The 46,970-nt window shown below is 41.7% G+C and carries 38 protein-coding genes and 1 tRNA gene (1 of these 39 only partly in view); 20 read left to right on the forward strand and 19 right to left on the reverse strand.

Translation table 11 applies throughout. The features are described 5' to 3' along the window. Positions 1-737: the 3' portion of an imidazole glycerol phosphate synthase subunit HisF gene (gene hisF / locus ACFOSV_RS01615; protein WP_377902697.1), read on the forward strand. The gene continues 19 nt to the left of window position 1, outside the view; the window shows 737 of its 756 coding nt (coding positions 20-756); its start codon lies beyond the left edge, outside the window; its stop codon occupies positions 735-737. 3 nt (positions 738-740) lie between these two features. Next, positions 741-1,346: a bifunctional phosphoribosyl-AMP cyclohydrolase/phosphoribosyl-ATP diphosphatase HisIE gene (hisIE, locus tag ACFOSV_RS01620; RefSeq protein ID WP_377902699.1), complete on the forward strand. Its 606-nt coding sequence runs from the start codon at positions 741-743 to the stop codon at positions 1,344-1,346. A gap of 62 nt (positions 1,347-1,408) precedes the next feature. Here the strand turns inward: hisIE and ACFOSV_RS01625 are convergent, their stop codons facing one another. The 6 genes from ACFOSV_RS01625 to ACFOSV_RS01650 form a co-directional block, all read right to left on the reverse strand. After that, entirely contained in the window at positions 1,409-2,731 is a 1,323-nt protein-coding gene (locus ACFOSV_RS01625) for a S41 family peptidase (protein ID WP_377902701.1), read from the reverse strand. Between the two features lie 54 nt (positions 2,732-2,785). Next, positions 2,786-3,178 (reverse strand): Dabb family protein, encoded by a 393-nt coding sequence (locus tag ACFOSV_RS01630; RefSeq protein ID WP_377902703.1) that lies wholly within the window; start codon positions 3,176-3,178, stop codon positions 2,786-2,788. Positions 3,179-3,380: 202 nt separating this feature from the next. Then, positions 3,381-5,186, reverse strand: a complete 1,806-nt coding sequence (gene typA / locus ACFOSV_RS01635) for a translational GTPase TypA (RefSeq protein ID WP_377902705.1) — start codon at positions 5,184-5,186, stop codon at positions 3,381-3,383. 114 nt (positions 5,187-5,300) lie between these two features. Beyond that, positions 5,301-5,990 (reverse strand): hypothetical protein, encoded by a 690-nt coding sequence (locus ACFOSV_RS01640; RefSeq protein WP_377902707.1) that lies wholly within the window; start codon positions 5,988-5,990, stop codon positions 5,301-5,303. Next, positions 5,987-6,679, reverse strand: a complete 693-nt coding sequence (locus ACFOSV_RS01645; protein ID WP_377902709.1) for a hypothetical protein — start codon at positions 6,677-6,679, stop codon at positions 5,987-5,989. The genes ACFOSV_RS01640 and ACFOSV_RS01645 overlap by 4 nt, the downstream gene beginning before the upstream one ends. Continuing rightward, positions 6,679-7,026, reverse strand: coding sequence for a PadR family transcriptional regulator (locus ACFOSV_RS01650; RefSeq protein WP_377902711.1), 348 nt, complete (start codon positions 7,024-7,026; stop codon positions 6,679-6,681). Before ACFOSV_RS01650 ends, ACFOSV_RS01645 begins: the two co-directional genes overlap by 1 nt. Before the next feature lie 141 nt (positions 7,027-7,167). Between ACFOSV_RS01650 and ACFOSV_RS01655 the strand changes: the two genes are divergently transcribed. Further along, positions 7,168-7,755: an outer membrane beta-barrel protein gene (locus ACFOSV_RS01655; RefSeq protein ID WP_377902713.1), complete on the forward strand. Its 588-nt coding sequence runs from the start codon at positions 7,168-7,170 to the stop codon at positions 7,753-7,755. Here the strand turns inward: ACFOSV_RS01655 and ACFOSV_RS01660 are convergent. Next, a complete protein-coding gene (locus ACFOSV_RS01660) occupies positions 7,752-8,411 on the reverse strand; it encodes a GDSL-type esterase/lipase family protein (protein ID WP_377902715.1) in 660 nt (219 codons plus the stop codon). The two genes, ACFOSV_RS01655 and ACFOSV_RS01660, sit on opposite strands and share 4 nt — an antisense overlap. A gap of 251 nt (positions 8,412-8,662) precedes the next feature. Here ACFOSV_RS01660 and ACFOSV_RS01665 point away from each other — a divergent pair, with 251 nt between their 5' ends. Beyond that, positions 8,663-9,778 (forward strand): DUF4407 domain-containing protein, encoded by a 1,116-nt coding sequence (locus ACFOSV_RS01665; RefSeq protein WP_377902717.1) that lies wholly within the window; start codon positions 8,663-8,665, stop codon positions 9,776-9,778. 31 nt (positions 9,779-9,809) lie between these two features. Here the strand turns inward: ACFOSV_RS01665 and ACFOSV_RS01670 are convergent, their stop codons facing one another. The 8 genes from ACFOSV_RS01670 to leuS all read right to left on the reverse strand — a co-directional run bounded on the left by ACFOSV_RS01670 (position 9,810) and on the right by leuS (position 18,874). Continuing rightward, positions 9,810-10,562 carry a DUF5995 family protein gene (locus ACFOSV_RS01670; protein WP_377902719.1) on the reverse strand — a complete coding sequence of 251 codons (753 nt, stop codon included), beginning with the start codon at positions 10,560-10,562 and terminating at the stop codon, positions 9,810-9,812. Further along, positions 10,559-11,290, reverse strand: a complete 732-nt coding sequence (locus tag ACFOSV_RS01675; protein WP_377902721.1) for a VIT1/CCC1 transporter family protein — start codon at positions 11,288-11,290, stop codon at positions 10,559-10,561. The genes ACFOSV_RS01670 and ACFOSV_RS01675 overlap by 4 nt, the downstream gene beginning before the upstream one ends. Before the next feature lie 93 nt (positions 11,291-11,383). Next, positions 11,384-12,547: a dipeptidase gene (locus ACFOSV_RS01680; protein WP_377902723.1), complete on the reverse strand. Its 1,164-nt coding sequence runs from the start codon at positions 12,545-12,547 to the stop codon at positions 11,384-11,386. A 544-nt stretch (positions 12,548-13,091) separates the two neighbouring features. Continuing rightward, positions 13,092-13,745 carry a peroxiredoxin gene (locus tag ACFOSV_RS01685; protein WP_377902725.1) on the reverse strand — a complete coding sequence of 218 codons (654 nt, stop codon included), beginning with the start codon at positions 13,743-13,745 and terminating at the stop codon, positions 13,092-13,094. Positions 13,746-13,829: 84 nt separating this feature from the next. Then, complete coding sequence (locus tag ACFOSV_RS01690) at positions 13,830-14,279, reverse strand: c-type cytochrome (protein ID WP_377902727.1); 450 nt, start codon at positions 14,277-14,279, stop codon at positions 13,830-13,832. Positions 14,280-14,282: 3 nt separating this feature from the next. Further along, positions 14,283-14,891 (reverse strand): DUF2202 domain-containing protein, encoded by a 609-nt coding sequence (locus ACFOSV_RS01695; protein ID WP_377902729.1) that lies wholly within the window; start codon positions 14,889-14,891, stop codon positions 14,283-14,285. A gap of 130 nt (positions 14,892-15,021) precedes the next feature. After that, positions 15,022-16,041, reverse strand: coding sequence for a glycosyltransferase family 4 protein (locus ACFOSV_RS01700; protein WP_377902731.1), 1,020 nt, complete (start codon positions 16,039-16,041; stop codon positions 15,022-15,024). 58 nt (positions 16,042-16,099) lie between these two features. Beyond that, a complete protein-coding gene (leuS, locus tag ACFOSV_RS01705) occupies positions 16,100-18,874 on the reverse strand; it encodes a leucine--tRNA ligase (protein WP_377902733.1) in 2,775 nt (924 codons plus the stop codon). Positions 18,875-19,038: 164 nt separating this feature from the next. Here leuS and ACFOSV_RS01710 point away from each other — a divergent pair, with 164 nt between their 5' ends. The 10 genes from ACFOSV_RS01710 (at position 19,039) to lpxB (ending at position 35,171) form a co-directional block, all read left to right on the forward strand. Further along, positions 19,039-20,631 (forward strand): amidohydrolase, encoded by a 1,593-nt coding sequence (locus ACFOSV_RS01710; RefSeq protein ID WP_377902735.1) that lies wholly within the window; start codon positions 19,039-19,041, stop codon positions 20,629-20,631. Between the two features lie 218 nt (positions 20,632-20,849). Then, a complete protein-coding gene (locus ACFOSV_RS01715; RefSeq protein ID WP_377902737.1) occupies positions 20,850-21,476 on the forward strand; it encodes a 7-carboxy-7-deazaguanine synthase QueE in 627 nt (208 codons plus the stop codon). 5 nt (positions 21,477-21,481) lie between these two features. Continuing rightward, on the forward strand, positions 21,482-23,404 hold the full coding sequence (locus ACFOSV_RS01720; protein WP_377902739.1) for an OmpA family protein: 1,923 nt from the start codon (positions 21,482-21,484) through the stop codon (positions 23,402-23,404). A 468-nt stretch (positions 23,405-23,872) separates the two neighbouring features. Then, positions 23,873-26,857: a SusC/RagA family TonB-linked outer membrane protein gene (locus ACFOSV_RS01725; protein WP_377902741.1), complete on the forward strand. Its 2,985-nt coding sequence runs from the start codon at positions 23,873-23,875 to the stop codon at positions 26,855-26,857. Positions 26,858-26,869: 12 nt separating this feature from the next. After that, positions 26,870-28,303, forward strand: a complete 1,434-nt coding sequence (locus ACFOSV_RS01730; protein ID WP_377902743.1) for a RagB/SusD family nutrient uptake outer membrane protein — start codon at positions 26,870-26,872, stop codon at positions 28,301-28,303. Positions 28,304-28,320: 17 nt separating this feature from the next. Then, positions 28,321-29,142, forward strand: coding sequence for a hypothetical protein (locus ACFOSV_RS01735; RefSeq protein WP_377902745.1), 822 nt, complete (start codon positions 28,321-28,323; stop codon positions 29,140-29,142). Positions 29,143-29,305: 163 nt separating this feature from the next. Then, complete coding sequence (locus ACFOSV_RS01740; protein WP_377902747.1) at positions 29,306-32,746, forward strand: S8 family serine peptidase; 3,441 nt, start codon at positions 29,306-29,308, stop codon at positions 32,744-32,746. 1 nt (position 32,747) lies between these two features. After that, positions 32,748-33,446: a hypothetical protein gene (locus ACFOSV_RS01745; protein WP_377902749.1), complete on the forward strand. Its 699-nt coding sequence runs from the start codon at positions 32,748-32,750 to the stop codon at positions 33,444-33,446. Between the two features lie 114 nt (positions 33,447-33,560). Then, positions 33,561-33,980 carry a 6-pyruvoyl trahydropterin synthase family protein gene (locus ACFOSV_RS01750; RefSeq protein WP_377902751.1) on the forward strand — a complete coding sequence of 140 codons (420 nt, stop codon included), beginning with the start codon at positions 33,561-33,563 and terminating at the stop codon, positions 33,978-33,980. Positions 33,981-34,055: 75 nt separating this feature from the next. Continuing rightward, positions 34,056-35,171 (forward strand): lipid-A-disaccharide synthase, encoded by a 1,116-nt coding sequence (gene lpxB / locus ACFOSV_RS01755; protein ID WP_377902753.1) that lies wholly within the window; start codon positions 34,056-34,058, stop codon positions 35,169-35,171. A 28-nt stretch (positions 35,172-35,199) separates the two neighbouring features. Here the strand turns inward: lpxB and clpX are convergent, their stop codons facing one another. The 4 genes from clpX to ACFOSV_RS01775 form a co-directional block, all read right to left on the reverse strand. Then, positions 35,200-36,423, reverse strand: coding sequence for an ATP-dependent Clp protease ATP-binding subunit ClpX (gene clpX / locus ACFOSV_RS01760; protein WP_377902755.1), 1,224 nt, complete (start codon positions 36,421-36,423; stop codon positions 35,200-35,202). 3 nt (positions 36,424-36,426) lie between these two features. Beyond that, positions 36,427-37,098: a ClpP family protease gene (locus tag ACFOSV_RS01765; RefSeq protein ID WP_377902757.1), complete on the reverse strand. Its 672-nt coding sequence runs from the start codon at positions 37,096-37,098 to the stop codon at positions 36,427-36,429. A gap of 75 nt (positions 37,099-37,173) precedes the next feature. Continuing rightward, a complete protein-coding gene (locus ACFOSV_RS01770; protein ID WP_377902759.1) occupies positions 37,174-38,502 on the reverse strand; it encodes a trigger factor in 1,329 nt (442 codons plus the stop codon). Between the two features lie 84 nt (positions 38,503-38,586). Beyond that, positions 38,587-38,668, reverse strand: a tRNA-Leu gene (locus ACFOSV_RS01775). Between the two features lie 148 nt (positions 38,669-38,816). Here ACFOSV_RS01775 and ACFOSV_RS01780 point away from each other — a divergent pair. The 6 genes from ACFOSV_RS01780 (at position 38,817) to ACFOSV_RS01805 (ending at position 46,767) form a co-directional block, all read left to right on the forward strand. After that, positions 38,817-41,030 (forward strand): RelA/SpoT family protein, encoded by a 2,214-nt coding sequence (locus ACFOSV_RS01780; RefSeq protein ID WP_377902761.1) that lies wholly within the window; start codon positions 38,817-38,819, stop codon positions 41,028-41,030. Between the two features lie 54 nt (positions 41,031-41,084). Continuing rightward, the gene (locus ACFOSV_RS01785) at positions 41,085-41,561 is read left to right on the forward strand and encodes a Fur family transcriptional regulator (RefSeq protein WP_377902763.1); all 477 of its coding nucleotides are present in this window, start codon (positions 41,085-41,087) and stop codon (positions 41,559-41,561) included. 5 nt (positions 41,562-41,566) lie between these two features. Beyond that, the gene (locus ACFOSV_RS01790) at positions 41,567-41,914 is read left to right on the forward strand and encodes an STAS domain-containing protein (RefSeq protein WP_377902765.1); all 348 of its coding nucleotides are present in this window, start codon (positions 41,567-41,569) and stop codon (positions 41,912-41,914) included. 152 nt (positions 41,915-42,066) lie between these two features. Continuing rightward, positions 42,067-43,338, forward strand: coding sequence for an adenylosuccinate synthase (locus ACFOSV_RS01795; protein ID WP_377902767.1), 1,272 nt, complete (start codon positions 42,067-42,069; stop codon positions 43,336-43,338). Between the two features lie 85 nt (positions 43,339-43,423). Beyond that, positions 43,424-45,748, forward strand: coding sequence for a PKD domain-containing protein (locus ACFOSV_RS01800; protein ID WP_377902769.1), 2,325 nt, complete (start codon positions 43,424-43,426; stop codon positions 45,746-45,748). Then, on the forward strand, positions 45,745-46,767 hold the full coding sequence (locus tag ACFOSV_RS01805) for a PorP/SprF family type IX secretion system membrane protein (protein WP_377902771.1): 1,023 nt from the start codon (positions 45,745-45,747) through the stop codon (positions 46,765-46,767). The genes ACFOSV_RS01800 and ACFOSV_RS01805 overlap by 4 nt, the downstream gene beginning before the upstream one ends. Positions 46,768-46,970 lie beyond the last annotated feature (203 nt).

Raw genomic sequence — 46,970 nt, forward strand, 5'->3', positions numbered from 1 at the left:
TCCCCTGCCTAGATATCAAAGATGGTCGCACGGTGAAAGGCGTCAATTTTGTCGAGCTTCGAGATGCCGGTGATCCGGTTGAGCTGGCAAAGATTTATTCGGATGAGGGTGCGGATGAGTTAGTGTTTTTGGATATCACAGCGACCGTGGATAAGAGAAAGACACTCGCCGAGCTTGTCACCAAAGTAGCCAAGGCGATTAATATCCCTTTCACCGTGGGTGGAGGGATATCTACCGTGGAAGATGTCAAAGTACTCCTTGGTGCAGGTGCAGATAAGATTTCGATCAATTCTGCTGCCGTAAAAAATCCTCAAATCATAGATGAAATGGCGGCAGAGTTTGGTTCGCAGTGTGTCGTCGTAGCGATCGATACTCGAGATGTGGATGGGACGGACTATGTGCATACCCACGGAGGTCGCAAACCTACTTTGCTCCAGACACAGGCTTGGGCACAGGAAGTCGCGGATAGAGGAGCAGGAGAGATCTTACTTACTTCGATGGATCACGACGGAACCAAAGCAGGTTTTGCCAATGAAATCACTGCAGAAATTTCCAGCATGCTGAGTATTCCTGTGATTGCTTCCGGCGGAGCTGGAAATATGCCGCATTTCAAAGATGTGTTTACCTTTGGGAAAGCAGATGCCGCGTTGGCGGCTAGTATTTTTCACTTTAAAGAGATTCCTATTCCTGAGTTGAAAGGTTATTTGATTCAGGAAGGAATAAGTATAAGAAATTAGAAAATGAGTAAGCAAAAGATAGATTTTGATAAAATGAATGGTCTGGTGCCAGCGATCGTACAGGATGCGATCAGTGGTAAGGTTCTCATGCAGGGTTATATGAATGAGGAGGCACTTACCAAAACGGAGGAAACTGGTCAGGTGACGTTTTTTAGCCGTAGCAAAAATCGATTATGGACAAAAGGCGAGACTTCTGGCAATTTTATGAAGCTAGTGAGCATCGCGATAGATTGTGATGGTGATTCAATTTTGGTGAAAGCCAATCCACGGGGACCTGTTTGCCATACAGGCTCGGATACGTGCTTTGATGAAGTCAATTCTTCGAAAACAGGATTTATCGATCAACTTCGTGCGATTATCAAGGATCGAAAAAACAACCCATCAGACAAATCCTACACGGCTTCGCTTTTTGCTAAAGGCATCAACAAGGTTGCCCAAAAAGTGGGAGAGGAGGCTGTGGAAATCGTGATTGAAGCCAAGGACGATAATAAGGAATTATTCCTAGGTGAAGCTGCAGACTTAATGTTTCATTACTTAGTTCTTTTGGAAGCCAAAGGCTATGAACTCGATGAGGTAATGGAGGTTTTGATGGAAAGGCATAAAAAATAATTCCGATCAAATCAGACGGTCAAAAAAAATCCCGACTCGAAAGAATCGGGATTTTTTGATTTTTAGTATGCGGGGAACTCCTGCTTCAGTCCTTTAAAGGCATCGATCATTTCCCATTTCGGTTTGAAATAGGTGTTGATCATTCGACCGTTTACTGCGCCATTTTGGATATAACTCAGAGCCGCTTGAAGACGAAGGTCATTTTGATCTCCCCAATTAAACTGAGGTGAATCTCCTACCATAAAGTCTGCAGGAAAGCCATCGAAGTAATCAGCTTTACCTTCCGAATTAGCTGTTGCAAAAGTGATTGGAACCAGCTCTACATCATTTTCTTGAAGAGTTCGATTATATCTAGAAAGCGGAAAAGAGCCTACGGGTTTACCAAACGTGTTGTCGCCGATTAAGACTAAATCCATATACGGATCCAAGCTGTTGATCACTAATTCTGATGCTGATGCTGAGCCACGAGAGGTAATAAATACAACTCCATCCAAGGATAGACCACCCAATTTTGTAAAATTTGTACCCGTTCCCAAGAAGTCTGTTTTTAGGGAGTTAAGTTTATTAACGTACATCAATTTGCCATTATTCCCCGCCTGAATGAGGTAGTTCATAATTTGCTCCGCGACGGCAACCGATCCGCCACCATTGTAGCGTAAGTCAATGATCAACTCGTCTATACCTGCGGCCTGGAAAAAGCTCATAGATTGATCAACTTCCACGCTTTTGGTAGGACTTTGTCCTTGAGTCGCTTTGAAGCTTTGGTATACCCAGTAGCCTACTTTTTTATCATTTAGGTCAATGATTTCTTGGTGCAAAACAGAATTGGACTGATACTCGGCCTTCACATTGGTACGTGTGGTGGTGGATCCGTCGGGAAGCCTAAAGGTGAACGAATTACTAATACCAGGATCAGAAGGGCCCAGATTGAAATTATAACTGCCAGTTGCAGTTCGATAACTTGAGATGGGCTGTCCGTTGATTTCGATGATTTCCCAGCCACGCTCCCAGCCGTCCTTTCCTGCAGGAGATTCAGAAAACACAAAACTCAGAAACAGGCGATCATCCGCATCAAATGCGAATCCAAAGCCATGGCCAGCATTTCTGCCTACGAATGAATTATTAAAAGCTTCCTGAGTAGTAATGTAAGAAAAACGATCCAGAGGCTTGAATGTAATCGCATTCAAAAAGTCCTGATTTGACTCAAAGTCGGCGCCATTTGGGGCAGGTGGAAGCTCCTCATTCCAGAAGTACCATTCTTCCATGCTAGAATAAATTGCGCTCTTAACGAGATCTCCACTAGGGTTTGGAACAGGATCTTCCTTTGGGTCGCAGGCCCAAAAGCTGATGAAAGCCAGTCCAAAAATCCACGTAAATTTTTTCATAGGGTGATTTGATTGTCCTGATTTGCTAACGTATAAATCCGAGGCAAGGATATATTAAATCGCGATATCATAAACCTTTACCGCACTCCACATTGAAGAATACTTCTCAATAAAGGCCAAATGTAACGGGTCCGACTGATAGGTAGCCTGATCTTCGAGGCTATCGAAGAATAATGTACAGGAAACCTGGAAGCTATGATCGACTACATCACGATCTTCGGTGTCAGCTGGGACACCTGCAATAAATTTGTCGACGGTCTTACAGCGGCCCAGCATTGGTACGGCTTCGGTTAGGAATTCTTGGGTATTTGCCTTGTCATGTAACCAGAAGTAGACCTGGTGAATCATCTTTTGTTTTGCCATTTCGTTTGCGATTGTTGGGATAGGTAAGCTTGCTGCAGCGCTTGCTACACCCAGAGTTTTTAAAAATTTTCGTCTTGATTTCATGGATTTGATTGCGGTTTTGGAGGTCAAAGAATTTCTGATCCTCCTGATCTTAAAGATAAAAATTAAAATTGCTTTTGGGTAAATCCAATGGAATTAGCGAATGGGATCAGCCGGCTTCTCGTATTTCTTTTTGTGTAATGGGGCAAAAAAAATCCCTCAAACTTTTCGCTTGAAGGATTTAAATATTTAGGCTTTCAGTAGATTAAGACTCTTTCTTAGCCATACGTGAGCGCTCGTTTTCATCCAAATAAATCTTTCTCATTCGAATAGATTTTGGGGTAATCTCGAGGTATTCGTCCTTTTGGATGTATTCCATGGACTCTTCCAGTGAAAACTTCTTAGCTGGTGCAATACGAGTATTATCATCAGAACCAGATGCACGCATATTGGTTAGTTTTTTACCCTTCTGCACATTGACCACGATATCGTTGTCTCGGGAGTTTTCTCCGATTACCTGACCCGTGTAAAGCTCATCACCTGGCTCCACGAAGAAAGTACCTCGATCTTGAAGTTTGTCAATGGCATACGCGGTACACTGCCCACCTTCCATGGAGATCAAAGAACCGTTGATTCTACCTGGGATTGGGCCTTTGAAAGGCTCATACGCAGAAAATCTGTGGTTCATGATGGCTTCACCTTGTGTGGCGGTAAGCACGTTATTTCTCAAACCGATCAAACCTCTTGATGGGATTTTGAACTCAAGGTGCTGTAAGTCGCCTTTTGGCTCCATAATCAAAAGTTCACCTTTTCTTTGGGTAGCAAGTTCAATAACTTTTCCCGCAGATTCAGATGGAACATCTACCACTAGAGTCTCGATTGGCTCACATTTTTCGCCGTCAATTTCTTTGAAAATAACCTGAGGCTGTCCAACCTGAAGCTCATAACCTTCGCGACGCATGGTTTCGATCAATACAGACAAGTGAAGAATTCCTCGTCCGTAAACCAAGAATTTATCCTCAGAATCAGTTGATTCTACGCGAAGGGCTAGATTCTTTTCCATCTCCTTCATCAATCGATCTCTCAGGTGACGAGAAGTCACGAATTTTCCTTCCTTACCAAAGAAAGGAGAGTTGTTGATTGTGAAGAGCATATTCATTGTAGGCTCATCAATTGCGATTCTTGGAAGTGGCTCAGGATTCTCCAAATCAGCGATAGTATCACCGATTTCAAAATCCTCAATACCAGTCACAGCACAAATGTCGCCTGCTACTACAGTTGATACTTTTGCTTTGCCAAGGCCTTCGAATGTATGGAGTTCTTTCACTTTCACCCGCTTGATGCTTCCATCAGCTTTGCAAAGTGCGACTTGCTGATTTTCAGAAATACTTCCTCTTTTCACTCTTCCGATGGCAATACGACCTACGAAATTGGAATAATCCAAAGAGGTGATCTGCATTTGAAGGGTTCCCTCATCAATTTTAGGAGCAGGAATGTGTTCCAATATCGCATCCAATAGAGGAAGAATTGAGTCGGTTGGGTTTTTCCAATCAGGACCCATCCAGTTTTGCTTAGCTGATCCGTAGAGGGTTTGGAATTCCAATTGCTCCTCTGTAGCATCTAAGTTGAACATCAATTCGAAAACTGACTCGTGAACCTCATCAGGGCGACAATTTTCTTTGTCCACCTTATTTACTACCACGATTGGCGTAAGACCAAGATCAAGAGCTTTACCCAATACAAATCGTGTCTGAGGCATCGGTCCCTCGAAGGCATCCACAAGTAGGATCACTCCATCAGCCATTTTGAGGACACGCTCCACTTCACCACCGAAATCGGCGTGACCAGGTGTGTCAATGATATTAATTTTAGTGTCCTTGTATCGAACAGATACGTTTTTTGAAAGGATGGTAATTCCTCGCTCTCGCTCTAGATCATTGCTATCTAAGATGAGATCGTCAAATTGTTGGTTTTCACGAAAGATTTTAGAAACGTGAATGATCTTGTCAACAAGGGTAGTTTTGCCGTGATCGACGTGCGCGATAATGGCGATATTCCGAATATTCTGCATGGTTTGCGGTATTGAAGGCGCAAAAGTACGAATAATATTTCGTAGTAAGGTGGAGTGAGATAAAGTATAAAGCGAAAAGACTGAATTTCTTGCTCTCGACTCTAATGCAGAAGCTTAGGATCCGTAGATCTTCTTCAGTTCCTCGATTTCTAACATGGTTTTGTCCAATAGTCGGGGTAGGGTAAATAGACTTAATGCAAACCAAACCAAAATGAATCCGATAATTCCGGCTAAGACGATTACGAATAATGGGTCATTCTCAAAAGATGCTGAATAGACATGCTGATAAGAATAAAGGCTACAGAGCAGGCCTATATTCAGGAGCTGAAAAATATGATTTGAGGATAGGTACGCTGCGTAATTCTTGTATTCGGAGTGCTTTCTCCAATACTTCACGATTAAAAATAAACTTCCAAGCAAGCAAAAGCCTGCCAGAAAAAGTATCCAGCTTTTGGGGTCGTCGATCAAATTTGACGCTTGATAGATCAGTGCACTTAGAAGCAGAGGCAGAATGATACGATAGGATAAGAAGAGATTCCTTATTTCTAAAAGGTAGTTTTTCCAAAACCGCTTTTCTATGCTCTTCCGATATGAATCAGCCAAATCCGAAAACCCAAAAATCCCGAATTCACTATGCACTTTTCGAAAGGCATCGTCCAGAGCTAAGCTTGGATTTTGTTCCAGCAACTTCTCCACTTTGCAGGCCACATGATCCAAAATCTCATATTGCACATCGATCTCCGGATAGCCTTTATAGGAGATTAGTTTTTTAAGTTGGGTTATTTGGAAAGAGGACAATTTCATATCAGCGCAGATTTTGATTTGATTTTCCAAGTTTCAATTAAGGAAAGGCAATAGGTGAGGTAAAAAAGGCACAGTATGAATGACATCACAATAAAGTAGATTCCATCGAAGTAAGCTTCACCCTCAAAGCCTAAAATTTTTGGGATATGAATAAACATATTGAAAAGCCCAAGGACCAACACAAATTGTAAAGTGATATTAGAAAAATAGGAAGAATGAATAACTGATTTTTGCCCAATAGCTTTCTTTATTTTTTTTACCTTTTGATGAGATTGGAACCAAATCGCAATAAAAACCACCCCTAAAATCCCCATTGGTAATGCCGTGACTAATCCCCGCTCTTTTCCCTCGAGATTGTTCCAGAAATAAGTGAGCAGGATTAAGACCGATAAGGTGCCAATGAATCTTGGCCAAGTAAAATAACTTTTGACTATGGCCCATTGAGTCTTATGAATGTCTTTTTTGGTAGCCTTTAGTAATTTAGCCTGCAAGGCATGACAATAGCTGTAAGTGAACTTCTTCTCGAGCTCAAAAAGCTCTTGATCAAAGTTGGCAGCTGATTCTTTTTCCAAATGACTCACGTAGTGATCATAGATTTCCATCAGGATTTCTGCGGAGGTGATTTCCTTTACTTGAATAGCTTTTTGCACCCTGATGATTTCTTCCTGTGTTAATTCTCTTCTTTCCATCAGATTCCAAATTTGGGTTTCATTTCAGGATTCAGGATTAGCTGGAGATTTTCCACAAAGGAGTTTAACTCACTCATTTTATTGCTCATCTCCTTTTGTCCCGACTGTGTGAGGCTGTAATATTTCCGAACTCGGTTGTCCACTTGTTCGATTTCCGTGGAAAGTAGGCCCTCCGCCTCAAGCTTATGCAAGGCTGGGTAAAGTGCCCCCTCAGTAATTTTGATTTCACCTGCTGTGAGTTCCTTTACGCGTTGGGTGATCTCATAGCCATACATGCGGTCATTTTCCTCAAGTAGCTTGAGAATGATCGTCTGAAGGCTTCCTTTGATTAAATTATTATTGGACATAGCGTAAGTTATTACCTAATCATGTCAAATGTATAAAAAAATTATATACATAAGAAACGGAGGTATAAAAATTTGCATATTGCCTCAAAATCTGTTTTGGTTCTGTTTTTGTAGCTCTAGGGACATTCCAAAATATCCAAAATGAAAGTCTTCCAATTCCTTTTCGCTCTTTTGATGTTTCTTTTTGCTTCTACTTTGGCCTTTGGCCAAAATAAAGGAGCTGGATTTGGTGTGAAAGGAGGCTTGAACTACAATACTTCAGGAAAATATTTTCAGGATGCTGAATCGATCTGGAAAAATCCAGAGGCCTCATCAGGCTATCATTTTGGTGCCTTTTACAAATTCGGGAATTACGACCTCTACCTTCGACCTGAGTTACTATTTACCCAAACCAAATTTGATACAGGAAATGGTATTGCTGAGCTTTCCAGGATTGATGCTCCTGTGATGGTTGGACTACATTTCTTTGAAATTATATCCGTCATGGCAGGACCGTCTTTTCATTACACGCTCAGCGATAATTATACCTCCACCATTGAAGGAACAACCAACGATCCTTTACGCTTTGGGTATCAATTTGGTCTCGGGCTAAACGTAGGACCTATTGGTCTTGATCTCCGCTATGAACGAGAATTCAATGATCAGAAAATCAATTTTGATCGAGTCTTTGGAGGGACAACTGATTTCAAATCCCAGCAAGTGATTTTAGGGCTTTCTTTTCAGTTTTAGTCCACGACATAAGGTCGAAAAATTTCAGCCCAAATCTCATAGCCCTTCGGATTCATATGAAGTCGGTCCATGATAAAGATATCTACTTTAGGCTCCCCTTTATCGTCTAGCATTGCTTCCCATACATCCACAAATTCTACCCCTTCCTTGGTCTGGGTATATTCTTTCATGAGACGATTTAACACGAGGTAGGATTCTTTAATTTCCCAACGGGCCGGACTTGGTTTGGCACTCACGAGATAGACTTCAGTGTTTTTATTTTCTCGCTTGATCCAGGTGACAATTTCATCTAGCTCTTTCATGATGGTGGAGACTTCTTTTTTTGCCCAAAGGTCATTGTCACCTTCATATATGAATACCTTTGAGGGGACATATTTCAGCACCAAAATGGGCAAATGAGCCAATAAATCCGAGGCTTGCGAACCACCAAAGCCTGTGTTGATAATGTTTTGCTCTGGGAAAGTTTGCTTAAGATTCATCCAGAATCGTACGCTTGAGCTCCCGGTAAAAACCAAGCCTCCCGGCTGCCAACCTTGATTTTCTATTTTTTCGGTCAGTGCATCTACTTCACTTTGGAAGGGTTTGTCTTGCCCGAAGGCAAAGACGGTGAGAAAAAGAAATAGAACGGTTGATAAAACTTTGATCGCGTGTTTCATAGCCGAATCTAAAATGTAAATCTCGAATGTGCAAAAGCGTTCAGGAGATGGTCATTTTCGTACAGGACGGACAATCGTCGGTTTTGTACAGAAATAGTGATTGGAATATTATGTTTCATGAAAAGATGGATTTCGTCCCTTCAGAGGCCCTTTTCGTCACAAAATAAGTTTTTTTGAACCGATTCAAGTTGATTCAAAGCATTTTGGAGAAGTTTTAGCGTTAGAAGCATAGACATTCAATTCACCAAATTATGCATGGACTTACCCGTTTTTTTTGGTTCTGTAGCGGAGCTAATTTTGCGATCCTTAAAAGAACTCCCACCGAATCAAATAAATATGTAGGAATAGGGGCTACCGTATTTTTCACTGGCGTGTTGGCAGCTCTTGCGGCAGGCTATGCGCTATTCACGATATTCCAGAGTCTACTACCTGCAGTGATCTTCGGGTTGCTTTGGGGTCTAGTGATCTTTAATCTGGATCGATTTATTGTCTCTTCCATGCGGAAGAAGGAAAAAGCTTGGGACGAATGGAAGCTTGCCATCCCTCGTTTGGTATTGGCGGTGCTTTTGGCATTCGTGATATCCAAACCACTGGAGTTGAAGATGTTTGAGCGAGAGATCAATCGTGAGTTGGACGAGCAAAAAACACTTTTCATCGCCGAGTCCAAGGCAAATTTAGCCAAGGGCTTTCCCGAAATACAAGAATTGGAAAATAATATCTTGGCTTTGAAAGCCGAAGTGGAGGAAGCCGAGTCTTTCCGAGATCAAGTTCAAAAGGAGTATGATGCGGAGCGTTTTGGAGAAAAGACCTCGAGTACCAGTGGTATTGTGGGGCTGGGTACCAATGCGAAAAAGAAGGAAGAGCAACTCGATGCGGCACAACGCGATTTGGATCAACTGAGAACCCGAAATCAAGCCCGAGTAGATACGCTGGAGAAGCAGATTCGTGATTTTATGGCTCTTCGACAGGCGGAATTTGAAAAGCAGCAGCCGGGAATCGATGGATTTGATGGTTTGGCGGCTCGTATAGACGCAATGTCCCGTTTGACGGAGGAGAGTTCGGCCATGGCTTTAGCTAATATTTTTATCATTTTACTCTTTATCGCTATCGAGACCTCTCCGATTTTTGTAAAACTTATTTCTGCCCGAGGACCTTATGATGAGCTTTTGGAACTACATGAGGATAAAGTAAAATTATTCAAGGGGGAAAAATGGACCTTTGCCAAGGGCGAATCTGAGGCTAGGGTAAGTTACTTTCAGGATACTCATTTTTATGCCACAGATTTGAAGAAAGAAAAAACCAATCGTAAAAATAAAGCACAGATTCGATCTGAAATTGAGGAAGTTGAGCGTCGATATCAGTCTTGAATACTTAAATTTTAGTGTACGCTTCACTTATTTAATCCATAGTGCCTAATTCGTCCAGCTGATCCATGGTTCTGCTTACAGATTTCCACTCAGCAAATCCTATGATTTTGATTAATAAGGAAAGGAATTTTCCTGGGGAGATGAGTTTTTGTGCCAGCCCTGCGATATTTTTATCCCGATCTTGAATTTGGAATTCTTTGTTTGGATCCAGGTGATATTCGCCGGCGTATTTCCATGCCCCATCTCGTGCCAGTTGGATGGAGAAATTTAGCAGCATTTCGTCCTTACCCTTTGCCAACGGCATCAGCCAACCAAAAATAGGGGATACGGCACTGATATTTCCTTTGACTCCGTCTACAAGCTCAGAGAGGATGTCGTTGATCTTGTTGAAATCCTTTTGAATGCCGGCTAATTCCTGACCTTTCATGGTCTCCGAGGTTGCGATGCCCAAGTCTAAATTGATATGCGCATTGATCCCCAAAAAGAGATGTTGTAAGACTAGGTGATTTTTAGACTCACTGGCCTCAAAGGCCACTAGCCAGCTTTTGGTCGTGGGCTTTTTGACGTACCAAAGCTCATATGCGTCGATAAATCGTTTAGCAAAAAGCACATCGAGTAGTTCCATCCTCGAATTATCCTCAAATTCTTTATTCGCGATGCCTTGGGCAATCCTTCGGGTTACTTGACGGTAGAGTATGGCAAAGTATCCGATACGAGATTCAGAAGTCCTACACTCTTCGACTATTTCATCCATGCGGCTCAAGACCTCAGCGATCGTTGTCATGATTGATTGAGGAAAAAGTTTTCTAAAAGATCGCCAACGTAGTAAGCCACCAGTGCGGCTAGCAATCCGAGTAGCACTGTTTCGGCTATGCTTCGCAAAGCTGAAGTTTGATTGACCACGCTTTTCAGCCAACCTACTATCATAAATGCCATTCCAGTTAGCACACTCGTCCAGAGAAAAATATTGATTTGTACCTCGCTAAAGAAGTCCCAGAGATAGACCATCAAAGGAATGAAACCTACAAGAATAAAGGAGACCAAGGTGGCAAAACCTATCCGGAAGGGGCTTTTCACATCCATCATTAGGTTGAGTTCATCTTTCATCATCTCGGCTACCCATAGGTCTTTATCCGAACAAATCTGATCCACTACTTTTTCCAAAAGTTCACCTCTAAAACCTTTTGCGGCATAGATCTCCCGGATCTCTTCGCGTTCTGTTTCAGGTAGATTTTCTACCTCCCAATATTCGATGTCCTGATGTTTCTTGTAATTTTCATTCTCGCTTTTCGCCGAGAGATAAGCACCGACTGACATAGAGAAGCCATCTGCCAGTAAATTTGCTAAGCCCAAAATAATAATGATTCCAGTGTCCAGATTTGCACCAAAACCGCCTGCGACCACGGCAAAGGTAGTCACGGCTCCATCTATTCCTCCGTAAACGAATTCTCGCAAGTATTCCTGCAGTTTGCCAAAGCGGCTAGTTTCTTGGTGAATTATACTTTCTTTCATGTGTTTATAATTTGTTTTTAAAAGGACACATGGAATCTCGCAGCGATTACAATCATCCCAATTTGTGGCTTTTTAGTCATGCTCGATTTCATATTAGCGAAGATTTTGGAGCATAAAGCGTTTCACATTATCTCCCATCACTGCACGGATTTCTTGTTCCGAAAAATCAGCTTTCAAGAGACCTTCTACAATGATTGGAAGTCCGGTGATGTCAAAGGGTACAGCCACCGAACCATCATAGTCTGATCCGAGTGCCACATATTCTATTCCCACCAGATCTCTCACATGCTTGATGGAGGCAATAATATTTGGGATTTCCGGTTCGCCCACTGCCATATCAAAAAAGGCAATCCCGATTATACCTCCATTGGCGGCGATTTTTTTGATTTGTGTATCGTCCAAATTTCGTTGAGAGTCTAGTACGGCCCTCACTCCTGTATGAGAAACCATAACGGGCTCCGTGCTTAAGTCTAATACGTCATCCACAATGGCTGGAGAACAATGCGCTAAGTCCACAAAAATGCCGAGCTCGTTCATTTTCTGTACTACCTCTTTTCCAAATTCAGTCAAGCCAGCCATATTCTGTCCGTGTGCAGATCCACCCAATTCATTGTCAAAAAAATGAGTGAGGCCTATCATTCTTACCCCGGCTTCATAAACCTGATCGAGATTTCCGAGATTGCCTTCTAATGCATGGGCACCTTCGATGCCTAGCATAGCGCCGGTAACTTTGAGGTCGTTTTTTCGGGCACTAAGCAATTGCTCTAAGTCCTCCTTTGATTTGATGAAAATAGCACGATCCTCTTCTTTGGATACAAAATTGGCTAGATCTTGAGATTGCGAAAGCGTACGATTAATGAGGCTAAACCAATTTGCAATGGATTCGCCTTTTGCGATGGTCAGCGGAGTAATATTATCAAAAGTATCGGCGCTGTTGCTCTGCATATTTTGTCCAGAGGGTGATTTGGAAACGATGGTAAACATCTGCATCGCAACATTTGCTTCTCGCATTCGGGGGAAGTCAACATGCCCACGAGTTCCACGATTAGTCAAATCTCTGCCCCAGAGCAATGCATCGCAATGTAAATCAGCGATAAAATCTAATTGATCATAGAGTGCTTTGGCTTCAGCAGATACTTCGTAAGGCGGTGGAATTTTCACAGGGTTTCTCGCCTCTTCAATCATCGGGGGAACGGTAAAAGTGGCCAGTACATAGATTCCTAGCAAAATCGCAACACCAACAAAAAGTTTCTTCATCTTCTTTTTTATTTGAAGATAAGGAAAAATAAAACTCAACTGGGTTACTCTAATAAATGGTATCCCTTGCAGTAAGAAGGTGGATTTTTTTTGAGCGATGTTTGGTGGTTTGGAGTTAAAAAATTATGTTTAATCAAATTTAGCGATAGGAATACCAGTTAAAATATTGCTTTTGCCAAATTTTATATGGTTTTGATTGATTAAAAATAAACCCAATAAAGAGGGCTTCGATTTCGAAGCCCTCTTTTTTTTGATCCTATTTCACTTGTATTATATCAAGTATCAAAAAACTGGTTTGAAAAATAACTATGATTTGATCTTTTTTTGTAAAATTTCAAAAATCCGGTTTGAAATCAATTAGATATAAGACAAAACACTTGATTCTGTGTATATGCCGTTTTTTGGAATAATTCAGATGATTATTTGCCGAAAGTAAGATTTGCCGCTTGGAGGAAATTCGTTTTTAAACTCCTTTCGTTGCTGACAAAAACAGAATAATTTTAGAATTTTCCCCTAAGTCATGAAATACAATCGATTGTTTTATTTACCCAATATCTTTTTTTGCTAGGTAAAAGTCCACCATCTCGTAGTCGCTAGCCTCTCTCTCTAGCATTTCGGCAACGGTTTTTGGTGGAGGAACAATGACTTTTTCCCCTGGCTTCCAATTAAGCGGCATTGCCACCTTATACTTATCCGCAGTCTGCAAGGCAATCAGGGCTCGTTTGATTTCATCCATGTTCCTGCCCACATTGAGCGGATAGTACATCATTAGTCGGATTTTCCCGATCGGGTCTATAAAGAAGACAGCGCGAACAGCAGCAGTTTCACTTTCTCCTGGCTGTAGCATTCCGTATAGTTTCGAAACACTCATATCGATATCAGCAATGATGGGGAATTCAAATAGAACTCCAGTGTTTTTCTTGACATTATTAACCCAAGCAATATGTGCATGAATAGAGTCTATACTGAGGCCTATAAGTTTGGTGCCATGTTCGTCGAAGAATTTTTGATCGAGGGCAAAGCCACTCATCTCTGTGGTACAAACAGGTGTGAAGTCCGCAGGGTGCGAAAAGAGAATGGTCCAGCTTCCTTTGATGTATTCTGAAAATTTAATTTTACCGGTAGTGGTCATGGCTTCAAAATCAGGAGCCAAATCTCCTATTCTCGGCATGGTTGTAGTTTGATTTAATGTTTCCATATATTTTATTGTTTTGATTATTCGATAGAACGAATCTAACAGTCCCAATTCTTCTATCGCGTGACATTCGTCACCTTAGCGTATTTAGTTTATTTTCCCTCCTTCTTTTTTTTGATGCCAAAGAGGGTTTTCCAGTTCCTGCTCATAGATATACCTCACGATTTTTTTTGCCTCCTCTTCTGTAATCTGGGGTTTTGGCATTAGTCCAAATCGCTTGATTGGTCCTTTCATAAGCGCTTTTTCTTCATTGGGATTAAGTATGAAAGTCATCATAGCCTTTTCAAATTCTGTCTGTTCGGGATAGGCTTCTAGATAATGCTTTTTCATCCCCCAAAGTGGAGGCGCTGGTATTTCGTCATGAGACTTAGATTTGGGGTTGTGACAGGTGTAACAATGCTTTTGTAGAAGCAGCAGCCCTTCCTCAACTTGGTCTACTTGTATCAAGTCAAGTTTTTGGGATTCTTCTTCTGATGGGACAAAGTTCCAAGCGCCAAAGTGAATGAAAGCAAGGCTTAATGTTAAAATGATTCGCATAGGTTATTTGGGGTTGCAGCCAGTTTTTGGCGAATTAATAATTGATTCAAATTCCGAGTCACTAATAAACTCTGGGGCATAGGTGATTCCCGCGGCAATAGCCTGTTCATGAAAAGACCTTAAGTGGTTCATGGATCCACATTTTAGATTTTCATACATAGAAGCAATGTTTTGCTGATCCGTCTCGGATATGGCAATTTCAAGATCATTGATGTCCAAATCTTCAATGAGTAAACCAACCAATATTGACTCGTTTAAAGAGGCATCCACTCGACTTATGAGTTCAGAATAAAGATTGCTCAATGTAAGATTGGTGAATTCACCCTGAATCGTACTCCCATTTAGGGGATCTGCTAATTGGAAGGATTCCATGACTTTCAATACTGATAAGACATGTTTACTTTCACTATTTGCAATGTTTTGAAAAATGGGCACATCATATTTTTCAAAACTATAGGCATAAACATCATGAGCTAGCTTCTCTTCCTCCCTCATGAATAGCAGAGTTTGAACTTCACTTTCAGTCAAAATCAAGTCTTGTGAAGGATTTTCTACTTCTTGGCAAGATGAAATAGTTGCCAACAGTAACATGACAAAGATTAGACGTTTCATAAAGTTTTATTTTTAGAAATGTCGGTAAGATTTATTCTACTAGCAGTGATAATAATCACCTACCACTTGGTGAAATTCGAGATGAAAAAATGGTAATTCGAAAAAAATTAGAATGGGTTTAATCTGATTCTTATGACATTAAAGTGTCAATAAGCGCCTTTTGTCTTTTTGCAAAGGTGAAGTTTTGTCTAATTCTTTCTGAAGCTTCTCTTCTAAGCCTAGATAGATCGCTTGTTTTTGATAAGAGAATATTGACGTCTTCGGGACTTTTTGTCAAAAGAATAAATCCTGATTTTCCTATAATCTCCGGAATCGCTCCAACCGCTGATCCGATGGGAATACAACCGCAAGCCATCGCTTCACCCAATGCATTTGGAAAACCTTCTGATGTCGATAGCTGAAGGTAAAACTGATGGGAATTGTAGAGTTCCAGAAGTTCAGCAGGCCTCATCTTCCCCAATACTTTGATGTTTTGGTTCGGAGAAAAATAATTAGTGTCCCCCACTAAGGTAAATGTCCAATCTGGGTGATTAGCCGCCAAATGCTCGATCAAATCATAGCCTTTTACTCGGGCACGAGCAGGAATGGACGTTCCAGTAGCGACCGAGATAAAACTCAGTTGCTTACGCTCTCTGCTCAAATCACTCCAGAAATCAGTATCAAAGCCGTTTGGGATTACCTGAATAGGAGTAGTGAGATCAGGGATGAGATTGAGTAATCCTTGTTTGGGTGAAATCTTCGGATCGAATTGATAGTCCTGCTTGACCAAAGCCTCCGCCACAGGAAGGATTAAGTTGCAATTTTTGAAGGAATAAACAGTTGCTTTTCGGAGCCATTTTTTCCTGAAGTTACCATAATTGATTTCTGGCATATTCATGCAGTCCATTCCACCGGCTTGGATGATGCATCTTTTTCCAAAAATCTTTCCAAACCATACAGGCAAAACTGAATGATACCCCCCAAAAAAGCATAGGTATTGAGTGGTTTTTGGTAAATACCAAAGCAGTTGAAAAAACTGTAGCAAAAAGTAGAAGGGGAGCTTGATCGGACTCTGGGTAAATTCTAGAGTTTTGATCTCCATTTTTGGAGAGATCATCTGCACATCACGATCAATAAAAGCAGTTCTGACGGGGAAAGTATAGATGATCATACTTGGAGTAAAAATAAAGGGGAAATTAGTGATTTCCCCTCAGTTTTTTTCGACTCGCTTAAACTACCAAATTCACAATCTTTCCTGGCACTACGATGACTTTCTTGGGGCTTTTACCTTCTAGCCATTTTTGAACAGTTTCATCCTTGAGGGCTGCTTTTTCGATTTCAGTCCTATCCATGTCAAGGGGAAGGCTGAGTTTTGCTCGAAGCTTTCCATTGATCATCACGGGATATTCGAAGCTACTTTCCACCAAGAATTCCTCCTTAAAGTCCGGGAAAGTTGCTTTTGTGATCGATTGGGCGTGACCCAATAGTGACCAAAGCTCCTCTGCTATGTGAGGTGCATAAGGAGATACCAAGACTGCCAAGGGCTCCAAAATCTGTCTCTTGTTGCACTTCAACGCCGTAAGCTCATTCACACAGATCATAAAGCTGGAAACTGATGTGTTGAAAGAGTGATTGGTCATATCCTCTTCCATCTTTTTGATGGTTTTGTGGAGTGCCTTCAGTTCAGCTTTGCTCGGTGCTTCCTCTGAAACCTTGAATTCACCTGAGGGGGAATGGTAAAGATTCCAAAGCTTTCTCAAAAACTTAAATACCCCATCGATTCCATTGGTGTTCCATGGTTTGAACTGCTCCAAAGGCCCCAAGAACATTTCGTACGAACGAAGCGTGTCAGCTCCATAGCGCTCAATGATATCATCAGGATTTACCACATTGTACTTGGACTTGGACATTTTTTCTACTTCGGCTCCGCAGATGTATTTGCCATCTTCCAAGATAAATTCGGCGTCAGCTAAGTCAGGTCTCCAGGCTTTGAATTTCTCGAGATTCAGTTGATCGTTGTACACGATATTCACGTCCACATGCATGGCTGAGGTGTCATACTGATCCTTCAGTCCATGACTCACGAACTTGTTTTCTCCTTTGATTCGGTACACAAAGTTAGATCGACCTTGGATCATTCCTTGGTTGATCATTTTTTGGAAAGGCTCATCAATCGGGACTAGACCCAAGTCGAAAAGGAATTTGGTCCAGAATCTTGAATACAGCAAATGGCCGGTAGCATGCTCCGATCCACCTATATATAAATCTACCGCTCCCCAATACTCAGCTTTTGCTTTGTCCACAAAATTCTCCTCATTTTTTGGATCCATATAGCGGAAGAAATACCAGCTAGACCCTGCCCAGCCAGGCATTGTACTCATTTCCAAAGGAAACTCTCCTTCAGCAGTTTTGTAAGTCCAGTCCTTGGCACGACCAAGTGGAGGAGCTCCATCTTCCGTGGGGAGGTACTTGTCCACCTCCGGTAAAACCAAAGGCAAATCTTTTTCATCAATGAGGTAGGGAAGACCATCTTTGAAATAAACCGGTAGCGGTTCGCCCCAATAACGCTGTCGGGTAAAAATTGCATCCCGCATTCGGTACTGGATTTTGCCCTTCCCGATATTTTTTTCTTCCAAAAACTCAATGGCTTTTGTCATGGCTTCCTTCATGGGAAGATTAGAAATAAAGCCTGAATTGATGATGGTACCGCCTTTTCCAGGGAATGAACCATTTTCCATGGAGCCTTCAATCACCTGACGAATTTCCAAACCAAAATGCTTAGCAAAATTGTAATCTCGCTCATCATGTGCAGGTACGGCCATTACGGCTCCCGTTCCATATCCAGCGAGCACGTAGTCCGCCACCCAAATCTGGATTTCTTCTCCATTAAAAGGATTAATGGCATAGGAACCAGTAAATGCTCCAGAGATGGTTTTGACATCACTCATTCGTTCTCGTTCGGAACGATTTTTAGCCACTTCAATATAGGCTTCGGCTGTTTCACGTTGGTCTTCTGTGATGAGGCTGGCTGCGAGCTCACTTTCCGGTGCCAGAGCCAAATAGGTTACGCCATAAATGGTGTCTACGCGTGTTGTGAAGACCTTGATGGTTTCTTCAGAATCTTTCACCTGGAAAATCACTTCTGCACCGATGGATTTCCCAATCCAGTTTCGCTGCATTTCCTTGATTGGTTCTGACCAATCTACTTTATCCAGGCCTTGCAAAAGTCTATCGGCATAGGCAGTGATCCGCATGGACCATTGCATCATTTTTTTGCGTTCAACAGGATGACCTCCCCGCTCAGAGAAGCCGTCCTTCACTTCATCATTGGAAAGCACTGTTCCTAGTGCTGCACACCAGTTTACTGTAGTTTCTGCCAAAAAGGTGAGGCGGTATTTGAGCAGCATCTCCTGCTTTTCTTTTTCAGAAAAAGCCTTCCAATCCAAATGCGAAAAAGTGGGCGTATCCTCATCGCAAACAGCATTCACCTGCTCATTGCCATGCTCTTCAAATCTCGCGAGGAGTGAATCTATACCCAGCGCTTTGTCCGCATCTAGATCATAGTAGCTGTTGAAAAGTTGCATGAAAATCCATTGAGTCCAGCGATAATAATCCGGATTTGAGGTCCTGATTTCTTTAGACCAATCAAATGCGAAGCCGATATTTTTAAGCTGCTCAGTGTATCGAGCAATGTTTTGTTCGGTGGTAATGGCAGGGTGCTGTCCAGTTTGGATGGCGTATTGCTCCGCAGGAAGTCCAAAACTATCATAGCCCATTGGGTGCAGGACATTGAAGCCCTTTAGCCTTTTATATCGAGCGATGATGTCAGAAGCGATATATCCTAGCGGGTGTCCAACATGAAGACCCGCACCCGATGGGTAAGGAAACATATCCAAGGTATAAAACTTGGGTTTTTCAGGATTTACTTCGGCAAGGTAAGTTTGGTTTTGTTTCCAATATTCCTGCCACTTTGTTTCGATTTCCCTGAAATTATATTCCGCCATTTTGATTCTTTTTTTTAGCTAAACGCCTGCAAAAATAGAAAAATCGACTGGCTTTGGTAGTCAAAAGAGTAAATCCTCATAGAGTAAGATTTCCAATCAGCAATTTTATTTCCCAGAGCCGAGGCTTTTTACTATTTTCCAACTCAATTCAACCACCCATACCGATGAAACTAATAAAACACCTTTCTCTTGCGGCGATTTGGACAGCCGGCCTAGCTTTTCAATCCCAAGCTCAGAAATATTCAGAAAATCAAATCGAGTCTCTCAAAACTGAAGTCGCAGAAATTGTAGAAGCCAATCACAAAATGAGCCAAGTGATGGTGGATAAGATTTTTAGCTTTGCCGAGCTTGGCTTTCAGGAGGTCGAATCTTCCAAGTACCTCACAGGTATTCTAGAAGAGAATGGGTTTGAAATCCAAACAGGAATTTCTGGTATACCCACGGCCTGGTGGGCCACTTGGAGTAATGGAGATGGCCCTGTGATCGCCTTGGGTTCTGATGTTGATAATATTCCGAAGGCTTCCCAGTATCCAGGTGTGGCTTATCACAGACCCATAGTAGAAGGAGCGCCTGGTCACGGGGAGGGCCATAATGCAGGTATTCCTTTGAATATTACTGCTGCACTTGCGGTGAAGCAAATTATGGAACGCGAGAACATTGGAGGAACGCTGATTCTTTGGCCAGGAATTGCAGAAGAGTTAGTCGCAGCGAAAGCTTGGTATACTAGAGATGGACTTTTCGACGAGGTAGATCTATGTATTTTCACGCATGTATCCAGTAATATGGGAGTAAGCTATGGTCAGTCTTCGGGTACAGGATTGATTTCTGTGGAATACACCTTCACAGGAGAAGCGGCACATGGAGCTGGCGCACCTTGGCGCGGAAGATCGGCAGCAGATGCCGTGGAGTTGATGAATATTGGTTGGAATTACAAAAGAGAGCATTTGCATCCGCTGAAGCGATCGCACTCCGTAATCACCGATGGGGGAGATCAGCCCAACGTAGTGCCCTCTAAAGCTTCCATCTGGTATTATTTCAGAGATGTGAAATATGATGGCATCATGGAGATGTATGAACAAGCTACAAATATTGCCAAGGGCGCGGCCCTAATGACCGAAACAGAAATGGATTATAAGGTTCTCGGTACTGCATGGCCTCGACACTTTAATAAAGTGATTGCAGAAACCATGTTTGCAAATATCCAAACCGTAGGATTACCCGAGTGGGATGAAAAAGACCAGACCTTGGCCAAGGCGGTCCAAAAGGAGATGGGCAGCAAGGAGGAAGGAATGCCTACAGAACTCAATGAGCTTGGGCTACCTGTAGAAGAGCCGAGAAGTGGAGGTTCCGATGATATAGGTGATGTTTCTTGGGTGGTGCCGACAGTGACATTGAGATTTCCTTCCAATATTCCTGGCTTGCCCGGGCATCACTGGGCAAACGCCATTGCAATGGCAACACCTATTGCACATAAAGGTGTGACTGCAGGGGCCAAAGCTGAAGCCATGACCATTTTGGATTTACTTTTGAAGCCTGAGCTTGTGGACCAAGCATGGGATTACTTCAATAATGTGCAGACGAAGGAAGAAACCTACAAGCCCATGATCACGGCAGAGGATGCTCCTCCGATTTATCTCAATGGGGATATAATGAAGCAATTCCGTCCTGAACTTGAGAAGTTTTACTATGATGAGACGAAATTCGATACTTACCTGGAGCAATTAGGAGTTACCTATCCGACTTTGAAAAAGGAGTAAGAGGCTACATTTTTAGAAGTAGGTTATAGTAAATTATTTTGAACTCCAATCTTATATTCTCGAAAAGAAGCTTTTGGGAAAGAAGGATTGGAGTTTAATTTTTTAACATTGAGCCTATTCACGAAAATCAAAATTCGAATTGTCTATCTGCGCTTTCGAGTTACCTTTGCATCTCTAATTCACCAGCGGTCGAATCACCCGCTTTACCAAAAATTCAAATGACCACGCGAGAACTAGTAGCCAAGGGCCTACAGCTTCCTTTAATGGAAGCTTTTTACACCATCCAAGGAGAAGGAAAATTTACCGGACATCCAGCATATTTTATCCGATTAGGAGGCTGCGATGTTGGTTGTGTTTGGTGTGATGTGAAGGAAAGTTGGGAAGCAGGAAAATGGCCAGTTGTTGATATCGAGCAGATCGTAGAGGAAGCGTGTAGCTATCCAGGGAGACTTGTTGTTATCACCGGAGGTGAGCCTCTGATGTATGACTTAGGGCCTTTGACCAAGCTTTTGAAAGAGAAAGGTTTCACCACAAATATTGAGACATCTGGAGCACATCCTTATTCAGGAGATTTTGATTGGGTTTGCTTTTCTCCGAAGAAGTTTAAAAAGCCGCACCCTTCAATTTATGCTAAGGCCGATGAGCTAAAGGTGGTCGTTTTTCACAAAAGTGATTTTGATTTTGCGGAGGAGCATGCCACCTTGGTAAATGGATCTTGTGAACTTAGGCTACAACCCGAATGGAGTAAAGCAGATAAATTTACACCAGAAATCATCGAATACGTTAAAAATAGGCCTGTTTGGAAAATATCCCTACAAACCCATAAATTTATGGACATCCCCTGAAGTCCATGCGTCTAATTCTTATAGGAATATTGCTTTTTGCTAGCCTCTGCGCCGTGAATGCGCAGACCTATTCCATTATAGATTCTAAGGCGATCAAGTTATTTGAAAAAGGGGAAGAGCTTACACTCTCTCGGAGATATACCGAAGCGATCGAGAGTTATCAATCTGCCATAGAGCGCGAGGGTTCATTTTTAGAGGCATATGTAAAAATGTCTCAGCTCTACATCACACTGGGAGATTTGGAAAATGCAGAACGAGTGGCTTTGGCAGGAGAAAAAAGACTTGCAGGTAAAAATGCCAAACTTAAGAATACTGCTGAATACGCTTGGCTATTTTCCAACCTCTATTTGAAGCAGGGGAAGTTTGAGGAAGCGTACAAAAGATTTTCAGAGTCAGATGCTCTTTTTGATGACTCTTTCAAAAATTCAGTTTACTATCGAGATATGCGTGCGCAGATGGATTTTCTCGCCACTCAGATTGGGAATTCTATGTCTATAGAAAAAGAAAAACTGCCAGACCCTCTTAATTCCTTTAGACTTCAATATTTTCCTGTTTTGACTGCAGATGGAGAGCAGATTCTGTTTACCAAGCGGGATGGTACGGGGAATTTTGACAAGGAAGATATCTTTGTGGCCTACTCTGATGGTAATGACCATTGGACGAACCCGGTAAGTATTGCGTCTAATATCAATTCCCAGTACAACGAGGGTACCTGCTCCGTGACCGCGGATGGTAATATTTTGATCTATACCTCATGCGATGCCCCCGATTCTGAGGGAAGCTGTGATTTGTATATTGCATACAAGGTGAACGGGAATTGGCAGCGGCCAAAAAACATGGGTAAATCCGTCAATTCTAGGTCATGGGATTCCCAGCCCTCTCTTTCTGCTGATGGACGAATCCTTTTCTTTTCATCCAATAGAAAAGGAGGCTTTGGCGGGAATGACATTTGGTATAGCGTGAGGATGAATGACGGATCTTGGGCTGAAGCCAAAAATCTAGGAAATACGGTTAATACTGCGAAGGACGAGATTTCACCTTTCATGTTTTTTAATAATGAAATTTTGTTTTTCGCATCCAATGGCCATCAGGGCTTCGGTGGTATGGACATTTTCCTGTCTCGAGTTAAAGAGGGAGACTTCCAAGTACCCGAGAACCTGGGGTTACCCATTAATGATCAGCTCGATCAAGTTGCTCTATTTATTACTGCACAGAAGGATTACGCATATTTTACAGAACTAACAGAAGACGGAGGAGAAAATGACCGTTCGCTGCTCTACCGATTTAGGTTTCCTGAGGAAATATATTTGGGCGAAAACCTGACTGTTACCGAAGGCCAGGTCTTCAACTCGAGGACAGGCGAACCTATAGACGCCACATTATCTCTGGTTTCCTTGACTAATGACAGCACCCTCTATCAATTCAAGGCGGATGGAAAAACCGGTGATTTTACCATGCTTTATCCAGATCGGGCTTTTTCTGGATTGTATGTTGAGAAAAAAGGATTCTTACCAAAGATTTATAACGTAGAGCGAGATAAGCTTCAAAATGTAAAAGACCTCAAAATTGATCTCACCCCAGTAGCATCTGGAGAGCAATTTGTCTTCGAAAACGTCTTTTTTGATTTTGATAAATACGAGCTCAAAGAGGAATCCATGTCTTCACTCAAGAGGCTTTTGAAATTCTTGGAGGAGAATCCTAATGTAAATATCGAAATTCAAGGACATACCGACAATGTAGGGCAGAAGGAATATAATAAGGTTCTTAGTTTGAATAGGGCGAAGAGTGTACAAAATTACCTTGTGGATAAAGGTATGCACCCGGCGCGTGTGGTGGTGATAGGGAAAGGTGATAGCGAGCCTATGGTGAAAAATGATAGCCCCAAAAACCAAGCATTAAATCGAAGGATTACTATAAAAATATTATAAAGTAGTTGCCAAATCGAATTAAGAGGATTGAATTAGTTTTGTATAATCATAAGAACCTGCATTACCCGTTCATCAATTTTTTTATTGAAATAAGTCCAAATAAAAAATTGCTTTTTTTCTAAAAACCAGAATTAGAATTTGCAAAAATTCTTGGCGAGAAATAAAAGATTAAGAACCGTCTTAAATCTTATTAATTCTATTGTTTTTGGGTCAAAAATCAAAAAAAATCGTCTTCGATGATTTTTTTTGATAAAATTATTTTTTGTTAACACTGTGATAATACTAGATTTTTTCTGAATTAATCAATAAAATGATGCTTTGGCAAAATTTTATTCCGAATTAACATATTTTGGCTTGTTTTGGTGAATTTCTTTTAAAAGACTATTTCACCTTTTGTCGGTTTACCTTTTGTGATATTCCAATTTTAGAGATATCATTGGAATCAAATTAAACCAAATTTTAACCAATATGAGGAAAATTTTACTTCTAGGACTCACATTGTTTTTGGCTAGTGCAGTAGCATTTGCTCAAAATCGTGTGATTACTGGTACAGTTATCTCTACAGAGGATAACCTCGGTGTACCAGGTGCAACGGTTCTCGTAAAAGGTACGACTGTTGGTACTGCCACTGATTTAGATGGTAAGTATTCAATTAGCGTTCCTGCAGGGAGCAATGTCTTGGTCTTTAGCTTTGTCGGCTTAAGTACCCAAGAGGTGACAATTGGCAACAGGACTACAATTGACGTGTCCATGGAGCCAGATGTTCAATCTTTATCTGAATTCGTAATCACTTCTTACGGAGATCAGTCGAAAAGAGAAATCACTGGTGCTATTGCATCGGTAAAAGGCGAGGTATTTGAAAACCTGCCAGTTCAATCTTTCGACCGTGCGATGCAAGGCCGAATTGCTGGTGTTCAAGTAACTTCAACTTCTGGTCAGCCAGGAGGAACTTTGAACGTACGTATTAGAGGTGTTGGCTCGATCAACGCTGGTAACGATCCACTCTACATTGTAGATGGTGTTCAAATTAGTAGTGGTGGACTTTCAGGTCAAGGAACACAAAATGCACTTGGATCTATCAACCCAAATGACATTGAGTCTATTGAGGTATTGAAAGATGCTGCTGCAGCCGCTATTTATGGTGCTCAAGCTGCAAATGGTGTGGTTTTGATTACTACTAAAAGAGGTAGCAAAGGAAAGACTAACGTGACTCTTACTGTTCAGGAAGGTATCGTTCAGCCTTTGAATCTTTATGAAGTAATGGATGCTCGCCAGTTGGCAGGTATCAAGCGTGATGCCTATATCAATGCAGGCCTTAATCCAGCAAATGCTGCGGCTACTTATGGTGATCCTGAGAATCCAAATCTAGAAACTAATGATTGGGTAGATGCTCTTTACAGAGACGGTCGTCTAAGCGTTTACGACTTGGCAGTTTCTGGTGGTGATGACAAAACTTCTTTCTATCTCTCTGGATCTTATACTAAGCAGGAAGGACAAATTGAAATGTCTGATTATTCAAGAGCTACTGGCCGATTGAACATTACCCACAGACCAAGCAAGAAATTTACCATTTCAGCTAACCTTTCTCTTGCCTTCCAAAATACCAATGGTTCTATTGCCAACGGTAACTTTGTAAACTCGCCATTCCAGGCTGGTTACACAGCTAGACCAAACGTTCCAATTTACAATGAGGATGGTAGCTTTGCTCGTTACCCTTCCAATCACCTATTTGGATATAACATTGTTCAGGGTGTATTTGAAGAGCTAAGAAGTGGAAAGACTGTTCAAACTGTATCTAACCTACAGGCGAACTATCAAATCACTCCTTGGTTGAGCTTTACTTCGTATTTCGGTTTGGATTTTTCGGATAATGCCGATATCAACAACAGACCATCTACGATTCCTGTATTCTCTTCTTACGGAGGTGCATCTACATTCACTGCTAGAAGAACTAACAACTTTAACACAAACCACAACTTCAATTTCAATAAGAAATTTAATGATGTGCACACTGTAACAGGTGTACTTGGGTTTGAGTATAAGGCGGAGCAAGCAGATTCTCAAAACGCAACAGGACGAGGTTTCCCAAATCCAACTTTGATCTATCTTAACAATGCGGCGACTCCATTCGCTATTGGCTCTTTCTTTACAGAATTTAAGAGAGCGGGTGTATTTGGTAACGTGAAATACGATTACGATGATAGATATACCGCTGATATTACTATCAGAAGAGACGGACACTCTAGATTCGGTGAGGAGAACAAATGGGGTACTTTCTACGCAGCATCTGCTGGTTGGAGATTATCTTCTGAGGCATTCCTTCAGGATGTAACTTGGTTGGATAACTTAAGAGTTAGAGCTTCTTACGGTGTGACTGGTAACTCAAACATTGCAAACTTTGCTTCTAGATCATTGGTAGGTTCTGCCGGTCAGTATCTTGGAGGAGGTGCTTTGACCTTGTCTCAGCTTGGAAACGACTTATTGACTTGGGAAGAGTCTGAGACCATTAACCTTGGTGTGGATGCGACTTTCTTCAATGGTCGAATCATCACAACAGTAGATTTCTGGAGAAAAGATTCTAAATCACTTCTTTTCAACACTCCACTACCTACTGACTCAGGATTTGGATCAATCACTAGAAACACAGGTAAAGTAAGAAATCAAGGTATCGACCTTGATATTCAGACTGTGAACATCGTTTCAGGTAAATTCCAGTGGAGTACTGCCTTCAATATCACTTTCTTGGAGAACGAACTTCTTGAGCTTTATGATGGTTTGGACAGAATTGGTAACAACCTTATCGTAGGTCGTCCAATTGATTTCTGGTATACTAACGAATTCCTAGGTATAAACCCTGCCAATGGTAAGGCGATGTATGATGACGGTACTGGTACTGGAGGATATACTTACATCACTGGACAAAATACTTTGGATTACAGAGGTAGCGGATTGCCTTCAAGCTATGGTGGCCTTGCTAACACCTTTACTTATGGACCACTTTCTTTGGAAGTATTCTTCCAAGGTCAATTTGGAAACATTGCGGGTAACCAAGATATCTTCAATCTTCAGAACTGGGGATCAGGTACTGGTAACCTTGACGTAAGCCAATTGAATTACTGGAAGCAGCCTGGTGACATCACCACAGTTGGTAAGCCATTCGAAGGTGGTCAAGAGGCTGGAACTTCGAACATCAATACGTTCTCTACAAGATTATTGAGCGACGGTGGATATGTGAGATTGAAGCAAGTTACTTTGAGCTATTCTTTACCTGCTGCTGCAGCTAGCAGAATTGGAATGAGCGGTGCAAACTTCTTTGTACAAGGATTAAATTTGGCAACATTTACCAAATTCAATGGAATTGATCCTGAGGTAGTTGGAGTTGCTGGAAATACTACTTTCGCTAGATATCCAAACGCAAGACAATTCTCAGCCGGTCTTACTCTTAACTTCTAATTAGAAATAGGAATGAAAAATTATATAAAAATATTCGCTCTAGGCTCTGCCCTTGCTCTAGGCTCTTGCGACGACCTTCTGGACACAGAGCCAAGGCAAAGCTTGACACCTGAAACAGCATTTGCGGATGTAGAGGGTTACGAATCCTTGGTTTTCGCAGCATATGGTGCGGTAAGAGGATTTAACAATTACGGACAGCAATTGATGATTGCTCCAGATATTATGGCTGATAATCTAAGAATTATTGCTAATACTGGACGATATATTGGTCAAGAAGCAAACGCCGATCGTGCCCATATGGGACTTTGGGGAACTGGTCATTACGGTGCAATCAACGAAGCTAATATTATTTTGGCTGGTATTGACGATGTAGAAGGAGATGATAACTTGAGAAATCAAGTTAAAGGCGAGGCTTATTTCTTGCGCGCCATGCTTTACTTTGACCTTGCTAAAATCTACGGATATGAGCCAGGTAAAGAAGTAAATGGCTGGGACAGAACAGTTGTGCTTCGTACGACTCCAACGTTAGGATTCTCTGAGGCGGACTTCCGCGAAAGAGTTACCAACAGAGAATTGTATGATCAGATCGAGTCTGATCTTAATACAGCTATCGGCTTGTTGCCAACAGCTTCTCTAGGAACTGCAGGTGTTTACAGAGCATCAAAAGGTTCTGCTGAGGCTTTGCTAGCCAGAGTGTACTTGTATGATTCTAAGTATGCAGAGGCTGCTTCAATGGCTTCTCAAGCTATGGCTACTTATGGCCTAGGTAACGATGGTACTGGTCTTATGGACGAAACTAATTACGTTGCAGGGTTTGCTACTTATCCCAACCCAGAGTCTCTTTTTGAGATTGAGATCAGATCAGTTGATTGGTCTACAGTGGATGGTGTAAACAACTCAATGTGTACTTTAACAGCTAATGTGTTTAATTCAGCGCAGTTTATAGTAACTGCTTCTGATGAATTACTAGCGAGCTATGAAGAGGGTGACGTTCGTAGAGATACTTGGACCGAGACTACTCGTTCTGGTGCAAGTGGTACAGTTTACAGATCAAACAAGTGGTTGGGAACTAAAGGAGATTTCCTTGAGAACCTTCCAATCATTAGAGCAGCTGAGATGTATTTGATTAGAGCTGAAGCTCGATTCAGAACTGGAGATGCTACTGGTGCTATTGCTGATATCAATGCATTAAGAAGTAAAAGAGGTCTTGATCCTGTGGCGGGTCTTGCAGGCGATGCTCTTTTTGAGCAAATCATGAACGAAAGAAGAGTAGAATTTGCTCTTGAAGGACACAGATGGTTTGACTTGAAGAGAAATGCTATGGATATTTCCAAGCATGGCAGCTTCGAGTCTGTACCATATACAGACTACAGAATCTTGGCTCCTCTTCCACAAGATCAATTGTTATTGAACGATCTATTAGAGGACAATCCAGGTTATAACTAAAATTAAATAGAATAAAAATGAAAAAGTTATATACCCTATTTGCAGTAGCATTAGCCGCAGTGGCAATGACTTCCTGCTTTGATGATCCAGGGACAGAAACGTTCTTTTCTGGTAACCAGGTTGAGTTTGCTGACGCAAAACTTCCAAATGGTTTGACTGAAACATATGTAAGAGCAACCACTACACAGACTGATATCGCAGAAATTGGACTTAACAGAGTCTCAACAAATGCGAGTGGTGCGATAACCGTGAATATCGAGGTTGATGCATCTTCCACAGCTGTAGAAGGAGTTCATTACTCGCTTTCTGGTAACTCTGCCACCATTGCTGCTGGTGAGTTTGTTGGTTCATTTCCTGTGACAGTACTTACAGGAAATATTGATCCAAGTGAATCTCCTGCACTAGTGTTGAATATCTCAAGTGCTACTGGTGCTGATATTGCTAGCAACTACGGTTCTATCACCTTGAATATACGAGTAGTATGTCCATCGGATATTTCTGAAGCTACTGATACTTGGGCTGGGACTACGGTAAGTAGATTCGGAACTGATGTGGCTGAGGTAACGGTGACTCCGCTTGGAGCAGGTCAGTATGTTATCTCCGATGTTTCTACAGGTCTTTATGCAAGATTCGGTTTCAGTACTACTCAAGAGGCGATTTACGCTGATAATTGTAACGCAATTACTTTTGTAGCAAGTCGTCAAACTCAGTTTGCCATTAGTGCTCCAGTTGTGGAACCTACTGTAGGAAGCTGGGATGAGGCTACTCAGACCTTGACTGTATATTGGAATGATCCAAACAATGGAATTAATGCAACCACTACGTTGGTGAAAAATTAATTTTGTTAAGAATGAATAAAAGGAGGGTTTCGGCCCTCCTTTTTTTATTTCAAATTTTTATTTCAAGAAACCTGAAACTATTTTTACAGGAATAAAATCTGATTGAAAAATCTAGTAAACATCCTTCCTCAATCACCGTTTTACTAGAAGAACGAATATGCTTATGAGACTATTATTTACCCTTTGCTGTTTGATTTTGAGTTCGGGGGCATTTGCCCAGAATACTCTTTCAAAAGAGCAGCAATTGAAAGAAGCAAGAAAATTAACCGAACAAAAACTTAGGGTGAATTTATCTCAGTTCACCTACGCTCCAAAAAGCATCGACGAATCTAAATTCAGTTTTTTGAATGCTGATGGAGGCATGATGGGTGAGGATGGTATTGTTTCACGAATCCAATTTTTAGACGAAACCGGATGGCCAGTCATTAATTTCACAAACAGTAATGTAGATGCAGCAATTACTACTGGCGCAATTCAATTACAACCAGGGGGAGATTTAGGTCTGGACCTTACAGGTAAGGGACTTACTGTTGGTATTTTTGATCAGACTCGTCCAAAAGTAGACCATGTAGAATATGGTGGGCGATTGACACAAGTTGATGGGTCTACAGAAACCCTAAGTACACACTCTACTCACGTGTCAGGGACAATCATGGGGCAAGGTGTTAATGCGGCGGCCAAGGGTATGGCGAATGAAGCTACAGCATGGTCCTTCAATTGGGATAATGATGCCAATAAGATGACCTCAAATGCATACGACCCAGAAACTAAACCCAATGGAATGTTGCTTTCAAATCATTCGTATTCGATAGGAATGGGTTGGGAAGGCTCCAATTGGCTAGGAAACCCAAGCATCAGCACAGAAGAGGACTGGAGATTTGGATTTTATTCTACGCTTAGTGCAGCGATGGATCAGGTGATGTTTTCTAAACCTTATTATTTACCTGTCTTTGCTGCAGGGAATGATCGTTCCGACCGAGGTGATGGAACTAGGCCGCCAGACGGACCATCAGATATTTTGGCGTGGAGAGCAGTATCTAAAAATGGATTAACAATTGGAGCAGTAGAAAAAGTCTTGGATTATCAGAACCCACAATCTGTGGTGATGAGTTCTTTTTCTTCTTGGGGGCCTACAGATGACGGTCGAATCAAACCCGATTTGGTAGCAATGGGCGTAAATGTTTTTAGTGCCTCTATCAATTCAAATGGAGGTGATTCTTATGCTAGCCAAAGCGGTACTTCCATGGCTGCACCTAATGTGACAGGCTCCTTGTTTCTTTTGCAGCAATTGTATTCAGAGAGAAACGCAGGACGATTCATGTTGTCATCCACAGTGAAGGCTTTGGCTATTCATACCACCAAAGAAGCTGGACCTGCGCCGGGGCCTGACTACATGAATGGTTGGGGGTTACTAGATGTAGCTAGTGGTGCCCAGATTATTTTAGATGAAGATGGCTCTTCAAAAATTATCAGAGAAGATATCTTGGGTAATGGTGAGAGCTTTGAATTCGAATTCGTGTCGGATGGAATCACCCCAATAAAAGCAACACTAGTTTGGACTGATCCTGAAGGAGCTCCTGCAGGAACGGGATTGGATCCTACAGATATCATGCTCGTGAATGATCTTGATATGCGAATTTTTGATGAAGACGGCCAGGAGTTCTTCCCATGGACATTGAATCCAGCTCTTGCCGCATCAGCCACAGGAATAAATACTGCGGATAATTTCCGGGACAATGTCGAGAAGATAGAAATCAACTCGCCAAAGGCGCAGAAATACAGAGTGGTAATTTCACATAAAGGCGACTTGGAATTTGGCTTACAGCAATATGCGTTGGTATTCACAGCTGGTACCATAGATGGCGCCGACGAAACACTTTATTGGATCGGGGAAGATGGAGGAAGCTGGAATAGCCCGGCTAACTGGTCAACCACAGCGAATGGATCCAGTGCAAATAGAATTCCAGGAAGTGGGACTAGAGTGGTGTTTGAAGGTGCTTCTGGAGGAAGTCAAGAAGTTTTGTTTACGGAATCAGCAGAGGCATTCAGTGTCAACTTCTTTGGTAACCAATTGGTGAAATTTAATCTTCAAAACAACGAAATCGTAGTGACCAATGGGTTTAGAGTGAGCAATCAAATTACTGAAATTCAAAATGGCGCACTTGTATTCGAGGGTTCTGGGAATAATGAGCTTCTTGTGGAGCTAGGGCTTGCGACTTTCTCTGATGTTGATCTGAAGTTTGAATCTGGAAACTGGAAAGTGATCTCGGCAAATGTATTAGACAATGTAGCGATAGACAATGCGGTGTTGAACCTTGGCATAGGTGCCGTTTCACTATCAAGCTTGACTATGAGTGCGAATGCCAAGTTAAGCGGGAATGTGACATCAATTGATTTTTCAGATCAAATAGATATCCAAGCAGGTGCTGAGTTGAAAGAAGGTCTCTCTTTGGTCTTTGATGGATCTACGGGTACTTTCAAAAATGAGGCTGCCATTTCTTTCGAGATGCTTGAGGTAACTTCTGGTCAGCTGGATCTGAGTACGGGTGGATTTATGGATTTGAATATTAGTGAGGGGCAAGTGAGAATGCAGATTCCAACTCTATCCGTACGGGACTTCAACTTAGGCCCGAACGCCCTCTTGAACCTAGGTAATGCTGGAAATTTTGAAGCGACCGGAGAACTATCATCCAATGCCACCTCAGGAAATAGAGCGCGAATAGTGTCTCCTGTGACGGGAACTTTCACTTATCCCAACTACAGAAAGTATTGCTTTGACTTCCTCGATGTTAATTCTGTAAATCTGGTAGGTGAAGGTATTATTAATCTGGGTACGGATGCCGAGGTAACCGATGCTACTGGCTGGCTTCAGGAAAACTGTGAGGATGTACTTTTCGCTAACTTTGCATTCCAATACAATTGCGTGGGTGCGGCGCTAACTTTCGAGAATCTGAGTGAAGGAGCGATCGCCGAATACGAGTGGGATTTTGATGGACTTGGTACTTCTACATTGGAAGAGCCTTTCTTCGTCTTTGATCAGGCTGGTGTTTATACCGTTTCACTCAAGGTTTCCAATGCGGATGGGTTTACCATGTTTGAGCAAGAAATCACAGTGACTGGTAATGATATCGTGAAGCCAAATGTCGTCGCCAATGGCAATGTACTAACATCGCAGCAGCCCGGTTCATCCTATCAATGGTATGCCAATGGACAGGTGATTCCCGGCGCAACTTCCAGATCATTTGAAGTAAGTGGTGATGGATCCTATCAAGTAGCGATTTTCGATGGAGCATGTAATCGGGTTTCTGATCCTGTTGTGATTTCAGCTATTGAGGAGGACGAGCCTGAATTAAGTAGATTTGGGGTTTTCATCGGACCAATTCCTAGTGATGATGTTTTGAATATCAACATTGCTAATGACTATACAGGGCCAATTCAATTCCAGCTCGTCGATCTTTCAGGTCGTGTTTTGATCCAAGAAGATAAATCAAAAATATCTCAGGAAATGGAAGTCAAAATGAACCTTCCTAGTCGATCTGGACTATATATATTGAGAATAAACACCTACAGTTTAACATTACACAAAAAAGTTATAAAACAGTAAAATGAAAAAAGTATTAATAGTGATTGGTTTGTTGTTTACACAGGCCTCTTTTGCTCAAATTTCTAATATAGACATGAATGGAGCACCTGCGAGGCTTTCTGGCTATGATGGGGTAGAAGGTTCTCCATATCTTTTCGATGATTGGGCACGGGCAGATGTTGCTACGACCAATGCAGGGTTGAAGGAAAATGTGGCATACAAGTTCAATATTTTCGAGAATGAATTTGAGGTTATCAATGAGGCAGGAAATAAGATTTTCTTGAACAAGAATTATGTAGAATACATGCTGTTAGAAAGACCTTCGATTGTGATTGCAAATAGCACAGATGGTTTACTGACCAAGTTACTTTTCAAAAAAGGGTTTGATCAAATCAAAGGCGTGAAGGAGGATGATTTTGTAAATGTGTTAGCTGAGGGAGAAAAATATACTCTGGTGCGCCAATACACTACAGATCTTGTTACTCCACCAAAAAATAGCTATGCACCAACTCCTGGTAAAATGTTCGTTTTTGAGGAGAGATTCTATTTGGTTTCCGATGCTAAAGAAGCAAGTACAGTTAGAAATAGAACCAACAATATTATAAAGGCACTCGATGATGCAGATCAAACCATAGCAAAGAAAATTGTGAAGGATAATAAGCTTGACCTGAGTAGAGAGGATCATATGGTGATCTTCTTCCAGAAATTGAATGAGGCTTAATTTGAGCTTTTTCCATTAAAAAGGGCTTTCGATTTTTCGGAAGCCCTTTTGTTTATTTATCACTTTAGGCAAGTATATTTTTTTAGCTAAATTTGCCCAGAATTTGAGAAGGAGATGGTTTACGTTTGTAGAAAAGAACACTTCAATGCCGCCCATAAGCTATGGAATCCGGCATGGTCTGATGAGAGAAATTTCGAAGTTTTTGGACCATGTGCCAATGTAAATTGGCATGGGCATAACTTTGAGTTGATTGTCACTGTAAAAGGGAACCCAGACCCAGAGACCGGCTTTGTAGTGGACCTCAAGCAGCTAAGCACCTTGATTCGTCGTCAAATTATCGATAAAGTTGATCATAAAAACCTCAATCTCGATGTAGATTTTATGTTTGGAAAAATGGCCAGCTGCGAAAATCTGGTGATGGAGTTTTGGAAAATTCTAAAGCCTCAAGTAGACCAGATCGTTCCAGATGGACATTTGTATAAGTTGACTCTGTACGAAACTGAGCGAAATTTTGTGGAGTATTTTGGAGACTGATAGGTAGAATCAAGCTTTTTGATTTGCATTTTTTTCTGAAGCTTTTTCCCCCATATTTGTCTCTACTAGTGAACCTTGGCTTCTAAAAAAATCTATATCATCTGTGGCGAGCGCTCGGGAGATCTGCACGCATCTAATCTTGTGGAGGAAACTCTTCGTCAGGATAGCTCAATTCATTTCAGGGGAATGGGCGGAGCGTATTCTTCCAAAGCAGGAGTAGAGCTTGCGGTTGATTATTCTGAAGTGGCACTCATGGGTTTTGTGGAGGTGGTGCTCGGATTTAGGAAAGTCCTCAAGTATCTCAATCTGATCAAAAAGGACATACTTTCTTTCCAGCCAGATTTGATCGTATTGGTCGATTATGGTGGCTTCAATATGAAAATCGCTGAGTTTGCCTCTGCTAAGAATATTCCGGTACATTATTACATACCTCCGAAAGTCTGGGCTTGGAATCAAAAACGCGCATTGAAACTCAAAGCGTTTACTGATCAAGTTTATTCCATTCTTCCTTTTGAGCAGGAATTTTTCAAAAAATATGGTATGGATGTGGCCTATGTGGGCAATCCGCTCTTGGATGAGGTGAAGAAATTTAAGCCACATGAATTTTTCTTTCAGAAAAATGAATTGAGCTTCAAGCCCATTGTGGCACTTTTACCAGGAAGTCGAAAACAAGAAGTGACTGCCATGCTTTCGAAAATGATCGAAGTGGCTCAAAGCTTCGATCAGATGCAATTTGTCGTGGCAGGGGTTGAGTCTCTAGATGCTCAGGTCTATGAGAGCGCAATTAAAGCCGGTATTAAGGTTGTTTTTGATCAGACATACGATCTTCTTCATCATGCCATTGCTGCTGTGGTGACGTCTGGGACGGCCACCTTAGAGACAGCCTTGTTTCGTGTGCCGCAAGTGGTGGTTTATCGAACCAGCACGATTTCCTATCAAATCGCAAAGCGTCTGGTGCAGATTGAGTTTATTTCTTTAGTAAATCTAATTGCGCAGCGAGAAGTCGTAAAAGAGCTGATCCAAGATGATTTCTCAATTGAAAAAATCAAGCAAGAGCTCCAAGCTTTACTTACCAATCAGGTGTACAAAGGATTGATGCTTCAAGGCTACGACGAGATTTTGGAAAAAATAGGTGAGCAAAGTGCATCAGAAACTACAGCGAAAATGCTCTTGGAAGCATTAAAAAAATAGCCCTCGATCGATGACCGAGGGCTAGTTGTTAGGCTACTTGAAGCCGTTTGAATTTTGATTTATTGAATTTCTCCTCAGCATATTTTGCGTCGATGACTAGCTCCTTCACTGTATCATCCGAAGGGATCTCAAACATGGCATCCGTGATGATCGCTTCACAAATCGATCTTAGACCTCTAGCTCCAAGATTAAAAGCTACCGCTTGATCTACGATAAAATCTATTCCGCTTTCCTCGAATTTCAATTCCACGTTTTCCATCGCTAACAGGCGCGCATATTGCTTGACCAAGGCATTCTTTGGTTCGGTCAAAATGAGCTTCAAAGTATCTTTGCTGAGCGGATCTAGGTAGGTCAAAACTGGAAGTCGACCGATCAATTCAGGAATCAAGCCAAAGGCCTTCAAATCTTGTGCAGTGACATATTGAAGAAGATTCTCGCGATCTGCTAATGCAGCTCCACCACCCTTATTGAAGCCCATTGGCTGGGTATTCAAGCGCTTGCCGATATGCCTTGCAATCCCATCGAATGCGCCTCCGCAAATGAAGAGTATATTCTCAGTATTGACGGCGATCATTTTTTGGTCAGGGTGCTTTCTACCTCCTTGAGGGGGTACGTTGACAATAGTACCTTCCAAGAGTTTGAGCATTGCCTGCTGCACACCTTCTCCACTCACATCTCGAGTTATGGATGGGTTATCAGACTTTCGTGCAATCTTATCCAGTTCATCGATATAGACAATTCCTCTTTCGGCCGCTTCAACGTCATAATCTGCCGCTTGAAGCAATCGAGTTAAGATACTTTCTACATCTTCTCCTACATAACCGGCCTCAGTAAGTACCGTGGCATCAGCAATACAGAAGGGAACCTCAAGCGTTTTAGCCAAGGTTTTGGCCAAATAGGTCTTGCCTGTTCCAGTATCGCCCACCATGATGATATTCGATTTTTCAATCTTCACATCATCCTTCTGATCTTTTTGCTGAAGACGCTTATAGTGGTTATACACGGCTACAGCTAGGACTTTCTTGGCCTCATCTTGTCCGATGACGTATTCTCCAAGGAATTCCGTGATCTCTTTGGGCTTCTTGAGCTGAAATTTCGACTTTTTTGTGCCTTTTTTGGTTTTTTCTTCCTCTCCCAAAATGGTATGGGCCTGCTCAATGCAATGATTGCAAATATGAGCCGAGATGCCGGAAACCATCAGGTCAACGTCTTTTTTATTTCTACCGCAAAAGGAACAAGTAACTGGTGCCATGAATTATACTTTTTTGATTAAGACCTCATCAATAAGGCCATATGCTTTGGCCTCAGGTGCCTTAAGCCAGTAATCTCTATCTGAGTCTCTTTCGATTTCCTCGAAAGTTTTACCTGTGTGATTTGCCAAAATTTGATAAAGCTCCTGTCTCATCGAGAGGATGAGCTTTAAGGAAATTTCCATATCCGATGACTGCCCCTGCATTCCTCCAGATGGCTGGTGAATCATCACTCTAGAATGTTGAAGTGCAGATCGCTTGTCCTTGGCCCCTCCAGCGAGTAATACTGCCCCCATGGATGCGGCGATGCCAGTACAGATAGTGGCTACGTCTGGGCCAATGTACTGCATTGTATCATAGATACCCAAGCCTGCAGTCACAGAACCTCCAGGACTATTGATGTAAAGGAGCACATCCTTTTTCGCGTCCACTGACTCAAGGAAAAGCAATTGTGCAACGATGATGTTGGCAATGTGGTCATCTACTCCTGTGCCTAAGAAAATGATACGATCCATGATCAATCTAGAAAAGACATCAATCTCTCTAAAGTTCTGTGGTCGCTCTTCGATAACTGATCGAGTCATGTTCTCGATATGCTGCGTATACTGATCAAATGCCGTACCGCTGACGCCCTGATTGTGGATGGCGTATTTTCTAAATTCTTCCTTATTGATCATCTGATTTTTTGTTGTGGTTAGCAAAAATAAAAAAAGCCCTTAAATAAGGACTTTTTATATAACGTTTAAAGCAAATTACTTTTCTAAAAGTTCCTTAAACTCATCAATGCTGATTTCTTTATCCTTCAACTTGAGTTTTTCTTTTACCATGGCCAATACCTTGTCGTTTTGAACTGAGGTAAGCATGTTCATATAATTCTGACCTTCTTCACCTTTCAGGTAATTGTCCACAAACATATCCATGCTGTCTTCCATCTGAGAGCCGAGGCCTGAAGCAGCAAATTGCTCACGAACCATTTGCTTAGTCTTTTCGATTACATCTTCGTGCTCTGCCTTGATGTCATTTGCTGTCGCAAGGTGATTGGAGATCAAAGACCAAGTCAATTGACGAGCATATGCAGGATATTCGTTTTCTACATCCTCTGCGCTCACTTTTCCTTGATTTGCCTTCAAAAGCCACTCCTTCAAAAATGCTTCAGGAAGCTCCAAGTTGGCTTTTTCTACCAAAGACTTCTTTAGCTCTTCTTCTGTAAACAGCGCAGCCTCCTTGTTGTAATTGACCTGTAGAGTTTCTTGAACTTTGGCAATAAACTCTTCTTCGCTTTTCACTTGATCTGGACCGAAGATTTTGTCAAAAAACTCCTGATTCATTTCAGCGATTTCTGTACGGTTGATGTTTTTCACCGTGAAATTCAATTCACCGTCCACGTGAGCAAGCTCTTCTTCAGTAAGGCCAAATGCTTCTTCCCACTGTGCTTTCTTAACGTCTTTGGCAGGGAATTCGATTACTGCGTCTTTGGAAACACCGATAAATTTCGCTCCCAATTTTTTGGTCAATTTATCTATCGGGAAAGTAAGAGTTTTGCTCCAAGTTGAATCAGCGTTGGCCAAATCTCCATAAAGATTGTCCCCAGCCTCTGAAATTTCTGGATTAGTGCTATTGCCATATTGAGATTTTAGATTCTCAATGGTCTCATTTACTAATTTATCGTCTACCTTGATCGAGTAGTTGGTTGCTTTGATTTTGGCGTCGAGAGGAAGATCAATATTTTCTACAAACCCGATTTTGTAATCAAATTCAAAATCTTTCTGCTTTTTCCAATCAATATTCTCCTCATTGGATTCCACTGGAAGAGGGTCTCCCAAAATTTTGAAAGTCTGCTCTTTCAGATAATTATTCAAAGATTCTCCAAGTATGGTGTTGATTTCTTCTACCAAAACGGAAGTACCGTACAGGTTTTTTACCATACCAAGCGGAGCCTTTCCAGGACGAAAGCCCTTGATATTGGCCTTCTTTGCGTAGTCTTTGAGTTTGGCATCCACCTTCGGTTGGTAATCTGACTCCTTTAAGTTAATTTTAATAGTAGCCTGATTTGCTGAATGCTTATCTAATGTAATTTCCAAAGCGATATTGTTTATAGATTAAATTGAACTAAAAACCCCCAACCTCATTCTTATTCAGAGCTGAGATTGAGGGTTTGACAGCAGTGCGGATAGAGGGACTCGAACCCCCATGCCTTACGGCGCTAGATCCTAAGTCTAGTGCGTCTACCAATTTCGCCACATCCGCAGTACATATTCCGAGGAAATCGTTATCTCCTCATTGAATTGTGCGTGCAAAGGTAAACATGAAAAGTAAATTTGCAATGGCTCGAAGAAAAAAATATTCCTTAATCGAAAATAATTTTTAGAGTGAAAATTGTTTTAAATTTCATGTCATGATTCAAGTGGACATAGAAGAAGAACGCAAAGAAATTCTGAAGCGGTACAGGCGGCTTCTTCGTCAGGCCAAACCGGTTCTCAAGCCGGGAGATGCCAAATTAATAAAGCGAGCATTCAATGTTTCTCTGGAAGCGCATAAAGACATGCGTAGGAAATCCGGTGAACCATACATTTACCATCCTTTGGAAGTGGCACTGATTTGCGTGGAAGAGATTGGACTTGGGACTACCTCAATTGTTGCCGCTTTACTTCACGATGTGGTGGAGGACACTGATTGGGAATTAGAAGATATTGAGCGCGACTTTGGGAAGAAGGTAATGACCATCATCGATGGGCTGACCAAAATCTCAGGTGTTTTTGAATATGGTAGCTCTCAGCAGGCGGAAAATTTCCGGAAAATGCTCCTGACTCTCTCCGATGACGTTAGGGTGATTCTGATCAAGTTGGCTGATCGTTTGAATAATATGCGAACGCTTCAGAGTATGCCAAGGCACAAGCAATTGAAAATCGCTTCTGAGACGATGTATCTGTATGCTCCACTTGCGCATCGCTTGGGTCTTTATACAATCAAATCTGAGTTAGAAGACTTGTATTTGAAATACACAGATACGGAAACCTATCTAGATATTGTCAATAAAATCCAACAATCTAAATCACTGAGGAATCGTTTCATCAAAAAATTTATCCAGCCTTTGGATGAAGAATTGAGTCGGCAGGCTTTTGATTATACGATCAAAGGAAGGCCCAAATCGGTTTACTCCATTTACAGTAAAATGAAAAAGCAAGGAATACCTTTTGATGAGGTGTATGACTTGTTTGCCGTTCGGATTATACTGGAAAGTGAGTTAGACAACGAAAAAGCCGATTGCTGGCAAGTGTACTCCATCGTCACTGATTTCTATCAGCCAAATCCTGACAGACTCCGTGATTGGATCAGTACTCCGCGCTCAAATGGCTATGAATCCCTTCACACCACCGTGATGAGCAACACTGGGCAGTGGGTGGAAGTACAGATTCGAACCAAGCGAATGGATGAAATTGCCGAACGAGGATATGCCGCTCATTGGAAATACAAAGAAAAAGATAGCAAATCACCCTCAGGTTTGGATGATTGGATTTCGCAGGTTCGGGGCTTGCTTGAATCCAATGAAGCAAATGCCATAGAATTTATGGATGATTTTCGGGGCAATCTTTTTCACGAAGAGGTTTTCGTCTTTACTCCCAAAGGAGACCTGAAAGTGTTACCGTTTGGTGCAACGGCACTTGATTTTGCATTTGAAATCCACACCGAAGTAGGTGCGAAATGCATTGGGGCCAAAGTGAATCAAAAGTTGGTGCCTATTTCGCATAAACTTAAAAATGGAGACCAGGTAGAGATTTTGACCTCAAACAAGCAAAGACCCAATGAAGACTGGCTGAATAGCGTCGTGACTTCGCGGGCGAAAGCAAAAATAAAGGATGCTCTCCGCGAAGAAAAAAAGTCTTCCATACTAGATGGAAAGGAGATTGTACGACGTAAGCTGAAGCAAATGAAAATGCCTTTCAACTCAGAAAATGTTGAAAAGCTGCGGGCATACTATGAATTGAAGACCGCAAATGAATTTTATTACCGAGTAGGGAAGGGGGTCATTGATCCCACCACGATTCGGGCTTTCAAGGAATTTTTAGAAATCCAGAGAAAGAAGCAAAAGGCCATGCAGGAGCGAGTGAAGGACGAATCCTCCTTTACAAAAGAACTGAAGAGTATTAAAGGCCCTGATCACGACCAATTGCTGATAGGGGAGGATATGGATGTGGTGGATTACATTCTGGCTAAATGTTGCAACCCCATTCCAGGAGATGATGTATTTGGCTTCGTGACAGTGAATGAGGGGATCAAGATTCATCGAACTTCTTGTCCAAATGCTGTAGAGCTACTTTCCAATCATGGCAACCGTGTAATAAAGGCCCGTTGGACCAGTCAAAAGGCCATTGCATTTCTAGCAGGACTGCATATTGTGGGTACGGATCGTGTGGGCTTAATTAATGATGTGACTAAAGTGATTTCCGATGAACTCAAAGTCAATATGCGTTCTATCACGGTGGATTCAGATGCTGGAATTTTTGAAGGTACGATTCGACTCTATGTCCACAGCACAAGTCATCTAGATAAATTGATGGAAAATCTCTCAAAAGTGGAAGGGATTCTAAAAGTTTCTAGATTTGATTGATTTCTTTTGAATCTTTTCCAACAACGAAAAGTTATATTACCAAAAAACGTCCAAATGTCGTCAGTTACCTCAAATTTCGAAGAAGTAAAAGTCATTTTCACCGCATACCTAGAGCAGAAAAAACTGAGAAAGACTCCTGAGAGATATGCTATTCTGGAGGAAATATACAGCCGTACGGGTCATTTTGATGTAGAAGGACTTTACATCAGTATGAAAAATAAAAACTACCGTGTGAGTAGAGCCACCGTGTACAATACTCTTGATCTGTTGGTGGAGTGTGATTTAGTTACCAAACATCAATTTGGAAAGAATCTAGCCCAATTTGAAAAATCATACGGCTACAAACAACATGATCACCTCATCTGCACGGAATGCAATAAGGTGCTGGAATTTTGTGATCCACGAATCCAAAACATACAAAATACCGTAGGAGATATTCTCGATTTTAAAGTAATGCACCATTCACTTATTCTATATGGCGCTTGTCAGAAAGTGAATTGTGAAAACAAAACAGCAGACTCCCTCAATTAAAATTCATGGACTTAAAATACAGCTCAAGCAAAGACGATTTTGCAAATTACTTGATACTTGAGGGCGATTTGATCGGAGATCAACTTGGACCAAAACTAGTAGAAGTGGTATCGGATGCCGTAGAAAATGGTGTTCGGACATTTGTCGTAGATCTCAGTAAGGTCCGATATATCAGCTCTAGTGGAATAGGCTTGCTCATTACAATGCTCACTAAAATGCGAAATGTGGATGGAGAGATGTATTTGACTGCTCCGTCAGAGCATGTGAAAAAGCTATTAATCATCACCAAACTGAATAATATTTTCACTGTATTTGATACTTTGGATGATTTTCGAAAGGAACAAGAAAAGTAAGAATTAGGAATTTCGATCCGCTCAGACTGCCTTCCTCAGCGAAGGCTTTTTTTTGATCAACAATAAATACAGCCCATTTCTTGGTTTTCATGAGGCTTATCGCAAATTTCACGCTTCAAAAAGTAAAAATAAACCTATAGACCTGACATCAAATGAAGATGGACGTACTTCTCGGTCTCCAGTGGGGAGATGAAGGAAAAGGAAAAGTTGTGGACGTATTGGCTCCAAAGTATGAGATTGTCGCTCGATTTCAAGGAGGTCCTAATGCAGGCCACACACTAGAGTTTGATGGGATAAAGCATGTGCTCCATCAAATCCCCTCTGGTATTTTTCGCTCAAACATTCTGAATATTGTCGGTAATGGAGTGGTTTTGGATCCAATTATTTTCAAGAAGGAGATAGACGGGCTAGCAAAGTTTAAGATTGATTACCAGAAGAATCTGGTAATTTCTAAAAAGGCAACAATCATCATTCCTACGCATAAGCTTCTAGATGCTGCTTATGAAAAGTCCAAAGGCGATAAGAAAATCGGTTCAACTCTAAAAGGAATCGGGCCAACCTATCAGGATAAAATCGGAAGATCTGCCCTTCGGGTGGGGGACTTGCTGAGCAATGACTTTGGACAAAAATATCAAGCTTTAGTAGAGAAGCATAAGACGATCCTTTCATTCTATGATTACTCCTTAGATGAGCTTCCTGAAATGGAGAAGCAGTTTTTTGATGCAGTGGATTTTGTCAAAGGTCTTAATCTGATCGATAGCGAATACACCGTTAATGAAGCCTTGTCGGGTGGTAAAAAAATCCTTGCTGAAGGAGCTCAAGGATCGCTTCTAGATATTGACTTCGGAAGCTACCCTTACGTAACAAGTAGTAGTACCATGACAGCAGGTGCTTGCACCGGCCTTGGTGTGGCACCATCGAAAATCGGAGAGGTGTTCGGGATTTTTAAGGCATACTGTACTCGAGTGGGTAGCGGGCCTTTCCCAACAGAATTATTTGATCAGGATGGAGAGGATATGCGAAAAGAGGGGAACGAATTCGGGAGTACGACAGGTAGACCTAGAAGATGTGGTTGGTTAGATTTGCCAGCTCTTCGTTACTCGATTATGATCAATGGCGTCACCCAACTTTACATGATGAAGGGGGATGTGCTCAATATTTTTGAAGAAATCAAAGTATGTACCCATTACGAGTTACCTTCTGGTGAACGTATTGACAAACTGAGCTTTGAAATATCAGATCTAGACGTAAAACCTATTTACAAAACCATGAAGGGGTGGAATTGCTCTTTGAAAGGGATCAGGGAGTACGATAAATTCCCTTCTGAATTAAAGGGCTATGTTGAATTCCTAGAGAACGAACTTAGGGTTCCAATCAATTTAGTTTCTATTGGACCAGATAGGGAACAAACTATCATGAGATAAATCAAAGGCCTTTCAATAACGAAAGGCTTTTTTGTTTCTATTGTCTTGTGCTTATTTTTGTTTCTACCCCTAATTAGCCTTTCGGTTGAAAAAATTCCTACTGCCATTAATATTGATTTTTCTGTCTCATTTCGGTTACGGTCAAATCGGCTTTCCGTATTGTGAGACATTTGAAACAAGCAATTCTCAGGAAGCAACCATTTTTGGTGGAGATGCAAGATTGGTGGATGGAGTGCTTCGATTGACCGAAAACCTCACAAGTCAAACTGGCTACGTCTATATAGATATTCCCTTTCCTTCTTTTTATGGGATAAAAGCCGAATTCGAATATTTCAGCTATGGTGGCGACGATGTAAATCGAGCAGATGGCCTAAGCGTTTTTCTTTTTGATGCTGCCACTCAAAATTTCGCACCAGGAGGATTTGGGGGTTCACTTGGCTATGCGCAGCGAAATGACGAGCCAGGTTTGACAAATGCGTATATGGGAATTGGTTTCGATGAGTTTGGCAATTTTGGCAATTCGGCTGAAGGCAAAAATGGAGGATTCCCGGGATCGGGAACTTCTCTAGTTCCAAATGCAGTAGTTGTACGTGGGCCCGGAAATGGCCTAACAGGATACCCTTTTATTATAGGAAGGAAAACACTCGACGCGGGTAATCTGGGCCTGAGTCCTGCAAATACTTTTGAAATTAGCTCAGGGGGCATAGGCACCCAACGTGTCACTGATCCTAATCAAGTAGGATACCGGAAGGTGTTTATAGATTTGGAGCCTGTAGAGCAGGGAGTGGGTTACAATTTTAAAGTAGACATGCTGGTGACCACTACACCCAATAATCCAAGGCGCGTTCCCATTTTTGATCGGGCTTATGCCTTTGAGCCACCACAGGAATTAAAGATCGGTTTTGCTGCTTCGACAGGAGGGTTTACTAATTATCATGAAATCAAGAATTTGGTGGTTCAAGTTTCTGCGGATGATCAACTCCAAAACCCTGAGGGAGTAGATTTTTCAGATATTGCCTCCTGCGAAGGACAAGAAAATACCTATTTCATTACGGATGAAGAAGTCGTTTTGCCCAACGAGGATAGTAGAATTCGCTGCCTTCAGTTTTATGCTTCACTCGAAGATATTGAAGAGGAGACTTCAGACATTTGTTCACAGGCTAAATGTATTGAAGCTAATCGTGAATTGACTTTACCACAGGGGACATTCAGAGCTGGAGACAATTCTGGGGATTTTACTTTTTTCTCAAATGAGGGTTTTACGGATGAGGAGGTGACGGTTTACTATACCATTACCGATAATTATGGAAAGACCTCTTCAGGAAATGCGATGACCTTGACTATTCAAGAGTCGCCTGAGCCTATTGGACTTTTTCTGGAAGGTGAGACGACTTTGATCGATGAGCAAATCATATGTGAGGGTGATGTGCTGTCTTTAGTAGCTCAGGGTGAAGAAGTTTACGAGCGATTTGAATGGTACAGGAATGATGAGCTCATTGAAGGTGCAGGAGCTTTCTCTTACCAAGTATCAGAGCCTGGGGTTTATGAGGTTTTGGGTTATAATAGAAAGAATTGTCCTACGATCTCCAATACTTTGCTGGTAACTTTTCCCAACTATCAATCAATTGCTGTCTCAGAACCACTTGTGGGATGTGAACCAGGTCAATCTGTCAATGCCTTAGATTTTATTCCAGAAATTGATTTTGAAACCTACGACTACCTACTTACCGGCGAAGGTTTGGTATTGGAAAACGAGGAGATTATTGCAATTCCTCTTTCAGGAGAATATTTGCTTCAGTCCAAACCTAGACTCGCAGAATGCTTTGATAGCGGTATAGAAGTAGAGGTGATAATTAGGGAGGAAGAGTTAACTGGCGATTTTGATTTTGTAGTGGCGGGTACTACTATTCGAGGAGATGCTGATGGTGGGATCTTTCCAGATGATGTGATCCAATTCACAGATTTGTCAGAAGAATCTGTGGAATGGCTTTGGGATTTTGGAGATGGGAATTCTAGTACCTTACAAAATCCCACACATGTATATGGTAAGAAAGGAGTATTCCCAATTACCCTGTCAATTACAGATGAATTAGGATGTCAGTTTAGAATAGTAAAAGAATTATCCATAACAAGGAGTTATCGAGTTATGGTGCCAACGGGTTTTACTCCGCAATCCACGGAGAATAAATTTTTTCTACCTAAGCATAAGGGGTTAGTCTCTATTGAGCTTCTCATATTCAATAGTTGGGGGGGGGTGATTTTTCGAACTGATGACCTTCAGACAGAAGGCTGGGATGGACGATTGGATGGCAAACTTATGGATGCTGGTTTTTACGTCTTTCGATTTGACGGGGTGGCTACAGATGGAGAAAAAGTGACTCGAACAGGTAAATTCAAGCTGATCCGATGATGAAGAAGCTTGTAATTTTATTTTTCAGTTGGATACTGATCTTTTCCTCCCATGCACAGGATATTCAGTACAGTCAGTTCTATGCTAATCCATTATATCTAAATCCAGCCTTCACAGGTAGCACTGGGCTGACTAGAGTGGGGTTTAGTTTTAGAAATCAATGGCCTGCACTTGATCAGAGTTTTGTGGCTTATTCAGCATATGGAGATATTTTTATAGATAAGTACAATTCTGGATTTGGCCTGATTGTAAATGGAGCAAGGGAATCGTTCACCCATACCCAGTTGAATGAGGTGGCCCTGAGTTACAGTTACAGATTGCGGCTTGGGGAGTCGAGCTATTTGCACGCTGGTGCGCAAGGGGCCTTCTTGGTTCGTGATGCTTTGTTTGACGACGTTATTTTAGGAACACAATTAGATATAGATCGAGGTATAATTGTTGGGCAGCCTGGTGATGGGTTTGAAGGGGATAGTCAATTGAGTTCTCCAGATGTTCATGCAGGATTGCTCTATTATAATGAACGGATTTGGTTTGGCTTTTCGGCTCACCACTTACTGCGCCCGGAGATTAGTTACCTAGATGCTGAATCGAATACCTTGCCGATTCGCTATTCAGCGCATGGAGGAATTCGATTTGATTTAGCTCCAGGAGATATTAATGATTTTTTTAACAACACCGATCAAGAGCGCTCTTTTGCACTTGCCTTTCATTATAAATCTCAGGGTCCCTATAGTCAGCTGGATCTTGGTGCGGAGTTTTTTTTCGAGCCGTTGATCTTAGGATTCTGGTATCGAGGTCTTCCTACCAAGTATTCTCTTCCTAATAATGAGGCCTTGATTGGTCTTTTGGGTGTGAGTCTAGCGAACGGGATTGAGATCGGTTATAGCTTTGATTTTACTGTATCAAAGCTGGGGCAGTTTAATTCAGGGGGAGCACATGAATTGACTTTACGGTTTACTTTTGATTCTAGGAATCTACGTCGAAGAAATTTCACACCGATGCCTAGTTTTAATTATTAGAGGTGGGCCGAGCTACAGCTAGGAAGGGTTGAATATTTTCCTCTTCATAATCAATGTCTTGAGACTTTTTCTACAATTATTCTTCAATTTCCATTGAAGTGGCAAAAAATAGTGAGATATTTGCGATCCCAAACGGGGGTAGAGAGTGATGAGAGAGAGGATAGCAGGAATATTTTTAAAAAATATTTTTGAAATGAGAGTTG

Origin of the sequence: Algoriphagus namhaensis (assembly GCF_042649705.1) — a bacterium.
GTDB lineage: Bacteria > Bacteroidota > Bacteroidia > Cytophagales > Cyclobacteriaceae > Algoriphagus > Algoriphagus namhaensis.

What these genes read in the sequence shown, in the direction of transcription:
- ACFOSV_RS01735 (WP_377902745.1), top strand. Translation starts at nt 28,321, where the DNA reads ATGAAAAAGTTATATACCCTATTTGCAGTAGCATTAGCCGCAGTGGCA.
- ACFOSV_RS01665 (WP_377902717.1), top strand. Translation starts at nt 8,663, where the DNA reads ATGCATGGACTTACCCGTTTTTTTTGGTTCTGTAGCGGAGCTAATTTT.
- ACFOSV_RS01670 (WP_377902719.1), bottom strand. Translation starts at nt 10,562, where the DNA reads ATGACAACGATCGCTGAGGTCTTGAGCCGCATGGATGAAATAGTCGAA.
- ACFOSV_RS01680 (WP_377902723.1), bottom strand. Translation starts at nt 12,547, where the DNA reads ATGAAGAAACTTTTTGTTGGTGTTGCGATTTTGCTAGGAATCTATGTA.
- ACFOSV_RS01790 (WP_377902765.1), top strand. Translation starts at nt 41,567, where the DNA reads ATGGACTTAAAATACAGCTCAAGCAAAGACGATTTTGCAAATTACTTG.
- ACFOSV_RS01750 (WP_377902751.1), top strand. Translation starts at nt 33,561, where the DNA reads ATGGTTTACGTTTGTAGAAAAGAACACTTCAATGCCGCCCATAAGCTA.
- ACFOSV_RS01785 (WP_377902763.1), top strand. Translation starts at nt 41,085, where the DNA reads ATGTCGTCAGTTACCTCAAATTTCGAAGAAGTAAAAGTCATTTTCACC.
- ACFOSV_RS01685 (WP_377902725.1), bottom strand. Translation starts at nt 13,745, where the DNA reads ATGGAAACATTAAATCAAACTACAACCATGCCGAGAATAGGAGATTTG.
- hisIE (WP_377902699.1), top strand. Translation starts at nt 741, where the DNA reads ATGAGTAAGCAAAAGATAGATTTTGATAAAATGAATGGTCTGGTGCCA.
- ACFOSV_RS01720 (WP_377902739.1), top strand. Translation starts at nt 21,482, where the DNA reads ATGCGTCTAATTCTTATAGGAATATTGCTTTTTGCTAGCCTCTGCGCC.
- ACFOSV_RS01725 (WP_377902741.1), top strand. Translation starts at nt 23,873, where the DNA reads ATGAGGAAAATTTTACTTCTAGGACTCACATTGTTTTTGGCTAGTGCA.
- ACFOSV_RS01765 (WP_377902757.1), bottom strand. Translation starts at nt 37,098, where the DNA reads ATGATCAATAAGGAAGAATTTAGAAAATACGCCATCCACAATCAGGGC.
- ACFOSV_RS01715 (WP_377902737.1), top strand. Translation starts at nt 20,850, where the DNA reads ATGACCACGCGAGAACTAGTAGCCAAGGGCCTACAGCTTCCTTTAATG.
- ACFOSV_RS01645 (WP_377902709.1), bottom strand. Translation starts at nt 6,679, where the DNA reads ATGGAAAGAAGAGAATTAACACAGGAAGAAATCATCAGGGTGCAAAAA.
- ACFOSV_RS01805 (WP_377902771.1), top strand. Translation starts at nt 45,745, where the DNA reads ATGATGAAGAAGCTTGTAATTTTATTTTTCAGTTGGATACTGATCTTT.
- ACFOSV_RS01730 (WP_377902743.1), top strand. Translation starts at nt 26,870, where the DNA reads ATGAAAAATTATATAAAAATATTCGCTCTAGGCTCTGCCCTTGCTCTA.
- ACFOSV_RS01780 (WP_377902761.1), top strand. Translation starts at nt 38,817, where the DNA reads ATGATTCAAGTGGACATAGAAGAAGAACGCAAAGAAATTCTGAAGCGG.
- ACFOSV_RS01625 (WP_377902701.1), bottom strand. Translation starts at nt 2,731, where the DNA reads ATGAAAAAATTTACGTGGATTTTTGGACTGGCTTTCATCAGCTTTTGG.
- ACFOSV_RS01745 (WP_377902749.1), top strand. Translation starts at nt 32,748, where the DNA reads ATGAAAAAAGTATTAATAGTGATTGGTTTGTTGTTTACACAGGCCTCT.
- ACFOSV_RS01630 (WP_377902703.1), bottom strand. Translation starts at nt 3,178, where the DNA reads ATGAAATCAAGACGAAAATTTTTAAAAACTCTGGGTGTAGCAAGCGCT.
- ACFOSV_RS01650 (WP_377902711.1), bottom strand. Translation starts at nt 7,026, where the DNA reads ATGTCCAATAATAATTTAATCAAAGGAAGCCTTCAGACGATCATTCTC.
- ACFOSV_RS01640 (WP_377902707.1), bottom strand. Translation starts at nt 5,990, where the DNA reads ATGAAATTGTCCTCTTTCCAAATAACCCAACTTAAAAAACTAATCTCC.
- ACFOSV_RS01795 (WP_377902767.1), top strand. Translation starts at nt 42,067, where the DNA reads ATGAAGATGGACGTACTTCTCGGTCTCCAGTGGGGAGATGAAGGAAAA.
- ACFOSV_RS01675 (WP_377902721.1), bottom strand. Translation starts at nt 11,290, where the DNA reads ATGAAAGAAAGTATAATTCACCAAGAAACTAGCCGCTTTGGCAAACTG.
- ACFOSV_RS01690 (WP_377902727.1), bottom strand. Translation starts at nt 14,279, where the DNA reads ATGCGAATCATTTTAACATTAAGCCTTGCTTTCATTCACTTTGGCGCT.
- ACFOSV_RS01660 (WP_377902715.1), bottom strand. Translation starts at nt 8,411, where the DNA reads ATGAAACACGCGATCAAAGTTTTATCAACCGTTCTATTTCTTTTTCTC.
- typA (WP_377902705.1), bottom strand. Translation starts at nt 5,186, where the DNA reads ATGCAGAATATTCGGAATATCGCCATTATCGCGCACGTCGATCACGGC.
- clpX (WP_377902755.1), bottom strand. Translation starts at nt 36,423, where the DNA reads ATGGCACCAGTTACTTGTTCCTTTTGCGGTAGAAATAAAAAAGACGTT.
- ACFOSV_RS01740 (WP_377902747.1), top strand. Translation starts at nt 29,306, where the DNA reads ATGAGACTATTATTTACCCTTTGCTGTTTGATTTTGAGTTCGGGGGCA.
- ACFOSV_RS01710 (WP_377902735.1), top strand. Translation starts at nt 19,039, where the DNA reads ATGAAACTAATAAAACACCTTTCTCTTGCGGCGATTTGGACAGCCGGC.
- ACFOSV_RS01655 (WP_377902713.1), top strand. Translation starts at nt 7,168, where the DNA reads ATGAAAGTCTTCCAATTCCTTTTCGCTCTTTTGATGTTTCTTTTTGCT.
- ACFOSV_RS01695 (WP_377902729.1), bottom strand. Translation starts at nt 14,891, where the DNA reads ATGAAACGTCTAATCTTTGTCATGTTACTGTTGGCAACTATTTCATCT.
- leuS (WP_377902733.1), bottom strand. Translation starts at nt 18,874, where the DNA reads ATGGCGGAATATAATTTCAGGGAAATCGAAACAAAGTGGCAGGAATAT.
- ACFOSV_RS01700 (WP_377902731.1), bottom strand. Translation starts at nt 16,041, where the DNA reads ATGATCATCTATACTTTCCCCGTCAGAACTGCTTTTATTGATCGTGAT.